55 protein-coding genes and 3 tRNA genes (2 of these 58 cut by a window edge) are annotated in these 54,898 nt (G+C 72.2%); 41 read left to right on the top strand and 17 right to left on the bottom strand.

The window, feature by feature from the left end; all coding sequences use genetic code 11:
• The 5 genes in view from ACZCAH_RS01375 to ACZCAH_RS01395 are tightly spaced (at most 26 nt apart) and all read left to right on the top strand, a layout consistent with a single transcriptional unit that may run on beyond the window.
• Positions 1–528, top strand: partial view of a nitrate reductase subunit alpha gene (locus tag ACZCAH_RS01375; RefSeq protein WP_464339368.1) — the 3' portion only. It extends 3,210 nt beyond the left edge of the window; only the last 528 of its 3,738 coding nucleotides appear in the window; the start codon falls outside the window, past its left edge; the stop codon is at positions 526–528.
• A 26-nt stretch (positions 529–554) separates the two neighbouring features.
• On the top strand, positions 555–2,189 hold the full coding sequence (narH, locus tag ACZCAH_RS01380; RefSeq protein WP_464339369.1) for a nitrate reductase subunit beta: 1,635 nt from the start codon (positions 555–557) through the stop codon (positions 2,187–2,189).
• Positions 2,189–3,037, top strand: a complete 849-nt coding sequence (gene narJ, locus ACZCAH_RS01385; RefSeq protein WP_464339370.1) for a nitrate reductase molybdenum cofactor assembly chaperone — start codon at positions 2,189–2,191, stop codon at positions 3,035–3,037. Before narH ends, narJ begins: the two co-directional genes overlap by 1 nt.
• Positions 3,034–3,765, top strand: coding sequence for a respiratory nitrate reductase subunit gamma (gene narI / locus ACZCAH_RS01390; protein ID WP_464339371.1), 732 nt, complete (start codon positions 3,034–3,036; stop codon positions 3,763–3,765). Before narJ ends, narI begins: the two co-directional genes overlap by 4 nt.
• Positions 3,765–4,046 (top strand): DUF6457 domain-containing protein, encoded by a 282-nt coding sequence (locus ACZCAH_RS01395; RefSeq protein WP_464339372.1) that lies wholly within the window; start codon positions 3,765–3,767, stop codon positions 4,044–4,046. Before narI ends, ACZCAH_RS01395 begins: the two co-directional genes overlap by 1 nt.
• 25 nt (positions 4,047–4,071) lie before the next feature.
• Here the strand turns inward: ACZCAH_RS01395 and ACZCAH_RS01400 are convergent, their stop codons facing one another.
• Both ACZCAH_RS01400 and ACZCAH_RS01405 read right to left on the bottom strand, forming a co-directional pair.
• Positions 4,072–6,627, bottom strand: a complete 2,556-nt coding sequence (locus ACZCAH_RS01400; protein WP_464339373.1) for a DEAD/DEAH box helicase — start codon at positions 6,625–6,627, stop codon at positions 4,072–4,074.
• 16 nt (positions 6,628–6,643) lie between these two features.
• Entirely contained in the window at positions 6,644–7,204 is a 561-nt protein-coding gene (locus ACZCAH_RS01405; RefSeq protein ID WP_464339374.1) for a hypothetical protein, read from the bottom strand.
• 49 nt (positions 7,205–7,253) lie between these two features.
• On the opposite strand from ACZCAH_RS01405, the gene ACZCAH_RS01410 reads away from it, so the two are divergent.
• Positions 7,254–7,967, top strand: coding sequence for a trypsin-like serine peptidase (locus tag ACZCAH_RS01410; RefSeq protein ID WP_464339375.1), 714 nt, complete (start codon positions 7,254–7,256; stop codon positions 7,965–7,967).
• A gap of 73 nt (positions 7,968–8,040) precedes the next feature.
• Here the strand turns inward: ACZCAH_RS01410 and ACZCAH_RS01415 are convergent, their stop codons facing one another.
• Positions 8,041–8,988 carry a 3-methyladenine DNA glycosylase gene (locus ACZCAH_RS01415; protein ID WP_464339376.1) on the bottom strand — a complete coding sequence of 316 codons (948 nt, stop codon included), beginning with the start codon at positions 8,986–8,988 and terminating at the stop codon, positions 8,041–8,043.
• 190 nt (positions 8,989–9,178) lie between these two features.
• On the opposite strand from ACZCAH_RS01415, the gene ACZCAH_RS01420 reads away from it, so the two are divergent.
• A complete protein-coding gene (locus ACZCAH_RS01420) occupies positions 9,179–9,754 on the top strand; it encodes a DUF2199 domain-containing protein (protein WP_464339377.1) in 576 nt (191 codons plus the stop codon).
• A gap of 36 nt (positions 9,755–9,790) precedes the next feature.
• On the opposite strand, the gene ACZCAH_RS01425 is transcribed toward ACZCAH_RS01420, so the two are convergent.
• Entirely contained in the window at positions 9,791–10,885 is a 1,095-nt protein-coding gene (locus ACZCAH_RS01425) for an LLM class flavin-dependent oxidoreductase (RefSeq protein WP_464339378.1), read from the bottom strand.
• 122 nt (positions 10,886–11,007) lie between these two features.
• Here ACZCAH_RS01425 and ACZCAH_RS01430 point away from each other — a divergent pair, with 122 nt between their 5' ends.
• The 5 genes from ACZCAH_RS01430 (at position 11,008) to ACZCAH_RS01450 (ending at position 14,714) form a co-directional block, all read left to right on the top strand.
• Entirely contained in the window at positions 11,008–11,793 is a 786-nt protein-coding gene (locus ACZCAH_RS01430) for a fumarylacetoacetate hydrolase family protein (RefSeq protein WP_464339379.1), read from the top strand.
• A 34-nt stretch (positions 11,794–11,827) separates the two neighbouring features.
• A complete protein-coding gene (gene gltX, locus ACZCAH_RS01435) occupies positions 11,828–13,357 on the top strand; it encodes a glutamate--tRNA ligase (RefSeq protein WP_464339380.1) in 1,530 nt (509 codons plus the stop codon).
• A gap of 179 nt (positions 13,358–13,536) precedes the next feature.
• Positions 13,537–13,608, top strand: a tRNA-Gln gene (locus ACZCAH_RS01440).
• A gap of 35 nt (positions 13,609–13,643) precedes the next feature.
• Positions 13,644–13,716, top strand: a tRNA-Glu gene (locus ACZCAH_RS01445).
• Positions 13,717–13,895: 179 nt separating this feature from the next.
• Positions 13,896–14,714 carry a universal stress protein gene (locus ACZCAH_RS01450; protein WP_464339381.1) on the top strand — a complete coding sequence of 273 codons (819 nt, stop codon included), beginning with the start codon at positions 13,896–13,898 and terminating at the stop codon, positions 14,712–14,714.
• A gap of 48 nt (positions 14,715–14,762) precedes the next feature.
• Here the strand turns inward: ACZCAH_RS01450 and ACZCAH_RS01455 are convergent, their stop codons facing one another.
• Complete coding sequence (locus ACZCAH_RS01455; protein WP_464339382.1) at positions 14,763–15,497, bottom strand: IclR family transcriptional regulator; 735 nt, start codon at positions 15,495–15,497, stop codon at positions 14,763–14,765.
• 139 nt (positions 15,498–15,636) lie between these two features.
• Between ACZCAH_RS01455 and leuC the strand changes: the two genes are divergently transcribed.
• From leuC to ACZCAH_RS01490, 7 genes are all read left to right on the top strand, one after another.
• On the top strand, positions 15,637–17,049 hold the full coding sequence (gene leuC, locus ACZCAH_RS01460) for a 3-isopropylmalate dehydratase large subunit (protein ID WP_464339383.1): 1,413 nt from the start codon (positions 15,637–15,639) through the stop codon (positions 17,047–17,049).
• A 10-nt stretch (positions 17,050–17,059) separates the two neighbouring features.
• On the top strand, positions 17,060–17,674 hold the full coding sequence (gene leuD / locus ACZCAH_RS01465) for a 3-isopropylmalate dehydratase small subunit (RefSeq protein WP_464339384.1): 615 nt from the start codon (positions 17,060–17,062) through the stop codon (positions 17,672–17,674).
• 97 nt (positions 17,675–17,771) lie between these two features.
• A complete protein-coding gene (gene murA, locus ACZCAH_RS01470) occupies positions 17,772–19,088 on the top strand; it encodes a UDP-N-acetylglucosamine 1-carboxyvinyltransferase (protein WP_464339385.1) in 1,317 nt (438 codons plus the stop codon).
• Positions 19,089–19,092: 4 nt separating this feature from the next.
• Positions 19,093–19,647 (top strand): hypothetical protein, encoded by a 555-nt coding sequence (locus tag ACZCAH_RS01475; RefSeq protein WP_329745366.1) that lies wholly within the window; start codon positions 19,093–19,095, stop codon positions 19,645–19,647.
• A 1-nt stretch (position 19,648) separates the two neighbouring features.
• A complete protein-coding gene (locus ACZCAH_RS01480) occupies positions 19,649–20,422 on the top strand; it encodes a lysophospholipid acyltransferase family protein (protein ID WP_464339386.1) in 774 nt (257 codons plus the stop codon).
• Positions 20,419–21,408 carry an NAD(P)H-dependent glycerol-3-phosphate dehydrogenase gene (locus ACZCAH_RS01485; protein ID WP_464339387.1) on the top strand — a complete coding sequence of 330 codons (990 nt, stop codon included), beginning with the start codon at positions 20,419–20,421 and terminating at the stop codon, positions 21,406–21,408. The genes ACZCAH_RS01480 and ACZCAH_RS01485 overlap by 4 nt, the downstream gene beginning before the upstream one ends.
• 14 nt (positions 21,409–21,422) lie before the next feature.
• Entirely contained in the window at positions 21,423–22,538 is a 1,116-nt protein-coding gene (locus ACZCAH_RS01490) for a D-alanine--D-alanine ligase family protein (protein ID WP_464339388.1), read from the top strand.
• 97 nt (positions 22,539–22,635) lie between these two features.
• Here ACZCAH_RS01490 and ACZCAH_RS01495 read toward each other — a convergent pair whose 3' ends face one another.
• Positions 22,636–23,127, bottom strand: a complete 492-nt coding sequence (locus tag ACZCAH_RS01495) for a DUF3515 family protein (RefSeq protein ID WP_464339389.1) — start codon at positions 23,125–23,127, stop codon at positions 22,636–22,638.
• 27 nt (positions 23,128–23,154) lie between these two features.
• Between ACZCAH_RS01495 and thiL the strand changes: the two genes are divergently transcribed.
• Complete coding sequence (thiL, locus tag ACZCAH_RS01500) at positions 23,155–24,117, top strand: thiamine-phosphate kinase (RefSeq protein WP_464339390.1); 963 nt, start codon at positions 23,155–23,157, stop codon at positions 24,115–24,117.
• Positions 24,118–24,153: 36 nt separating this feature from the next.
• A complete protein-coding gene (locus tag ACZCAH_RS01505) occupies positions 24,154–25,233 on the top strand; it encodes an NAD(P)-dependent alcohol dehydrogenase (RefSeq protein ID WP_464339391.1) in 1,080 nt (359 codons plus the stop codon).
• A gap of 236 nt (positions 25,234–25,469) precedes the next feature.
• On the opposite strand, the gene rpmB is transcribed toward ACZCAH_RS01505, so the two are convergent.
• On the bottom strand, positions 25,470–25,664 hold the full coding sequence (gene rpmB, locus ACZCAH_RS01510; RefSeq protein ID WP_329745373.1) for a 50S ribosomal protein L28: 195 nt from the start codon (positions 25,662–25,664) through the stop codon (positions 25,470–25,472).
• Between the two features lie 216 nt (positions 25,665–25,880).
• Between rpmB and ACZCAH_RS01515 the strand changes: the two genes are divergently transcribed.
• The 8 genes from ACZCAH_RS01515 to ACZCAH_RS01550 are packed head-to-tail and all read left to right on the top strand — an operon-like array spanning position 25,881 to position 32,994.
• Positions 25,881–28,052 carry an ATP-dependent DNA helicase RecG gene (locus tag ACZCAH_RS01515; RefSeq protein WP_464339392.1) on the top strand — a complete coding sequence of 724 codons (2,172 nt, stop codon included), beginning with the start codon at positions 25,881–25,883 and terminating at the stop codon, positions 28,050–28,052.
• A 1-nt stretch (position 28,053) separates the two neighbouring features.
• Positions 28,054–29,253, top strand: a complete 1,200-nt coding sequence (gene rsmD / locus ACZCAH_RS01520) for a 16S rRNA (guanine(966)-N(2))-methyltransferase RsmD (protein WP_464339393.1) — start codon at positions 28,054–28,056, stop codon at positions 29,251–29,253.
• On the top strand, positions 29,250–29,630 hold the full coding sequence (locus ACZCAH_RS01525) for a DUF3224 domain-containing protein (protein ID WP_329745377.1): 381 nt from the start codon (positions 29,250–29,252) through the stop codon (positions 29,628–29,630). The genes rsmD and ACZCAH_RS01525 overlap by 4 nt, the downstream gene beginning before the upstream one ends.
• A gap of 18 nt (positions 29,631–29,648) precedes the next feature.
• Positions 29,649–30,131, top strand: a complete 483-nt coding sequence (gene coaD / locus ACZCAH_RS01530; RefSeq protein ID WP_464339394.1) for a pantetheine-phosphate adenylyltransferase — start codon at positions 29,649–29,651, stop codon at positions 30,129–30,131.
• Between the two features lie 25 nt (positions 30,132–30,156).
• Positions 30,157–30,696 carry a YceD family protein gene (locus tag ACZCAH_RS01535; protein WP_464339395.1) on the top strand — a complete coding sequence of 180 codons (540 nt, stop codon included), beginning with the start codon at positions 30,157–30,159 and terminating at the stop codon, positions 30,694–30,696.
• Positions 30,696–31,448 carry a ribonuclease III gene (gene rnc, locus ACZCAH_RS01540; protein WP_464339396.1) on the top strand — a complete coding sequence of 251 codons (753 nt, stop codon included), beginning with the start codon at positions 30,696–30,698 and terminating at the stop codon, positions 31,446–31,448. The genes ACZCAH_RS01535 and rnc overlap by 1 nt, the downstream gene beginning before the upstream one ends.
• Positions 31,449–31,450: 2 nt before the next feature.
• Positions 31,451–32,374, top strand: a complete 924-nt coding sequence (gene mutM, locus ACZCAH_RS01545; RefSeq protein WP_464339397.1) for a bifunctional DNA-formamidopyrimidine glycosylase/DNA-(apurinic or apyrimidinic site) lyase — start codon at positions 31,451–31,453, stop codon at positions 32,372–32,374.
• A gap of 32 nt (positions 32,375–32,406) precedes the next feature.
• Positions 32,407–32,994 carry a response regulator transcription factor gene (locus ACZCAH_RS01550; RefSeq protein ID WP_464339798.1) on the top strand — a complete coding sequence of 196 codons (588 nt, stop codon included), beginning with the start codon at positions 32,407–32,409 and terminating at the stop codon, positions 32,992–32,994.
• A 29-nt stretch (positions 32,995–33,023) separates the two neighbouring features.
• Here the strand turns inward: ACZCAH_RS01550 and ACZCAH_RS01555 are convergent, their stop codons facing one another.
• From ACZCAH_RS01555 to ACZCAH_RS01575, 5 genes are read right to left on the bottom strand one after another with little or no spacing between them, the layout of a single operon-like run.
• On the bottom strand, positions 33,024–34,145 hold the full coding sequence (locus ACZCAH_RS01555) for a sensor histidine kinase (protein ID WP_464339398.1): 1,122 nt from the start codon (positions 34,143–34,145) through the stop codon (positions 33,024–33,026).
• Complete coding sequence (gene cydC / locus ACZCAH_RS01560) at positions 34,142–35,740, bottom strand: thiol reductant ABC exporter subunit CydC (protein ID WP_464339399.1); 1,599 nt, start codon at positions 35,738–35,740, stop codon at positions 34,142–34,144. Before cydC ends, ACZCAH_RS01555 begins: the two co-directional genes overlap by 4 nt.
• Complete coding sequence (gene cydD, locus ACZCAH_RS01565) at positions 35,737–37,425, bottom strand: thiol reductant ABC exporter subunit CydD (RefSeq protein WP_464339400.1); 1,689 nt, start codon at positions 37,423–37,425, stop codon at positions 35,737–35,739. Before cydD ends, cydC begins: the two co-directional genes overlap by 4 nt.
• Positions 37,426–37,429: 4 nt before the next feature.
• Positions 37,430–38,503, bottom strand: coding sequence for a cytochrome d ubiquinol oxidase subunit II (gene cydB / locus ACZCAH_RS01570; protein ID WP_464339401.1), 1,074 nt, complete (start codon positions 38,501–38,503; stop codon positions 37,430–37,432).
• 14 nt (positions 38,504–38,517) lie between these two features.
• Positions 38,518–40,074: a cytochrome ubiquinol oxidase subunit I gene (locus ACZCAH_RS01575; protein WP_464339402.1), complete on the bottom strand. Its 1,557-nt coding sequence runs from the start codon at positions 40,072–40,074 to the stop codon at positions 38,518–38,520.
• 387 nt (positions 40,075–40,461) lie between these two features.
• Here ACZCAH_RS01575 and ACZCAH_RS01580 point away from each other — a divergent pair, with 387 nt between their 5' ends.
• The 5 genes from ACZCAH_RS01580 (at position 40,462) to proB (ending at position 46,935) form a co-directional block, all read left to right on the top strand.
• Positions 40,462–43,290, top strand: a complete 2,829-nt coding sequence (locus ACZCAH_RS01580) for an Rne/Rng family ribonuclease (RefSeq protein WP_464339403.1) — start codon at positions 40,462–40,464, stop codon at positions 43,288–43,290.
• 234 nt (positions 43,291–43,524) lie between these two features.
• Positions 43,525–43,833, top strand: coding sequence for a 50S ribosomal protein L21 (rplU, locus tag ACZCAH_RS01585; protein WP_329745389.1), 309 nt, complete (start codon positions 43,525–43,527; stop codon positions 43,831–43,833).
• 44 nt (positions 43,834–43,877) lie between these two features.
• Positions 43,878–44,132 (top strand): 50S ribosomal protein L27, encoded by a 255-nt coding sequence (rpmA, locus tag ACZCAH_RS01590; RefSeq protein ID WP_329745390.1) that lies wholly within the window; start codon positions 43,878–43,880, stop codon positions 44,130–44,132.
• 107 nt (positions 44,133–44,239) lie between these two features.
• Positions 44,240–45,748, top strand: a complete 1,509-nt coding sequence (obgE, locus tag ACZCAH_RS01595; protein WP_329748110.1) for a GTPase ObgE — start codon at positions 44,240–44,242, stop codon at positions 45,746–45,748.
• Between the two features lie 2 nt (positions 45,749–45,750).
• Complete coding sequence (gene proB / locus ACZCAH_RS01600) at positions 45,751–46,935, top strand: glutamate 5-kinase (RefSeq protein WP_464339404.1); 1,185 nt, start codon at positions 45,751–45,753, stop codon at positions 46,933–46,935.
• Positions 46,936–46,938: 3 nt separating this feature from the next.
• Here the strand turns inward: proB and ACZCAH_RS01605 are convergent, their stop codons facing one another.
• Entirely contained in the window at positions 46,939–47,568 is a 630-nt protein-coding gene (locus tag ACZCAH_RS01605; protein ID WP_464339405.1) for a DedA family protein, read from the bottom strand.
• A 50-nt stretch (positions 47,569–47,618) separates the two neighbouring features.
• Here ACZCAH_RS01605 and ACZCAH_RS01610 point away from each other — a divergent pair, with 50 nt between their 5' ends.
• The 7 genes from ACZCAH_RS01610 (at position 47,619) to ACZCAH_RS01640 (ending at position 51,482) form a co-directional block, all read left to right on the top strand.
• Entirely contained in the window at positions 47,619–48,887 is a 1,269-nt protein-coding gene (locus tag ACZCAH_RS01610; RefSeq protein WP_464339406.1) for a glutamate-5-semialdehyde dehydrogenase, read from the top strand.
• 55 nt (positions 48,888–48,942) lie between these two features.
• The gene (locus ACZCAH_RS01615) at positions 48,943–49,128 is read left to right on the top strand and encodes a hypothetical protein (RefSeq protein WP_329745395.1); all 186 of its coding nucleotides are present in this window, start codon (positions 48,943–48,945) and stop codon (positions 49,126–49,128) included.
• A 4-nt stretch (positions 49,129–49,132) separates the two neighbouring features.
• Positions 49,133–49,756 carry a nicotinate-nucleotide adenylyltransferase gene (nadD, locus tag ACZCAH_RS01620; protein ID WP_464339407.1) on the top strand — a complete coding sequence of 208 codons (624 nt, stop codon included), beginning with the start codon at positions 49,133–49,135 and terminating at the stop codon, positions 49,754–49,756.
• Complete coding sequence (locus ACZCAH_RS01625; protein ID WP_464339408.1) at positions 49,734–50,333, top strand: hypothetical protein; 600 nt, start codon at positions 49,734–49,736, stop codon at positions 50,331–50,333. Before nadD ends, ACZCAH_RS01625 begins: the two co-directional genes overlap by 23 nt.
• Positions 50,330–50,707, top strand: a complete 378-nt coding sequence (rsfS, locus tag ACZCAH_RS01630; protein WP_329745398.1) for a ribosome silencing factor — start codon at positions 50,330–50,332, stop codon at positions 50,705–50,707. The genes ACZCAH_RS01625 and rsfS overlap by 4 nt, the downstream gene beginning before the upstream one ends.
• On the top strand, positions 50,704–51,339 hold the full coding sequence (locus ACZCAH_RS01635) for a histidine phosphatase family protein (protein ID WP_464339409.1): 636 nt from the start codon (positions 50,704–50,706) through the stop codon (positions 51,337–51,339). The genes rsfS and ACZCAH_RS01635 overlap by 4 nt, the downstream gene beginning before the upstream one ends.
• 70 nt (positions 51,340–51,409) lie before the next feature.
• Positions 51,410–51,482, top strand: a tRNA-Ala gene (locus tag ACZCAH_RS01640).
• A gap of 325 nt (positions 51,483–51,807) precedes the next feature.
• Here ACZCAH_RS01640 and ACZCAH_RS01645 read toward each other — a convergent pair.
• The 4 genes in view from ACZCAH_RS01645 to modA are tightly spaced (each overlapping or abutting the next) and all read right to left on the bottom strand, a layout consistent with a single transcriptional unit that may run on beyond the window.
• Positions 51,808–52,422, bottom strand: a complete 615-nt coding sequence (locus ACZCAH_RS01645) for an endonuclease III (protein ID WP_464339410.1) — start codon at positions 52,420–52,422, stop codon at positions 51,808–51,810.
• The gene (locus tag ACZCAH_RS01650; RefSeq protein WP_464339411.1) at positions 52,419–53,429 is read right to left on the bottom strand and encodes an ABC transporter ATP-binding protein; all 1,011 of its coding nucleotides are present in this window, start codon (positions 53,427–53,429) and stop codon (positions 52,419–52,421) included. Before ACZCAH_RS01650 ends, ACZCAH_RS01645 begins: the two co-directional genes overlap by 4 nt.
• Complete coding sequence (locus tag ACZCAH_RS01655; protein ID WP_464339412.1) at positions 53,426–54,196, bottom strand: ABC transporter permease; 771 nt, start codon at positions 54,194–54,196, stop codon at positions 53,426–53,428. The genes ACZCAH_RS01650 and ACZCAH_RS01655 overlap by 4 nt, the downstream gene beginning before the upstream one ends.
• Positions 54,193–54,898, bottom strand: the 3' portion of a protein-coding gene (gene modA / locus ACZCAH_RS01660; RefSeq protein WP_464339413.1) for a molybdate ABC transporter substrate-binding protein. It continues 86 nt past the right edge of the window; 706 of the gene's 792 nt are visible here — the last part of the coding sequence; its start codon lies beyond the right edge, outside the window; it ends in the stop codon at positions 54,193–54,195. Before modA ends, ACZCAH_RS01655 begins: the two co-directional genes overlap by 4 nt.

Here is a 54,898-nt window from a genome sequence, read left to right on the forward strand (position 1 = left end):
TTCCGGCCTCCGCTCGACATGACCGCCTTGTTCGGCGAGCGCGCGCTGGGCACCACGGACGAGGCCGGGACATCGATCTCGGTGCGCTACCTGACCCCGCACAACAAGTGGGCGATCCATTCGATGTACATGGAGAACTTCTTCATGATGAACCTCTCCCGCGGCGGCCAGACGATCTGGATGAGCGTCGAGGACGCGGAGGCCGTCGGCATCACCGACAACGACTGGATCGAGGCCACCAACCGCAACGGTGTGGTCGCCGCCCGGGCGGTGGTCTCGCACCGCATGCCGAAGGGCACCGCCTTCATGCACCACGCCCAGGACCGCACCGTGAACGTGCCGCTGACCGAGCGGGACGGCATGCGCGGCGGCATCCACAACTCCCTGACCCGGATCATGCTCAAGCCCTCACACCTCATCGGCGGATACGGCCAGCTGTCGTACGCCTTCAACTACTACGGCCCCACGGGGAACCAGCGCGACGAGGTCACGATGATCCGTCGGCGCACCGCCCCCGTCGAGTACTGAGCTCCGAGAGCACGAGGAGAGACGACATGAGAGTCATGGCCCAGATGTCGATGGTGATGAACCTCGACAAATGCATCGGCTGCCACACCTGCTCGGTCACCTGCAAGCAGGCCTGGACCAACCGCTCCGGCACGGAGTACATCTGGTTCAACAACGTCGAGACCCGTCCCGGGCAGGGCTATCCGCGCGGGTACGAGGATCAATCGACGTGGCAGGGCGGCTGGGAGCTGACCCGCTCCGGTCGGCTCACGCCGAAGGCGGGAGGTCGCCTGAAGAAGCTCCTCCAGCTCTTCTCGAACCCGCGCCTCCCCGGAATCGAGGACTACTACGAGCCGTGGACCTACGAGTACGACAAGCTCCTCAACGCTCCCGCCCAGCAGGAGAACATCCCCACCGCGCCCCCGAAGTCGCTGATCACCGGGGAACGCACCCAGATCCAATGGTCGGGCAACTGGGACGACGACCTCGGCGGCACTTATCTCCACAAGGACAAGGACCCGATGCTCAAGGGCATCGAGGACAAGGTGCAGTTCGAGTTCGACCAGACGTTCATGTTCTACCTGCCCCGCATCTGCGAGCACTGCCTGAACCCGACGTGCGTCGCCTCCTGCCCCTCCGGCGCGATCTACAAGCGCGAGGAGGACGGCATCGTGCTGGTGGACCAGGACGGCTGCCGCGGCTGGCGCATGTGCATCACCGGCTGCCCCTACAAGAAGATCTACTTCAACCACCGCACCGGCAAAGCCGAGAAGTGCACCTTCTGCTACCCCCGCATCGAGCAGGGGGAGCCGACGGTGTGCGCCGAGACCTGCGTGGGACGGCTGCGCTACATCGGTCTGGTCCTGTACGACGCCGACCGCGTCACCGAGGCCGCGTCGACGAGGGACGAGAAGGACCTCTACCGCGCCCAGCGCGACCTGATCCTGGATCCGAGCGACCCCGAGGTGATCACGGGCGCGAAGGCCTCCGGGATCCCACACGACTGGATCCTCGCCGCGCAGAAGTCGCCGACCTATCGGCTCATCAAGGACTACGAGGTCGCGCTCCCGCTGCATCCCGAGTACCGCACGATGCCGATGGTCTGGTACATCCCGCCGCTGTCGCCGGTGGTGGACGTGGTGCGGGACACCGGCTACGACGCGGAGGACGCCGAGAACCTCTTCGCCGCGATCGACGCGCTGCGCATCCCGGTGGAGTACCTCGCGAACCTCTTCACCGCCGGGGACGTCCCCACCGTCGAGCGGGTGCTGTACCGGATGGCGGCGATGCGCTCCTACATGCGCGACATCAATCTCGGACGCGAGCCCCGGGAGGGGATCGCGAACGCCGTCGGGATGGACGGCGTTACGATGCAGGAGATGTACCGCCTGCTCGCGATCGCGAAGTACGAGGACCGCTACGTCATCCCTGTCGGCCACCACGAGTCCGCGCACGACCTGGAGGGCGTGGGCACCGACTGCCCGCTGAACGCCCCCGGCGGACCGGGCATGAGCATGTCCCTGCCGGAGGAGTCGCTGGGCATGTCCGGCCCCGGATACGCCACCAAGCGCCAGCAGAACGGGCCCGAGCGCCCCGAGGGCGTGCGCATCAACCTGCTGAACTGGGACGGCCGCGGCCGCCCCGACGGGCTCTTCCCGAGTCCCGCCGCAGGGGGTGCCTGATGGGTGCGCTCGCTCGCCTGCTCGGCCGGCGCACGGCCGAGGACGGCTCCCCAGGCGGCGGCGGGACCGGCACCGCCACCGTGACCCCGCCCCGGACCCGCGGTCGCTCGCCGCAAGACCTGCTGCATGCCGCGGGTCTGTCCACCGAGGAGCTGCGCATCACCTGGCTCGCGGTCTCGTGGCTGATGAGTTATCCCGACCAGGACGTCCGCTCCCGGTTCGGCGACCTCCGCACGCTGGTCCAGGATCTCCCGGACCGCGTCCGGGAGCCGCTCGAGCTCACTCTGCGCGCCCTGACGGTGAGGGATTCCGTCGCCGTCCAGGAGCAGTACGTGGAAACCTTCGACACCCGGCGTCGAGGTTGCCTGCACCTGACCTACTTCAGCCACGGGGACACCCGCCGCCGCGGCATGGCGCTGCTGCGCATCAAGCAGGACTACCGCGCCGCGGGTGTCGAGGTCGGGGACCAGGAGCTGCCCGACCACCTGCCGCTCGTCCTCGAGTTCGCCGCCGGCCACGACTCGGAGCGGGGCGCGAAGATCCTGCGGGCCAACCGCCCCGGCGTCGAGCTGCTGCGCCTCCACCTGGCGGAGATCGATTCGCCGTGGCACGGCGCGCTGGTGGCGCTGTGCGCCACGCTCCCGCCCCTGGATGCCGAGGACCGCGCCGCCGTGCTCCGCCTGGCGGGGGAGGGGCCCGAGGAGGAGACCGTCGGTCTGGACGGCTACGGCCTCGACGACGATGCGGGGGCGCTCGCCGGTCAGACCTTCGCCGCGAGTGGCTGCGAGTCCCGGGCCGCCGCTCCCGGCCCCGTCCCTGTGGACCTGTTGAGAGGACGACCCTCATGAACGACGCCTCGACGCTCGACGTGCTGCTGTGGGTGGTGCTGCCCTACATGGTGCTCGCGGTCTTCGTGCTCGGGCACGTGTGGCGCTTCCGCGCCGATCGGTTCGGCTGGACCACCCGCTCGAGCCAGATCTACGAGTCCCGGCTGCTCTCGATCGGCTCGCCGATGTTCCACTTCGGGATCATCGGGATCTTCTTCGGGCACGTGGTGGGACTCGGGATCCCCAAGACCTGGACCCGCTTCCTCGGCATCTCCGACCACGTCTACCACCTCATGGCGGTCACGATCGGACTCGCCGCCGCGGTCGCCTGCGTGGGCGGGCTGCTGATCCTGCTGTACCGCCGGCGCACCAACACCCGCGTCTTCGGCGCGACCACCGTCGGCGACAAGATCATGTACCTGCTGCTCTCGCTCGTGATCGTCTTCGGGGTGCTGGCCACGATCGTGCACACGACCTTCGGGGACTACGACTATCGCGAGGGCGTCTCGATCTGGTTCCGGCAGTTCTGGACCCTCCAGCCCTCGACCGAGCTGATGAGCCGGGCACCGATCTTCTTCCAGCTCCACGTGCTCAGTGCGCTGCTGCTCTTCGCCACCTGGCCCTTCACCCGTCTCGTGCACGTCTTCGCGGCACCGATCGGCTATCTGACCCGGCCCTACATCGTCTACCGGAGCAAGGATCCGCGACGGGAGTCCGAGCGCCGCGGGTGGGAGAAGGTGGACTTCTGATGGCGACGAGGCCCCCCGTGACGCTGCAGCGCGACTGGGAGACCGAGCTCCTGCCCTGGCTGCGGGAGACCTCCGCGCTCCTGGAAGTCGGCGGCGTGGACCTGGACGTGGACCGGGTGCACCGGATGACGGGCGTGGTCGCCGAGGGCGTGCAGCGTTCGATGGCACCGATCTCGGCGTTCCTCGTCGGGGCGGCGGTCGCCCGGGGTGCCGGCCTCGAGGAGGCCTGTGCCGCGGTCGAGGAGCTCACCCGCGCTCGCGGTGCGGCGGACGCGTCCTGAGTCCGCCCTTCGTCTCGCCTCCACCTCAGCGGTCCGCGATGTCGCCGACGTGGGTGATCGCGAGGACCGGTTCCCCGGCCTCGTCGGTCGCCTCGAGGTCGAGCTCCGCCTCGATCGCCCAGTCGTGGTTGCCGTCCGGGTCGTCGAGCACCTGCCGGATCTCCCAGCGCCGCGACTCCTCGGCGATCTGCAACAGCTTGGGGGAGCGGGCGGGCGCATCGATGCCGACGTGGTCGTAGGTGTCGTAGTAGGCGTCCATCGCCTCGGCCCACGCGGCCCGGTCCCAGCCGGAGGCGCCGTCGAGCTCCGCGAGGCGCTGCTCCCGCTCGAAGGCGAAGTGCTCCACGCGCTGCCACATGGCGGCCCGGACCATCGTGCGCAGCACCTTGGTCTGCGCGGAGAGGCCGCGCGGGGTGCTGGGGCGCACCTCCTCCTCGGCGGCGGGTCCGTCCTCGGGATGGCTCAGCGCCTCCCACTCGTCCAGCAGCGAGGAGTCGATGCCGCGCACCAGCACGCCGAGCCATTCGATGAGGTCCTCGAGCTCCTCGGTGCGCAGGTCCTGGGGGATGGTGCGGCGCAGCGCCTGGTAGGCGTCGGAGAGATAGCGCAGCATGATGCCCTCGGAGCGCTGCAGCCCGTACCGCTGCACGAACTCGGAGAAGGTCTGTCCGGTCTCGTGGATCTCGCGCACGATCGACTTGGGGGAGAGGTCGTCCTCGCGCACCCACGGCCGGGTGCGGGCATAGATCGCGAGGGCCGCCTCGAGATCCTCCGCGAGAGGCTTCGGCCAGGTCACTTCGTCCAGCTGCGCCATCCGCTCGGTGTACTCGACCCCGTCGGCCTTGAGCTCCGCGAGCAGCTCTCCCTTGGCGGCGTTCTGCTGGGCGAGCAGGATCTGGCGGGGATCCTCCAGGATCGCCTCGATGATCGAGACGGTGTCGAGGGTGAGGCTCTCGGACTCCTCGTCGAGCGAGTCGATCATCGCGATCGCGAACGGGGCGAGGGGCTGGTTCATGGTGAAGTCCAGCTGGAGGTCCTCGGTGAGGGCGAGGCGCCGTCCCAGGTGGTCCGGATCGGGGAGCCGCTCGACGATCTCGGCGTCGAGGAGGCCGCGCAGGATCGTCAGTGCCTCCCGCTGCAGGCGCTGCTTCTGGGCGCGGGTCTGGTGGCTCGCGCGGATCAGGTGCCGCCCGGCGGCGATCGCGTCCCCGGGGCGGGCGATCAGGGCGAGTGCCATGCCAGGGGTGATCTTCAGGTGCGGCCGCAGCGGCTCCGGCGCGTTCTCGACGAGCTTGGTGAGGTTCTGCTCGGACCAGGAGACGGCGCCCTCGGGCACCTTCGGCTTCGGCTCCTTCTTCCGCTTCTTGGCGGAGTTCGGGGCGGTGCCGGACTCCTCGCGTGCGCGCTGTCTGGCGAGCTGCCGCTCGAACTCGACGGTCCACGGCGGCGCCTGCACCACGACGTGGCCGATGGTGTCGTAGCCGGCGCGGCCCGCGCGGCCGGCGATCTGATGGAACTCGCGGGCGTTCAGCAGCCGCATCCGGTTGCCGTCGAACTTCGCGAGCCCGGTGAGGAGCACGGTGCGGATCGGCACGTTGATGCCGACGCCGAGGGTGTCCGTGCCGCAGATCAGCTTCAGCAGCCCGGATTGGGCGAGTTTCTCGACGAGCCGGCGGTACTTGGGCAGCATGCCCGCGTGGTGCACGCCGATGCCCTCGCGCACGAGCTTGGAGAGCACCTGGCCGAAGCCCTTGGCGAAGCGGAAATCGCCGATGATCTCGCGCACCTGCTCCTTCTCCGCCGGCGTGAGCACCTTCTGGCCCAGCAGCGCCTGGGCCTGCTCGAGCGCCTCTTTCTGGGTGAAGTGCACGATGTAGACGGGCGCGTCACGGTCCTGGAGGATCTCGGCGATCGTGTCCGGGAGCGGGGTGAGCGCCCAGCGGAAGTCCAGGGGCACGGGCCGCGGTGCGTCGGCGATGACGCTCACCTCGCGGGAGGTGCGCGCCCGGAGGTCGTCGACCAGCGCGGTGACGTCCCCGAGGGTGGCGCTCATCAGCACGAACTGGCAGGCGGGCAGTTCGATCAGCGGCACCTGCCAGGCCCAGCCGCGCTGGGGGTCGCCGTAGTAGTGGAACTCGTCCATCACGGCGAGGCCGACATCGGAGGTGGGGCCGTCGCGCAGGGCGTGGTTCGCGAAGATCTCCGCGGTGCACACGATGATCGGGGCGTCGTGGTTGACGCTCGAGTCACCGGTCATCATGCCCACGTTCTCGGCGCCGAACTGCGCGACGAGATCGAAGAACTTCTCGCTCACGAGAGCCTTGATCGGGGCGGTGTAGTACGAGCGCTCACCCCGCGCCATCGCGGCGAAGATCGCGGAGTAGGCGATCGTGGTCTTGCCCGAGCCGGTGGGCGTCGCGGCGATGACGTGGTCGCCCGCCGCGATGGCGAGCAGCGCCTCCTCCTGATGGGGATAGAGGGTGCGGCCCACCGCCTCCTGGGCGGCGACGAAGCCGTCGACGATCGCGTCCTGTCCGTTCGCGGGGGAGCTCGGGGGGAGGAACGGGGTCAGGGTCGCCATGGGGCCAGTCTGCCAGTCAGCGCTGCCCCTGGCCGGACAGCCAGCGGCGATGCGCGTCGATCGCCTGCCGGGTGGGCAGCTGAGGGACGCGTCGGTCCCGGTAGGCGGGATCCCGTCCTTCGCCCCGCAGGACGATGTTCTGGAAGGCGGTGACGATCGCGATGATCCGTTCCCCGTCCACGGTGACGATCTGCGTGGCGCGGCGCCAGTACCAGTGGTCCGCGGTCTCGACCAGCGCGACGCGCTCCCAGGGGATCCAGTGGTCGCGCAGGACCCCGCGCACCTCGATGCCGGCGGTGCGCACCACGAGCGCCGTCCGCGCCTGACGCCAGCTCAGGAGGAGCAGGGCTCCCCACGACAGCAGGAGCACCACGCCGAGAGCGACGAGCATCGCCAGGAGCGCGGGGGGCGTGTCGGCCGTGAGCAGGTAGACGACGACGGCGACGACGCCCAGCAGGATCAGGCTCGCCAGGCCGGCGCCGAGGAGCTGCATCACGCGCAGCACGAGGAGGAACTGCGCGGTGTAGAGGACCTTTCCGCGATCCGCAGGGTCGGGACGGGCGGCGCTGACGGGCATTCCTCCATTCTGCCGCTACGCTCGAGCACCCGCCGACGGAAGGAACGCCATGCCGGCCAGACGCCCCGAGGATCCGCGGTTCCCGCTGGGGAGGCCGCGTAGGCAGTGCGCGAGCACTGGGACGACGCGGCCCGCCGCGCAGGACACCGTCGGCAAGGTCTTCTTCACCCAGGGCTGCCAGGACTACGTGTGCTCCGGCAACGCCGTCGCCTCCCCGGGCGGCTCGACCGTGGCGACCACCGGCCACTGCGTCAACGACGCCGGCACCTGGGCCACCAACTGGGTGTTCGTGCCCGGCTACGACCACGGCGCCGCCCCCCACGGCACCTGGGCCGCGACCGACCTCGTCTCGACCGACGAATGGGTCTCGGACGAGGACATCAGCTACGACGTCGCCTTCGCGACCGTCGAGCCGGAGAGCGGCACCGCGACCCTCGAGTCGACCGTCGGCACCACCTCGATCGCCTTCCACCGCGAGCGCGGCGCCCACTACACGTCCTTCGGCTACCCGGCCGCTTCCCCCTTCGACGGCGAGTCCCTCGAGAGCTGCGTGGGCACCGCGAGCGACGACACCCTCGGCGGCACCCTCTCCCAGGGCATCTCCTGCGACATGACCGGCGGCTCCTCCGGCGGTCCTTGGTTCCTCGACGACGGGGCCCAGAACTCCGTGAACAGCTTCCACTACACCACCCGGAAGAACGTGATGTACGGCCCGTACTTCGGGTCCCAGGCGCAGGCCGCCTATGAGGAGGCGGCCGCTTGAGCGACCACCCCCGACCTCGACGGGCCGGCAGCCGTGTGCTGCCGGTCCGTCGGCGTCCCGGTGACCGACGCGATCAGCCCGCGGGGGAGGGCAGGCCCTCCAGCGCCGCGAGGATCCTCCCGCGCAGGGCGTCGGCCGCCACTGCGAGATCCCGCTGTCGCCGGACGTACTCGGCCTTGCCGGCCGGGGTCTCGATCGGCACCACCCCGTAGCCGAGGGGGCGGACGTCATAGGGGCTCGCCTCCATGTCGAGCACCCGGGTCGCGCGCGCGTGCTCGAAACAGTCCAGCACCAGGTCGGAAGGGACCAGCGGGGTCAGCTTCGCGGCCCACTTGTAGAGGTCCATCCCAACGTGCAGGCACGCGGGGTTGTCGAGCTCGACCTGCCGCGCGCGGGTCGGTCGGAGAGCGTTCCGGGGCGCCGCCGTGGAGGTGAAGAAGCGGAAAGCGTCGAGGTGGGAGCAGATCAGGTTCTCCCGCTCGACCACGGCATCGGTCTCCGCCTGGCCGAGCCGCAAAGGGAGGTCCTCATGGCGCTGCCCGCCGGGGCGGAGGCCGTGCACCATCGCCCACTCGTGCAGGCCGAAGCATCCGAACTCGGGGCGCCGGTTCGTCAGCGAGGACACGCGCAGGAGGCGGGTCATGAAGCCCAGGGCATCCGCCCGCTCGGTCAGGAAGCGGCCGACGTCGGCCCGGCGGCGCTGCGGCTCGCCGGGCAGGTCGACGTACCAGGAGCGCCGGCCCTGCTCGTCGACATCCGCGATCGTGGGGGTGCCGTCGGCGCCGCGATCCGCGGCGACCTCGTACGCGGTGCCCCAGCCGGGATGCCAGCGCCGCAGCCGCGCGGCGGAGACGGGGTAGTAGGTGAACAGGAAGTCCTCGACGGGATGCTTCTCCCCGCGGGCCTTCCGAGCGCGATGCGCCGCCGTCAGGGCGTCCGTGCGCTCCTCGTGGGCCTGGCGGGCAGCGCGGGCCGCCGCGGCGTCGAGCACGACGGCCGGGCGGGGGAGGACGGGAGACATGACGGTTCCTCCTCTTTCCGGTCGCTGGGCGGGGACATCCTACGGACCCGGTCCCCGGGGACCGTTCCTCCCCAGGACCCTGCTGTCCACACCGCCGCCCCGCGCCCGGTGACGGGAGCGCACGGCGACCTACGGTTCCCGGACGGACCGGGGCCCGCCGCCTCGGCCGACCGATCACGAGGGGACAGCCATGGACTTCTACTGCTACGAGTGCCGGAGCACGCATCATGGGGCCGACGGGACCGAGCACGCCCCGTGGCCCGTGCACGACTACCTGGGGCCGGATGTGCTCGCCGAGCTCGGGCCGCTGGAGATGATGTCCCTGTTCCTCGAGGGCGGCCTCTGCCTTGTCGCCGGACCCGAGGGCATCGAATGCTACGTGCAGGTGCTGCTGACGCTTCCCGTCATCGGGGAACCGGGACGTGCGCTGCACTACGCGCCGTGGGCGCGCGTCGCCCCCGAGGATCTGCTCGAGCACATGGCGGCCCTCCGGGAGGCGGAGCGTCGCCGCGGCCGCCGGAGCGCGCGGCGACGCCATCCGGTGCTCTCCGAGTTCGACGGCGTGCTCGCGACGGCCCTTCCCGACTACCCGGACAGCCTCGGGCAGCCGGTGCGTCTGATCGCTCGGGAGCAGGGGGAGGCGACGACCATCGTGCCCGACCCGCTCTCGGAGCATTCGCTCGACCGCGACCTGCGCGACGGGATCAGCCTCCGGGAGGCGGAGCTGCGGGTGCGCTCCCTGGCGCTGACGGACCTCGCGGCCTGAGGGAGGGGCGCGGGCTCGCCCCTCTCGCCGCGGCCGTCACGAGGCGAGCAGCTCCCGCACGCGCGGGATGACCTCGGTGCCGTAGAGCTCGATCGAGCGCATGAGCTGCTCGTGCGGCATCGGTCCGCTCGCGTACTTGAGGTCGAAGCGATCGATGCCGAGGGTGCGGATCGTCCCCGCGATCTTCCGGGCGACGGTCTCGACGCCGCCGGCCACGAGCGCCCCGTGATGCATCTCCTGGTCGAACTCCGCCATCCCCGCCGGCGGCCAGCCGCGCTCGCGGCCGATCTCGGTGCGATTGCGGATCCAGTGCGGGGCGAGCTGCTCCCGGGCGGTGGCATCGTCCTCGGCGACGTGGCCGGGGGAGTGGACCCCCACGGGCAGACGATCGTGTCCGAACTGGGCGACCGCATCGTGGAACAGGTCGACGAAGGGAGTGAAGCGCTCGGCCGGACCACCGATGATCGCGAGCATCAGCGGCAGACCGTGACGGGCGGTGCGGATCACCGAGTTGGGGCTGCCGCCGACGGCCACCCAGGTGGGCAGCGTCCGCTCCATGCGCGGGTGCACCAGCTGGTCCTTCAGTCCGGGCCGGTGGGTGCCGGACCAGGTGACGGGCTCCTGGGGGAGGAGCGCCGCGAACAGCTCGAGCTTCTCCTCGAAGAGCATCTCGTAGTCCTGCATCGAGTAGCCGAACAGGGGGAAGGACTCGGTGAACGAGCCGCGGCCGACGGTGATCTCGGCGCGTCCCTCGGAGAGGGCGTCCAGCGTCGAGAAGCGTTCGAACACGCGGATCGGGTCGTCGGAGGAGAGCACGGTCACGGCGGTGCCGAGCGAGATGCGCTCGGTGCGGGTCGCGAGACCGGCGAGGACGGTGTCCGGGGCGCTCACGGCGAAGTCAGGGCGGTGGTGCTCGCCGATCGAGAAGTGGTCGATGCCGACGCGGTCGGCGAGCTCGCCCTGGGCGACGATGTCGCGGATCACCTGGGCGGGGGCGACCGGGTTCCCGTCGAGATCGACGGTCACGTCGCCGAAGGTGTCCAGGCCGAAGGTGATGCGCGCGGGATCGAGCGGGGCGCGGTCGGCGGGAGCGGTGCTGTCGCTGCTGCTCGTGCGGTCGGTGGTGCTCATGTCGCTCCGTCCCGGGTCAGGGCCCGACGAGAGGTAGTTGATAGTTGAAGCATATGGCATCGGGCCCCGGAGGGACAGGCCCAGCGTCGGCCCGCCGGGGACCGGGACCTAGACTGGCGAGCATGCGCATCGCCCGATTCACCACCGGTGAGGACCCCATGTACGGGATCGTCCAGGATAAGGACGGCCGGGACATGGTCTACGGCATCACCGGCGACCCCCTGTACACCGAGATCCGCCCCACCGGCACCATCACGCCCCTCGAGGACGTGCGCCTGCTCGCCCCCGTGATCCCGCGCTCGAAGGTGGTGTGCGTGGGCCGCAACTACGCCGCCCATGCCGCCGAGCTCGGCAACGAGGTGCCCGACCAGGCTCTGTTCTTCCTCAAGCCCAACACCGCCGTCGTAGGCCCCGGAGACCCGGTGGTCGTGCCCTCCTACAGCCAGGAGGTGAGCCTCGAGGCGGAGCTCGCCGTGGTCATCAAGCGCATGGCGAAGGATCTCGCGCCGGAGCAGGTCGCCGATCACGTGCTCGGCTACACCTGCGCCAACGACCTCACCGCCCGCGATGCGCAGCGTGGAGAGAAGCAGTGGTTCCGCGCGAAGGCGTTCGACACCTCCTGCCCGATCGGTCCCTGGATCGAGACCGATCTCGACATCACCGACCCCGGAGGCCTCTCCATCTCCTCGGCCGTCGACGGCGAGACCGCCCAGCAGGGCAGCACGGCGGACATGATCCGCTCCGTCACCGAGCTCGTCGCCGAGATCTCCTCCGTCGTCACCCTGCTGCCGGGCGACCTCGTGCTCACGGGCACCCCCGCCGGGGTGCGCACGGTCGAACCGGGCGCCGTCATCGACGTGACCATCGAGGGCATCGGCACCCTCAGCAACCCCCTCGTGCGCCGCTGAACGGCGCCCACCGCACACCCCAGGAGCGTCCCGCGTGACCACCGCCCCCGTCGTCCCTTCCACCGCGCCCTCCGACGAGGTCCGCGTCCGGTTCTGCCCGAGCCCGACCGGCACCCCCCACGTCGGCCTCGTGCGCACGGCCCTGTTCAACTGGGCGCACGCCCGCCACCACGGCGGCAAGCTGATCTTCCGCATCGAGGACACCGACGCCGCCCGCGACAGCGAGGAGTCCTACCACCAGCTGCTCGAGGCCATGCGCTGGCTCGGCATCGACTGGGACGAGGGGGTCGAGGTGGGCGGACCCGACGGCCCCTACCGCCAGTCCCAGCGCGGCGAGATCTACCAGGACGTCATCGCGAAGCTCAAGGACGCCGGGCACATCTACGAGTCGTTCTCGACCGCCGAGGAGATCGCCGATCGGCACCGCGCCGCCGGCCGCGACCCGCAGCTCGGCTACGACGGCTACGACCGCGAGCTCACCGAGGAGCAGAAGGCCGCCTTCCGCGCCGAGGGCCGCGAGCCCACCTGGCGCCTGCGCATGCCCGACGAGGACCTCAGCTTCGTGGACCTGGTGCGCGGCGAGATCACCTTCAAGGCCGGCTCCACCCCCGACTACGTCGTGGTGCGCGCCAACGGGCAGCCGCTCTACACCCTCGTCAACCCCGTCGACGACGCCCTCATGCGCATCACCCATGTCCTGCGCGGGGAGGACCTGCTCTCCTCGACGCCGCGCCAGATCGCGCTCTACCGGGCCCTCATGGACGTCGGCGTCGCCGATCGCATCCCGCAGTTCGGTCACCTGCCCTACGTGATGGGGGAGGGCAACAAGAAGCTGTCCAAGCGGGACCCGGAGTCCAACCTGTTCCTCTACCGGGACCAGGGCTTCACCCCCGAGGGCATGGTCAACTACCTGGCCCTGCTCGGCTGGGGCTACAGCGCGGACCAGGACATCTTCTCCCGCGAGCAGTTCGTCGAGCGGTTCGACGCCTCCGACGTCAACCCCAACCCCGCGCGCGTGGACCGCAAGAAGGCGACAGCCATCAACGCCGACCACATCCGCCTCCTTCCCGAGGCCGAGTTCGTCGAGCGCCTCGTGCCCTACCTCCAGGCCGGCGGAGTCCTCGGCGAGGTCGTCACGCCCGAGCAGCAGGCCCTGCTGGTCGCGGCCGCGCCGCTCGTGCAGACCCGGATGAACCTGCTCGGCGAGGCGCCGGACCTGCTTCGCTTCCTCTTCGCCGCCGATGAGGACCTCGAGGTCCAGGACGAGGCCCTCGCGAAGATCGGCGACGACCCCGTCGCGGTGCTCGAGCGGGCCATCGCCGAGATCGAGGCCGTGCCGGCGGACTCCTTCACCGCCGAGCTGCTCGAGCCGGCCCTGCGCCAGGCCATCGTCGAGGACATGGGCATCAAGCCGCGCCTCGCCTTCGGACCGCTGCGCAGCGCGATCTCCGGCCGTCGCATCTCGCCGCCCCTGTTCGAGTCGATGGAGCTGCTCGGCAAGCCCTCGAGCCTCACGCGTCTGCGGGCGCTGCGCGACCGGCTGAGCGCGGTGTCTCCGGAGTGAACCGACGGTGACGCGAGGGGGTGCCGAGCCTCACAGCCCGAAAGGCCCCTCTCGCTTTGCCCCTCCGGCCGCGAGCCGCTAATGTTGTACCTCGGTACGGCACCGCGGGAGATCGCGGACCGGAGGGCTCCAGAGGGGCCCGAGGGTTCGGGAAGCACCTCGGAATCGTGCTCTCACCATGGGGTATGGTGTAATTGGCAACACAACGGTTTCTGGTACCGTCATTCTAGGTTCGAGTCCTGGTACCCCAGCGCTGAACGTCTCCTCCGGGAGATGGACAGTCCGCGCCCCGTTCGTCTAGCGGCCTAGGACGTCGCCCTCTCACGGCGGTAACACCGGTTCAAATCCGGTACGGGGTACGGACAAGGAGTCGATGCCACTGGCATCGGCTCCTTTCTCGTTGCTCTGTTTGCCGGCGCTGCTCGTCGTGATCGCGCCGTTCGCCGTGATCGTTCAGTGCTCATGGTTCCCGCAGTTCCCCTGCGCGTCCTTCCCGAACCGCGTTCCCTGCGCAGGTCATCCGGAGTATCGTCGGGACATGACGAACACCTCACCGCCGAGAGTGACCGTGGGCCTCGCCGATGCCGAGGAGTCCGACCACGCCGTCCGCTGGGCGGCCCGGCACGCACAGCGCATCGGAGGCACCCTCCACCTCCTCCACGCCTTCATGTGGACCGAGCTCGACGTCGACACCGACCCGATCCCCGGGATGGTCGGCTCCGGCATCCGCCAGGCCGCCCAGACCCTCGTGAAGGAAGCCGTCGCGATCGCCCGCGCCGAGGCGCCCGATCTCGAGATCACCTCCGAGGTGGTCGATGGCAACGCCGTGCCCGTCCTCGTGGCCGGCAGCACGGGCTCCGAGGTCATGGTCGTGGGCGGCCGGGGCATGGGACGGCTCATGACCCTCGTCGTCGGCTCGAAGAGCCTTGCGCTCGCTGCCCGCGCGCACTGCCCCGTCGTGGTCGTCCGCGGACGTCTGGGGGAGGAGGGGCCGATCGGCGTGGTCCACGACGGCACCACCGCCGTCGCCCTCGAACGCGCCGCGGATCTCGCCGCCGCCTACGACCGGGACCTCCACCTGATCCTGCGGGCGGACACCGCCGCCGATGCCGCCGAGTCGATCAGGGTCGAGGTCGCCGAGCGCCTCGCGCTGAGCCATCCCGGCGTGTTCGTGCGCGGGGTCACCGTCGCCGCGACCGAGAGCGCGAAGGAGCTGATCCGGGCCAGTGAGGATGCGGCGCTCATCGTCGTCGCGGGAGAGCGCGCCAAGGGACCCGATGGGCCGATCTCCGCGCCGCGCCGCCTCGTGACGGTGCTGCGTTATGCGCACGCACCGGTGTGGATCGAGCGAGCCTGACCCGATACCGGGACGCTCGCACGATGCGCCGTCACCTCGCGGCGGCGATCAGCCGCCCGCGCGGCGCAGCAGCTCGGTGAGGTTGTTGGCGGAGCTCATCACCGAGGCGGCGTGCAGGCGCCCCGGTTGCCGCGTGAGGCGCTCGATCGGCCCCGAGATGCTCAGCGCGGCGACGACCCGGCCGTTCGGGCCGCGCACCGGGGCGGAGACGGAGCCGACGCCCGGCTCGCGCTCCCCGATGGACTGCGCCCAGCCGCGCCGGCGCACGGCGGACAGCTGCGTGGCGGTGAAGCGCGCGCCGAGCAGCCCGCGGTGGAGCCGGTCCGGCTCCTCCCAGGCGAGCAGGATCTGCGCGGCGGAGCCCGCCTTCATGGTGAGGGTCGACCCCATGGGGACGGAGTCCCGCAGGCCGATGGGGCGCTCGGCCGCAGCTACGCAGATGCGGTGGTCGCCCTGGCGCCGATAGAGCTGGGCGGACTCCCCGGTATGGTCCCGGAGCGCCGCCAGTACGGGGCCGGCGGCCGCGAGCAGACGGTCCTCGCCGGCGGCCGCGGCGAGCTCGCCGAGGCGCGGGCCGAGGATGAAACGGCCCTGCATGTCGCGGGCGACCAGATGGTGGAACTCGAGGGCGACGGCGAGGCGATGGGCCGTGGGGCGCGCGAGACCGGTCGACTGCACGAGCTGGGCCAGGGTCGCGGGGCCCGCCTCGAGGGCGCCGAGCACGACGGCGGCCTTGTCGAGCACGCCCACGCCACTGCCGTTCTCCTCCGGGGTGTTGTCCATGCTCCGATATTGCCGTCTTATTCCCTGAGACGCAAGTGCAGGGGCCTCCCCGTCGGATGACGATGGTCGGGCGCTCGCACCCCGAGCGCGTTCCAGCAGGCGGACACGTCCCCGACCCCGGGGGCAGGGAAGGATCGACATGGCGGGGACTCTCGCGGAGAAGGTCTGGGCGGATCACGTGGTCCGTCGCGGAGACAACGGAGAGCCGGACCTGCTCTACATCGACCTCCAGCTCCTGCACGAGGTGACCAGCCCCCAGGCCTTCGACGGCCTGCGGCAGGAGGGGCGCAGCCCCCGTCGTCTCGACCAGCAGCTCGCGACCGAGGACCACAACACCCCCACGATCGACATCGACAAGCCGATCGCGGACCTCACCTCGCGCACGCAGATCGACACCCTGCGCCGCAACGCCGAGGAGTTCGGCGTGCGCATCCACTCCCTCGGCGACAAGGACCAGGGCATCGTCCACGTCGTGGGACCGCAGCTGGGTCTGACCATGCCCGGCATCACCGTCGTGTGCGGCGACTCCCACACCTCGACCCACGGCGCCTTCGGGGCTCTCGCCTTCGGCATCGGCACCTCCGAGGTCGAGCACGTGCTCGCCACGCAGACCCTGCCGCTGAAGCCCTTCCGCACCATGGCCGTCACCGTCAACGGTGCGCTGCGCCCCGGCGTGACCGCGAAGGACATCATCCTCGCCGTCATCGCGAAGATCGGCACCGGCGGCGGCGCGGGCTACGTGCTCGAGTACCGCGGCGACGCCATCCGCGCTCTCTCCATGGAGGGCCGCATGACCATCTGCAACATGTCCATCGAGGCCGGCGCCCGCGCGGGCATGATCGCCCCCGACGAGACCACCTTCGAGTACGTGAAGGGCCGACCGCACGCCCCCCGTGGCGCGGACTGGGACGAGGCCGTCGCCTACTGGCGGACCCTGCGCAGCGACGACGACGCCGTCTTCGACACCGAGGTGATCATCGACGCCGACGAGCTCGAGCCCTTCGTCACCTGGGGCACGAACCCAGGCCAGGGCCTGCCGCTCTCCGCGACCGTTCCCGCCCCCGAGGACTTCACCGACGACACCTCGCGCACCGCGGCCGAGAACGCGCTGACCTACATGGATCTGGTCCCCGGCACCCCGCTGAAGGACATCCGGGTCGACACCGTGTTCATGGGCTCGTGCACCAACGGCCGCATCGAGGATCTCCGCGCCTTCGCCGAGACGATCAAGGGGCGGACCAAGCACCCCGAGGTGCGCGTGCTGGTCGTCCCCGGCTCCGCCCGCGTGCGGATCCAGGCCGAGCAGGAGGGGCTGGACCGGGTGTTCCTCGACTTCGGCGCCGAGTGGCGTCAGGCCGGCTGCTCCATGTGCCTGGGCATGAACCCCGACCAGCTCAAGCCCGGTGAGCGGGCCGCCTCGACCTCCAACCGCAACTTCGAGGGCCGGCAGGGCAAGGGCGGTCGCACGCACCTGGTGTCCCCGGTGGTCGCCGCCGCGACCGCCGTGCGCGGCACCCTGTCCTCGCCGTCCGACCTGCTGACCAACGCCTGAGGAGCCCGCCATGGAAGCCTTCATCACCCATACCGGCATCGGCGTCCCGCTGCGCCGCAGCAATGTCGACACCGACCAGATCATCCCCGCCGTCTATCTCAAGCGGGTCACGAAGACCGGCTTCGACGACGGCCTCTTCAACGCCTGGCGGAGCAACGATCCCGACTTCGTGCTGAACCGCGAGCCCTACTCGCGGGGCTCCGTGCTCGTGGCGGGCCCTGACTTCGGGACCGGCTCCTCCCGCGAGCACGCCGTCTGGGCGCTGCGCGACTACGGCTTCAAGGCCGTCCTCTCGAGCCGCTTCGCGGACATCTTCCGCGGCAACTCGGGCAAGCAGGGCCTGGTCGCGGGAGTCCTCGCCCAGGACGACATCGAGCAGCTGTGGAAGATCCTCGAGGAGGCCCCGGGCACCGAGGTGACCGTGGACCTCGAGGCGCGCCAGGCGCGCGCCGGAGATGCGGTCTTCCGCTTCGAGATCGACGACTACACCCGGTGGCGCCTGATGGAGGGGCTGGACGACATCGGACTCACCCTCCGCCACGAGGAGGACATCACCGCGTTCGAGGCGAAGCGCCCCTCGTGGATGCCGAAGACGCTCCCGGCCCGGACCGCCGACACGGAGTGATCCTCTCCCGGGGGTCGGGGGCGGGGCAGGGCGCTCCGGTATGGTGTGCCGGTCAGACCCGGATGCCTGGGCACCCGACCTCCGAGGACAGGACACCATGAGCTCGACTTTCCATGTGCGCGGCGGACGGCCGCTCGACGGCGAGATCACCGTCCGCGGCGCGAAGAACCTCGTCTCCAAGGCGATGGTGGCGGCGCTGCTCGGCGAGGCCCCGAGCATGCTGCGCTCGGTCCCGGACATCCGTGACGTCCAGATCGTCTCCCAGCTGCTCTCGATCCACGGGGTGAAGGTCGAGCGCGACGTCGAGGGCGGGGTCCTGCGCATGGACCCGTCCAACGTGGAGCGCGCCCACGCCGCGGAGATCGACGCCCACGCGGGCAGCTCCCGCATCCCGATCCTCTTTTGCGGCCCGCTCCTGCACCGTCTCGGCGAGGCGATCATCCCCGACCTCGGCGGCTGCCGCATCGGCGACCGGCCCATCAACTACCACCTCGACGTGCTGCGCAGCTTCGGCGCCGAGGTCGACAAGCGCGAGCTGGGCATCTACATCACCGCCCCGAACGGCCTGCACGGCACGACCATCAACCTCGAGTACCCGAGCGTCGGGGCGACCGAGCAGGTGCTGCTGACCGCGGTCCGCGCCGAGGGCATCACCGTCCTCACCAACGCCGCGGTCGAGCCCGAGATCGAGGACCTCATCTCGGTGCTGCAGAAGATGGGCGCGCTCATCACCCTGCAGACCGACCGCACCATCACCATCGAGGGAGTCTCCCACCTCGGCGGCTACGAGCACGTCGCCCTCCCGGATCGCATCGAGGCGGCCTCGTGGGCCTGCGCGGCCCTGGTCACCAAGGGGTCGGTGTTCGTGCGCGGGGCGCAGCAGAAGCCGATGTCTACCTTCCTGAACACCTTCCGGAAGATCGGTGGCGGCCTCGACATCACCGAGGCCGGCATCCACTTCTTCCACCCCGGCACCCCGCTGCGGGCGATCGCGGTCGAGACCGACGTCCACCCCGGCCTGATGACCGACTGGCAGCAGCCGCTCGTGGTCGCGCTGACCCAGGCCGACGGCATCTCGATCATCCACGAGACGGTCTACGAGAACCGGCTCGGCTTCACCTCGGCGCTCAACGACATGGGCGCCCACATCCAGGTGTACCGCGAGTGCCTCGGCGGGTCCTCCTGCCGCTTCGGCCGCCGCAACTTCAACCACTCCGCCGTGATCTCCGGCCCCAAGCCGCTGCGCGGAGCGGAGATCACCGTGCCCGACCTCCGCGGCGGGTTCTCGTACCTGATCGCCGCCCTCGGGGCCGAGGGCGTCTCCACCATCCACGGCATCGACCTGATCGACCGCGGCTACGAGTCCTTCCGCGACAAGCTGACGGCGCTCGGCGCCGAGTTCTGGGAGAAGTGACCTGATGACCCTCGACGGCTCCCGTGGCGCGGCGGGCTCGCTGGCCCTGCGCGACATCCCGATCCCCGACTACTGCGATGTGGTGATCGTCCCCACCCGCGGGGTCGAGGAGTCGGATCCGCGGGTGTGGGCCGAGGCGATCTTCTCCCACGAGAACACCCCGCTGTCGAAGCGGGGGATGCTCGCGCTGCGCGACGAGGCGATCCGCCTTTTCGACATGGTGCCGCCGCCGGAGAAGGACTTCGTGGCCGACGAGGTGGTGGGCTCGGAGGCGCTGATCAAGGACGACGACGCGAACCTGCAGGTCCGCATCGGGATCGCCCTGCTGCCCGGCGGGGACCTGCTCCAGGTCACGACCGCCGTGAAGTATCGCTCGGTGCGGGGCCGCATCGCCTTCGCCCCGCGTCGGTTGATGCATGCCGCGGCGGTCAACACCCTCGCCCGTCGGGCGCCGACGACGCTGCGCCGCCGGACGGTCACGTCGACCTCGACGGTCCGCCACCTCACCGGTCAGGCGACCCGCAAGGCCCTCGGCCGCTCCACCGCCACGGAGGACTGACATGCCGCGGCGCGATGTCAGCCGCCGGGCCGGATGGGTCATCGCCGTCGCCCAGATCCCGCTGCGCCCGCTCCTCGCGCTGCTGACCCGGCCCCGCTGGATCGGGGTGGAGAACCTCCCTCCCACCGGGGCGGTCATCGCGTGCGGCAACCATCTCAGCGCCCTCGACGCGCTCTCCTACGGCCATCTGCTGCAGGCCGGCGGCATCGCCCCGCGGTTCCTGGCCAAGGAGGCGATGTTCCAGGTGCCCGTGCTCGGCGCGCTGCTGCGCGGCGCCCAGCAGATCCCCGTCTCGCGCGGCACGGGCCGCGGGGCCGACGCCCTCGCCGCCGCCAAGCGCGCCCTGGGCCGCGGGGAGATGCTGATGGTCTTCCCCGAGGGCACCTACACCCGCGACCCCGAGCTCTGGCCCATGCAGGGCCGCACCGGGGCGGCGCGTCTGGCGCTCGAGACCGGGTCGCAGCTGCTGCCGATCGCCAGCTGGGGCGGTCGGCGCCTGTGGCCCGTCGGTTCCCCGATCCCGCACCCCGGCCCGGGCCGGCGTCTCACCGTGCGCGTGGGGGAGGCGTACGCCGTCTCCCGCCGCGCGGAGGAGACCGAGCAGCAGGCGGCGCTGCGGATCACCGAGGACCTCATGCGGCGCATCACCGCCCTGCTCGGCGAGATCCGCGGCGAGGAGCCGCCGGCGGCCCTGCATGATCCGCGCGGTGATACGCACCGCCCCGAGATAGGCCGCACCGATCCGAGCTTCCGACCTCCGAGGCAGCGGTCATGAGGCGCCTCGCGGTGCTCGGCGCGGGCAGCTGGGGGACGACCTTCGCCCAGGTGCTCGCCGACGGCGGCTCCGACGTGACGCTCTGGGCGCGCCGCGAGGAGGTCGCCGCGGAGATCCGGACCGGGCATCGCAACAGCGCCTATCTCGGCGAGCACCGGCTCCCGGAAGCGGTCGAGGCCACCTCCCGGATCGCGGAAGCGCTCGAGGGGGCCGACGGGATCGTCCTCGCCGTCCCCGCCCAGTCGTTGCGCGCGACCCTCGCGGCTTGGCCGGCGCTCCCGGACGTTCCGGTGCTGTCGCTGATCAAGGGCATCGAGCGCGGCACCGACGCGCGGATCAGCGAGGTGATCGCCGAGGCCGGTCGCACGGACCCGGCCCGGATCGGGGTGCTCTCCGGCCCGAACCTCTCCGGGGAGATCGCTCGCCGCCAGCCCTGCGGCAGCGTCGTCGCGGCTCCCGACCAGGCCCTCGCGGAGACGCTCGCCCCGTGGTGCCAGACGCCCTACCTGCGGGCCTACACCTCCACCGACGTGATCGGGGTCGAGATCGCCGGGGCCGTCAAGAACGTGATCGCGATCGCCGTCGGCGCCGCGACCGGGCTGGGGCACGGCCACAACACCACCGCCTCCCTGATCACCCGGGGCCTCGCCGAGATCACCCGGCTGGGCGTCGCCCTCGGCGGACGCCCCGAGACCTTCGCGGGCCTCGCGGGGATGGGCGACCTGGTCGCGACCTGCTCCTCCCCGCTCTCCCGGAACCACCGCCTCGGCCTCGCCCTCGGGCGCGGGCTCGACGTGGCCTCCGCCGCGCGGGAGGTCGGCCAGACCGCCGAGGGGGTCGCCACGGCCCGGGCGGTGGGCGACCTCGCGGCGCGGCTCGGCGTCGACATGCCGATCACCCGCGCGGTCGTGGATGTCGTCGATCACGGCGCACGCATCGAGGACGTCACCACGGCCCTGCTGTCGCGGTCGATCCGCCCCGAGTGACTACCCTGACCAGCATGAGAACCACCGTCGCCCTCCTGTTCGGCGGCCGCAGCGGCGAGCACGGCATCTCGTGCGTGACCGCCGGCGGCATCCTCTCCGCGATCGACCGAGAGCGCTTCGACGTGCTCGCGATCGGTATCACCCGGGCGGGTCGCTGGGTGCAGGCCTCCGCAGACCCCTCGGACTGGGCCCTCGTCGACGGCCGCGCTCCCGAGGTCCACGACACCGGGGTTGAGGTGCTGCTGCCCGCCGTCCGCCACCGGGCGGGTGAGCCGATCGTGCTGCGCGCGCTCGAGGACGGCGTGGTCCGCGACCTGGCGGAGGTCGACGTGGTCTGGCCGCTGCTGCACGGCGCCTACGGCGAGGACGGCACCGTCCAGGGCCAGCTCGAGATGCTCGACATCCCCTACGTCGGCTCGGGCGTGCTGGCCTCCGCGGCGAGCATGGACAAGGTGGCGACGAAGACCCTGCTGCGCACCGCGGGCCTCGAGTGCGCCCCCGGCATCGTCGTGCACGAGGACCACTGGGCCCGGGAGGAGGACAGCGTCCTCGCCCACCTGCGGGAGCACCACCCGCTGCCCTGGTTCGTCAAGCCCGCCCGCGCCGGCTCGAGCCTCGGCGTCTCCCGCGTCACCCGCCCCGAGGACCTCGGCGCCGCGATGAAGACGGCCTTCGCGGAGGATCCGAAGGTGCTCGTCGAACAGGGCATCGTCGGCCGCGAGGTCGAGTGCGGGGTGCTGCAGGGACGCGACGGCGGCGAGGCGCGCACCACCATCCCCGGCGAGGTCACCGTGGGCGACGACCTCGAGTTCTACGACTACGAGTCGAAGTACTTCGGGAAGGGCACCGTCTCCATCGACGTGCCGGCCGCCCTGCCCGATGCGGTTTTGGAGACGGTGCGCGAGGTCGCCTCCCGCGCCTTCACCGCCCTGGGGCTGGAGGGTCTCGGCCGGGTGGACGTGTTCGTCACGGAGGACGCCCGCGTGGTGATCAACGAGGTCAACACGATGCCCGGCTTCACGCCGTACTCGATGTTCCCCGTGCTCTGGAAGAACATGGGACTGTCCTACGCGGAGCTGATCGCGGACCTGGTCGAGCAGGCCGCGGCACGGCGGCTCGGCCCCCGCTGAGCCGGGGGCGCGGCCCCCGTCGAGCAGGGGAGCGGCGAGGCCCGTGGGGGCAGAGTGCCGCGGGTCCAGGTGCCGCGGGGCTCAGGAGCGGTCGGGCTCAGGCGGCGTCGCCCGGACCGATGCAGTAGGTGGAGGCGACCGTGTTCGCGCTGACCACCCGGGAGAGGTCGAGCGCCGCCGCCGAGGGCTGGTCCGGGGCGGCCGAGCTCGGCACCGACACGTCGATCGCGGGCTCCCGGCCGTAGGTGGTGTAGAGGAAGCCGCCGTCGATCTCCGTGACGATCCAGTCGATCCGGACCCCGTCCCCGTCCTCGAGGGTCGTGCACCGGTCCGTGGTGGGTCCGGGCGGGGTCACCCCGCAGCGCATCACCACGGTGTCCTCGCCGGATCCCCAGGCGGCGGTGCCCTGGCTGGAGGTCTCCGTGCGCGGCAGGCCCAGCACCTCCTGCGGCGCCCCGATCACCACGTCGGCGCAGGTGGGGTCCGCGGCGAACTCTCCCGCCGGCACCGTCACGGTGCCGCAGGCGGTCAGGGTCGCGGCGAGCACGCCGGCGACGGCCAGGGCGAGGGAGCGGCGGGGGACGAGCACTCATCGAGCCTACGGCACACTGGCCCCATGACCTCGACGCCGCCCTCCGGGGAGGCGGGCCTGCTCGCCCGCATGCTCCCGCACCTGAGCCCCTCACCGCTCGCCGAGGTCGGTCCGGGCGACGATGCGGCGGTGCTCCGCTTGCCCAGTCCGCGCCTGGTCGTCTCGACCGACACCCTCACCGAGGGCGAGGACTTCCTGCCCGGGGTGATCACCCCGATCCAGCTCGGTCGCCGCGCGGCGGTCCAGAACCTCGCCGACATCGCTGCGATGGGTGCCCGTCCCCACGCCCTCGTCGTCTCGGTCACGGCCCCTGCGGGGACCGACGGGGGCGTCTTCGAGGAGATCGCCGCCGCCCTCGCCGCCCGCGCGGAGACCGACGGCGCCCACGTCGTCGGCGGAGACCTGGGTCGAGGCGACCTGCTCTCCGTGACCGTCACGGCGCTCGGCACCCTCGCCGAGGGGGAGGTGCCCGTGCTGCGCTCCGGTGCCCGACCCGGGGATCTGCTCGCCGTCGGCACCGAGCGATTGGGCCGCTCCGCTGCCGGACTCGCTGCCGTTCTCGCCGGCCGCGACGAGCCCGCCGAGCTGGTGGCCTTCCACCACGCCCCGGAGGTGGACCTCCGCCTCGGCTGGACCGTCGGGCGCGCGGCGAGCGCGATGCTCGACCTCTCCGACGGTCTGGTGCGCGACGGCGGGCGGATCGCCGCCGCCTCCCAGGTCGTGATCGACCTCGACCCCGATGCCCTCGCCCCCGACATCGCGGCGCTCCGGCCCCCGGCTCAGGACGAGGCCGAGGCGCGCGCCTGGGTGCTGCACGGGGGCGAGGAGCATGCGATGCTCGCGACCTTCCCGCCGGGCGCGGTCCCCGCGGGCTTCCGGGTGCTCGGCGCGGTGCGCTCCCCGGCGGCGGGGGAGGAGCCGGCGATCCTGCTCGGCGGTGACCGCATCCCCGGAGGTGGTTTCGACCACTTCGCCGACGAGTCGTAGGCTGGACGGCGGTCCGTTCCCCCGAAGGAGACATCCATGCCGATCACCGTGAAGGCCCTGCAGAAGACCGGCCCGGAGCAGCCGTTCCGCGTCACCACCATCGAGCGCCGCGATCCGCGCCCGACCGACGTCGTCATCGACATCAAGGCCGCAGGCATCTGCCACAGCGACATCCACACCATCCGCAACGAATGGGGCGAGGCGCACTTCCCCCTCACCGTCGGCCACGAGATCGCGGGCGTCGTGTCCGCGGTCGGCGCCGAGGTCACCGACTGGTCGGTCGGCGACCGCGTGGGTGTCGGCTGCATGGTCGACTCCTGCGGCGAGTGCGCGCAGTGCCTCGCGGGCGAGGAGCAGGCGTGCCTCGAGGGGAACGTCGGCACCTACAACGCGAAGGACGTCGACGGCACGATCACCCAGGGCGGCTACGCCGAGAAGGTCGTGGTCGACCAGCGCTTCGTGCTGCGCATCCCCGACGCCCTGGACTTCGACGTCGCCGCGCCGCTGCTCTGCGCCGGCATCACCAGCTACTCGCCGCTGGCCCGCTGGGGCGCCGCGGAGAAGCGAGCCGACGGCTCGCCGAAGAAGGTCGCGGTGCTCGGCATGGGCGGCCTCGGACACATGGGCGTGCGCATCGCCGCCGCCATGGGCGCCGAGGTGACCGTGCTGTCCCGCTCCCGCAAGAAGGAGCAGCTCGCCCTCGACCTGGGCGCCCAGCGCATGCTCTCGACCTCCGAGGACGACTTCTTCTCGGCGCACCGCGGTGAGTTCGACCTGATCCTCAACACGATCAGCGCCGACATCGACGTGAACGGCTACCTGAGCCTGCTCGTGCCCCGCGGCGTGATGGCGGTCGTGGGCCTGCCGCCCACCCCGCAGCAGCTCTCCTTCGGGGCGCTGATCGGCGGCGGCCGCGTGCTCGCCGGCTCGAACATCGGCGGCATCGCCGAGACCCAGGAGATGCTCGACTTCTGCGCCGAGCACGGCTTCGGCGCCGAGATCGAGGTCGTCGGCGTGGACGAGGTCGATGCCGTCTATGACCGCGTGGTCGCCGGCGAGGTGTTCTTCCGCGCCGTCATCGACACCTCCACCTTCGCGGGTGCCGCCGCGGAGTGATCCCCAGACACAGCCCCCTGCGGCTGTTCTGCTGCGAACAGCGGAAGAACAGCGGAATGAGCCGCAGGGGGCCGTGCCCGCGGATCTCGCGCCGGAGGTGGCAGCCGGGCCGCGCCGGACCGGACACCTCCCGGACCACGGTTCCGGAAGGCGGTCCCGGAACGCACACCCACGACGCACAGGAGCCCCCACCCGATCGGGTGGGGGCTCCTGCGAAAAGGTCCTGGCGGTCTCGCTCAGGCGCCGAGGGTGCTGACCTTGCCCGCCTTGAGGCAGGAGGTGCAGACGTTCACCTTCTTGCTGGTGCCGTTGATCACGGTCCGGACGGACTGGATGTTCGGGTTCCAGCGACGCGAGGTGCGGCGGTGCGAGTGGGACACGCTCTTGCCGAAGCTCGGGCCCTTGGCGCAGATGTCACACGTGGAAGCCACTGTCGTCTCCTGAAAGTCGAATGCTGATCGAGGTGCCCGACCATCTCTGGGGTGCAGAGTCGGCGACCTCGGAGGTCAGGGCAACCACGGCATCGTAGCCCATCCCCGCCTCCCGACTGAAGGGGAGAGGGGGTCCGACGGCCTGTGGACTCCGACACAGCCTGACGGCCAGGTGGCACGATGGGCACATCATCGCACGTCGGACGGAGGAAGCGGATGGTCAGAACGCCCCGGACCACCTCGGGATCGATGCCGCTCTCCGAGCTGCTGATCTCCAAGGAGTCCCGTGCGATGGCGTCCTTCGCGGTGCGCGACCTCGACGAGATGCTGCGTTTCCCGCCGCGCCGCTACGTCACCCCCGCGCCGCTCCGCTCCCTGCGCGAGGTGCAGGACGGCGAGGAGGTCTCGGCGATCGTCACCGTCGGCTCGATCCGGGACCGCAGCATGCGCTCGCGCCGCGGCCACCTGCTCGAGGTCGAGGTCTCCGACGGCAGCGACACCCTCGAGCTGGTCTTCTTCCTCAGCCATGCGGGCCAGGCCGAGTGGCACCGCGCCCGGATGGGGGAGGGCGGCACGATCCTCGTGCGCGGTACCGCGCACCGCGATCCGCGGCGGGACCGCTTCCAGATCGCCCACCCGGAGTACGAGCCCGTCGACGACACCCCGGCCGCGCGGGCCCAGGCGCTGCGGCCCCGGCCCGTCTACCCGCTGAAGAAGAACATCGCGCAGGCCACCATGCGCTCGGCGACCGCCACCGGGCTCGAGAACGCGCAGCTGCTGCGCCGCCCGGTGCCTCCGGAGGTGCTCGACGCCCGGGGGCTGCCCGCACTCGAGGACGCGGTGCGCCTGCTCCACGATCCCGCCGATCTCGACGAGGCGCGGCGCGGCCGCGGCGTCCTCGCCTTCGAGGAGGCCTTCGTGCTGCAGGCGATCTTCGCCGAGCGCCGCGCCCGTGACGAGCGCACCCCGGCCCCGGCGCTGCGGGCGGACGGTCCGCTGCAGGGCGAGTTCGACGCCCGGCTCCCCTTCGCCCTGACCGCCGGCCAGATCACGGTCGGCGAGGAGATCGCCGCGCGCATCGCCCGCGAGCACCCCACCTCCGTGCTGCTCCAGGGGGACGTCGGCTCCGGAAAGACCGTCGTCGCGCTGCGGGCCATGCTCCGCGCCGTCGACTCGGGTCACCAGGCGGTGCTGCTCGCTCCCACGGAGGTGCTCGCGGAGCAGCATCACCGCACGATCACGGCGCTCCTCGGCGATCTCGCCGGGGCCGGGCGTCTCGACGGCCACGCCGACGCGACCCGGGTGCGCCTGCTCACCGGCTCCCAGCGCACCGCCGACCGCCGCGAGACGCTGCTCGACGTCATCAGCGGTGCCGCCGGCATCGTGATCGGTACCCACGCGCTGCTCACCGAGACCGTCGAGTTCGCGGCCCTGGGCCTGGTGGTCATCGACGAGCAGCACCGCTTCGGCGTCGATCACCGCCGGCGCCTGCGCGCCAAGGGGCCCGAGGGGCGCAGTCCCCACGTCGTGGTGATGACGGCGACGCCGATCCCGCGCACGGCGGCGCTCGCGACCGTCGGCGATCTCGACGTCCTCTCCCTGCGGGAGAGCCCCGGGCACCGCCGCGGCGTGACCAGCTTCGCGGTGCACGAGTCCCTCCCCGCGTGGGAGCGGCGCATGTGGGAGCGGGCCGGGGAGGAGATCCGCGAAGGCCGCCAGGTGTTCGTGGTCTGCCCCCGGATCGACGAGGACGAAGAGGCCCCCGAGGGGGAGGAGCCTGCCCGCGGCGTGCTCGCGACCGCCGAGCGGCTCGCCCGTCGGCCCGAGCTCGGCGGCGCCCGGATCGGCGTCCTCCACGGCCGGATGAGCGCCGAGGAGAAGCAGGAGACCATGGCGCGCGTCCTCGACGGTCGCCTCGATGTGCTGGTGGCGACCACCGTCATCGAGGTCGGGGTCGACGTGCCGAACGCATCGGTGATGATCGTCCTGGACGCGGAGCTCTTCGGCGTCTCCCAGCTGCACCAGCTGCGCGGCCGCGTCGGCCGCGGCGAACACCCCGGCCTCGCCTTCCTCGACACCCGCGCCGTGCCCGGCTCCGAGGCGTCCCGGCGCCTGGAGACCATCGCCGGGGCGACCGACGGCTTCGAGCTCGCCGAGAAGGACCTCGCCCACCGCGGCGCCGGCGACCTCGTGGGGGAGGAGCAGTCCGGGCTGCAGCGGACCCTGCGCCATCTCGACCTGCGGCGCGACGCCGAGCTCGTCGAGCAGGCCCGCGAGGACGCCTTCGCCCTGCTCGAGCAGGACCCCGAGCTGACCGACCACCCGGCGCTCGCGGCCGCCATCGCGGACCGCCTGCGCCATGCCGACCCCGACGTGGAAAGGAGCTGAGATGCCGCGGCTGATCAGCGGAGACCTCGGCGGACGCACCATCCCCGGACCGCCCGGGAAGGGGACCCGCCCCACCTCCGAACGGGTGCGGGAGGCGCTCTTCTCCCGCCTCGACGGCTGGGACGCGCTGCGCGGCGCGCGCGTCCTGGACCTCTACGCCGGCACCGGCGCGCTCGCGCTCGAGGCCCTCTCCCGTGGCGCGGCGCACGCGCTGCTGGTCGAGCTGCATCCGCCGACCGCGAAGCAACTGCGGCGCACGCTCGAGGAGCTCGGCCTGCGCGGCCGCGCGGAGGTCCGGGCCGGACGCGCCGAGACGGTCGCCGCACAGCTGGCCCCCGGCGCGGACTGGGACCTGCTCTTCCTGGACCCTCCCTACGACGTGCCCACCTCCGCCCTCGAGGAACTGCTGGAGGTCCTCCGTCCGGCCCTCTCCGACGAGGCGCTCGTGGTGATCGAGCGCTCGAGCCGCACCTCGCCGATCACCTGGCCCGCCGGCTGGACCGACGACGGCACGAAGACCTACGGCGAGACGGTGCTGCAGTTCGGCGGGCCCGATGTGCGCGTCGACCGCACGGCGCACGCGGAGGACAAGCCTGAGCGTGTGACCCGCACCCTGCACGAGCTGACCTGGCCGAGGCGCACCGACCGCCTCGCGCTGCGCCCCGCCGAGGCTGCCGACGCCGCGCGCATCTGGCCCTGGTACGGACGGCCGGAGGTGCAGGAGTGGACCACCACCCTGCCCGAGGACCTCTCCGCTCTCGAGGCCTGGTGGACCGAACCGGACCGGCTCGGATCGACCCTGGTCGCCCTGCGCGGCGAGGAGATCGTCGGCACCGGCATGATCAAGGTCGGCGACGCCTGGAGCCAGGCCGACATGGTCGAGCGGGCCCGTGGCACCGTGGCCGAGCTCGGCTGGACCCTCGACCCCGGACACCAGGGCGAGGGCCTCGGCACCGAGCTCGCCGCCGCCCTGCTGCAGATCGCCGTGGAGGACCTCGGACTGCGCCGCGTGACCGCCGAGTGCTTCGCCGACAACGTCGCCTCGCGCCGCGTCATGGAGAAGATCGGCATGCGCCAGGAGGCGCACAGCCGCCAGGACTCCCTGCACCGCAGCGGGCAGTGGCTCGACGGCGCCTCCTACGCCGTCCTCGCCGAGGAGTACTGGGAGCAGCGCACCGGAGGGGGCAGGATGGCCCCATGACGACGCTCACGGCCACGTTCACCATCGCGATGACCCCCGGCGACCGACTCCACCCCGCCGAGGCCCGCCTCGACCTCGAGAAGACCTGGACCGGGGATCTCGACGGCACCAGCCGCGGCCTCATGCTCACCGCCGGTGATCCCGCGACCGGCAGCGCCGGCTACGTCGCCCTCGAGCGCTTCGAGGGCACGATCGGCGGCCGCCGCGGCGCCGTGACCCTCCTCCAGCTCGGCACCATGGCCGAGGGCGAGCCCGAGCTGCGCTACGCGTTCGCACCCGGCTCCGGCACGGGAGAGCTCGCGGGCCTCACAGGCACCCTCGAGATCGGCGAGATCGACGACGCCGGCGTGCACACGGTGAGCATCACCCTCGGCTGACCGCACTACAGTGTCGGCATGCGCACCGTCGTCCTGCCCGGGTCCTTCGACCCCCTGACCCTGGGACACGTGGACCTGATCCGCCGCGCGGCCGCCCTGGACCTGCACGTGATCGTCGCCGTCTCCCACAACCCCGCGAAGCAGGGTCTGCTGGACCTCGATGCGCGCCGCCGGGTCATCTCCGAGACGCTCGCGGCCGAGCACCTGGACACCTCCGCGGAGGTCCGCACCCTCCCCGCGGGCCTGCTGGTGGACTTCTGCCGCGAGGTCGGGGCGGGCGCCGTCATCCGTGGCCTGCGCTCCCAGCTCGACCTCGCCTACGAGGAGCCGATGGCGCGGATGAACCACCACCTCGCCGGGGTCGACACCGTGCTGCTGCTGACCGACCCGACCCTCGCCCACATCTCCTCGAGCCTCGTGCGCGAGGTCCATGCCCTCGGCGGCGACGTCTCCGACATGCTCCCCGACCCCGCCCTGGCCGCGCTCCGCGCCGCCTCCTGATCCGACTCCCGAGAGGACCCCTCCCATGAGCGTCGCGTCCGACCTCCGCTTCGATGCCGTCGACCTGATCGGCCGCACCGGATCCCACCGCCACGTCGAGCGCACCGTCGCCGCCGGTGCCCCCGAGAGCGATGCCGTCGCCATGACCGTCCCCGAGGGCGGCGAGCTGGTCGTCGAGGCCGAGCTCGAGTCCGTGGTCGAGGGCATCTACGCCCACGGCACCGTGACCGCACGCCTCCAGGGCGAGTGCTCCCGCTGCCTCGACCCCGTCGAGCAGGACGTCGTCGCCCGCCTCGACGAGCTGTTCCTGTACCCGGAGAAGGTCAAGGCCGCCGACCGCGAGGACTCGGTGCTGCTCGACGGCGACGAGGTCGACCTCGGTCCGCTGGTGCGCGACGGCCTCGCGATGGAGACCGAGGAGCGCCCCCTGTGCCGCGAGGACTGTCCCGGCCTCTGCCCCCAGTGCGGGTTCCGCATGGAGGACGACCCGGAGCACGGCCACGACGTGACCGATCCGCGCTTCGCGGCGCTCGAGGGCTTCTTCGACGCCGGCGAGGAGCGCTGATGGCGCGCAGGCGCCGCGCCACCGAAGCCGCCGACCCGGCGGGGCTGCTGGATCGTCTGCCGCTCGACGGTGCGCAGTCCGCGGATCTGCGCGCCTCGGGACTGCTCGACCTCGCCCTGACGCACCGCTCGTGGTCCTACGAGAACGACGAGGTGCCCCACAACGAGCGCCTCGAGTTCCTCGGCGACGCCGTGCTGCAGCTCGCGATCACCGAGAAGCTCTACGCCGACCACCCGACCCTCCCGGAGGGCGACCTCGCCCGGCGCCGCGCCGGCACCGTCTCCACGCGCGCGCTCGCCGTGATCGCCTCCCGCCTGGACCTCGGCGCGTACGTGAAGCTGGGCCGCGGGGAGGACCTCACCGGCGGCCGGGCGAAGGCCTCGATCCTCGCCGACACCACCGAGGCCGTGATCGGCGCGGTCCATCTCGCGCTCGGTCAGTCCGTCTCGCGGCGCTTCGTGCTCGAGCTGATGGAGCCGCTGCTGAGCTCCGACGAGTTCCTCGAGACCAGCTACGACTTCAAGTCCCGCCTGCAGGAGATCGCGGCCGCCGCCGGGCAGTCCCCGTCCTACGTGCTTACCGAGGGCGGGCCCGAGCACCAGAAGGTGTTCACCGCGACGGTGACCGTCGCCGGGGTGGTCACCGCGAGCGGCGAGGGCGCCTCGAAGAAGGACGCCGAGCTCGCCGCCGCCCAGCAGGCGGTCCGCGCCGTCCTCGCCGAGCGCGGCGAGTCCCTCATCCCGCGGGGCTGAGCGTGCCCGAACTGCCCGAGGTCGAGGTGGTGAGGCGCGGTCTCGCGCCCCGCACCGTCGGTCGGACCATCACCGCGCTCGAGGTCCTCGATGCCCGGTCCCTGCGCCGCCAGGACGGGGGTGAGGACCGGTTGCGCGCCCTGCTCGTCGGGCGCTCGATGACCGCGGCCGCGCGCCGCGGCAAGTTCCTGTGGTGGCGGCTCGCCGAGGCCGACGGCGCCGAGTCCGGCGAGGCTCTCCTCGCCCACCTCGGCATGAGCGGCCAGCTGCGACTGGTCACCCCCGGCGGCCCGGATCCGCAGCGCCATCGCCGGGTGAGCCTCACCCTCGACGACGGGGCGCGGGTGGACTTCATCGACCAGCGGCTCTTCGGCGGGCTCTGGAGCAGCGATCTGGTCGAGGCGGCCGACGGGCGCCTCGCGGCGCTCGGCAGCCCCGATGCCCTGCTCCCCGTCGACGCCGCGCACATCGCCCGCGACCTGCTCGATCCCGCTCTCGACCTCGCGGAGGTCGCGCGGACTCTGCGTGGCCGTCGCCGCGCGGTGAAGTCGCTGCTGCTGGACCAGGGGATCGTCTCCGGGATCGGGAACATCTACGCCGATGAGGCGCTGTGGGCCGCCCGGGTCCGCTACGACACCCCCGGCTCCGCCCTCTCCCAGCGCACGGCGCTCGCGCTGCTGCGCGCCGCCCGGGCCGTGATGGAGCGGGCCCTCGACGTGGGCGGGACGAGCTTCGACGCCCTCTACGTCAACGCGCAGGGGGAGCCGGGGTACTTCGCCCGCAGCCTCGCCGCCTACGGACGCGAGGGGGAGCCGTGCCGACGGTGCGGTAGATTCATCGAGCGGGCCATCTCCCAGGGCCGAAGCAGCCATTATTGCCCCCGCTGTCAGCGCAGCACGGGCGTGACCAGGAAGGACGCCGAGTGAGCGCGACCGACGAGCAGGCCCCGATCCGCGTGATGCTGGTCGATGACCACGAGGTGGTCCGCCGCGGCATCGTCATGGCGATCGAGGCGTCCGCGTCTCTCAAGGTGGTGGGGGAGGCGTCCTCGGTGGCCGAGGCCCGTCGTCGACTGCCCGCGATCCGTCCCGATGTGCTCGTCGTCGACCTGCAGCTGCCCGACGGCACCGGCATCGACGTCATGCGCACCGCTCGCGAGCTCGACCCCGAGCAGCAGATGCTGGTGCTGACGAGCTTCGACGACGACGCCGCGCTGCACGAGTCGCAGGCCGTCGGCGCCCGCGGCCTGATCCTGAAGTCCGCGCGCTCGCAGGAGATCGTCGAGGCGATCCGGGCCGTCCGCGCGGGCCGCACCCTGTGGCCCGCCGATCAGGACGAGGGCACCCCGGAACTGTCCCCCTCGGACCAGCGGATCGTCGACCTGATCGGCGACGGCCATTCCAATCGCGAGATCGCCGATCAGCTCGGCATCGCCGAGAAGACCGTGAAGAACCGCGTCACCGTCATCCTGCAGACCCTCGGGATGCAGCGCCGCACCCAGGTCGCGGCGATGGTCGCGGCCCGTCGGCGCGCCGGCTGGAAGTGACCCCGCGCCGCCGGTGAGCGGCACGCACCTCAGCCCGTCGGGAGCGTGACCCGCCACGAGATCATCGTGCCGGGCTCGAGGCTGATCGCATCGACCCAGCCGGAGTGACGGCGGGCCCGGCTGGACATGTTCGCGAGGCCCGAGCGGCGCCGCACCGTCGGATCGATGCCGCGGCCGTTGTCGGAGACGTTGACCTGCACGACCCGGTCCACCCCCTCGGAGAAGACGCTGATCGAGACGGCGACGGCCGTGGCGTGCGCGTGGCGGGCGGCGTTGGCGAGGCACTCGCGCACCACCGCGACGACGTCCTCGGCGATCTCGGGCGGCAGTTCGGCGTCCATCTCGGCCGGATGCGGGGGCAGTCGCAGCGCCGGCACGAAGCCGAGCCCGGAGGTCGCCAGTCCCACCTCGTGCCGCAGCTGCTCGGTGAGGGTCGCCTCCGCCCGCTCTCGGCGCAGCGACTGCACGATCTGACGGATCTGGGCGACCGCGTTCTCGACCCCCTGCACGGAGGAGCTGATCGAGGCGCGCAGGCGCGTGTTCGAGGGCGGCTCGCCCTTGTCGGAGAGCGCATCGGTGAGCCCCTCGAGCTCCATGCCGACGGCGAACAGCTCCTGGATCGCGAGATCGTGGAGGTCGCGGGCGATCCGCGAGCGTTCGTCGTCGAGCTCCGCGGACGAGCGCAGGGACGGCACGCGCAGGGCGAGCGCGATGAGGCCGGCGAGGGCGTCGAGCCGCTCCCGGTCCGCGGCGGTGAACGGGGCGGCGTCCTCTCCGCGGATCGCCGCGAGCGCTCCCAGTCCCTGATCGGCGCCGTCGATCACCGCGCACAGCGCGGTCGTCCCGAGCAGCTCGCCGATCGCCTCGATGCGCTCCGCATCCGCCTCGAGCAGGGCCCGCCCGAGGGATCCGCCGGGGCCGATGTCCTGCCCGAGCAGCTTCTCCTGGTCGGCGCCGTCGACGATCTCGACCGACCATCGGCCCTCCTCGAGGGGGAGCACCAGCAGGGCGCTCGTCGCCGCGAGGTCGGTGCGGGCCGAGCCCACCAGGAGCGTGAGCAGGTCCTCGGTGTCCCCACCCGCGAGGACGGCACCCGCGAGATCCTGGATGCGCGGGCGGTCGGCGCGCGCCGGGGGCACGGTCGGGCTCATCTGCTCTCCTCGAGGTGAAGGACGGGGGTGGAGGCGGGGATCGCCTCGGTGCGATGGGTGACCACCACGATCGTCGACGCCGCGGGGACCAGGCTCTCATCACCGGGGGTGAGCAGCGACCGGAGCAGGGCGTCGCCCCGCTCGGGGTCGAGATGCTCGGTCGGCTCGTCGAGCAGCAGCACGGGGCCGCGGCGGAGCAGGGCGCGGGCGAGCAGCAGTCGGCGCCGCTCGCCGCCGGAGACGGTGGTTCCGTCCGGCCCGAGCATCGTCTCGAGGCTCGCCCAGTCCTCGAGGCCGACGGCGGTGAGGGCCGCGAGCGCCTCCTCGTCCGTCACGTCGCCGCGCACCACCTTGAGGTTCTCGCGCAGCGTGGTCGCGAAGACGTGCTGGTCCTCGGCGAAGAAGGTGACGGCCTCGCGCAGCGAGCCGGCGTCGGTGGTGACCGTGCCGTCGAGCGGGGAGAGGAGCCCCGCGAGGGTCGCCAGCAGTGTCGACTTGCCGACGCCCGAGCCGCCCGTGATCGCCAGGCGCGCCCCGGGCACCAGGTCCAGGTCGAGATCCTGCACCCGCGGCGCGTCGGCGCTCCAGCCCGCGGTGAGGCCGCGTGCCGTGAGCCGCGCGCGCTCGGGGCGATCGGCGGGGACGGCCGGCTCGCTCTCGCCCTCGGGGCCGAGCATCGCGGTGAGCCTCCGCTCCGCCGCCCGGGTGCGCGCGAGCTGCGAGGCCGCCGCGGGCAGGGCCGTGGAGGCCTCGAAGGAGGACAGCGGGAGCAGCAGCAGGATGCCGATCTGCCCCGCGGAGAGCGCTCCCGCCTCCCAGGCCGCGCCCGCGGCGAGCAGCGAGCCGAAGACCGCGAGGACCATCGCGGCGGGCACCGCGGCGGCGGCGATGGCAGCGGGCAGGGCGGCCCGGTCCACGGCCCGGTCATGGCCCTCCTGGCGGGCGGCGAGCTCGGCGAGCGCCTCCTCGAGCCGACCGTCGAGGCGCAGCGCGGTCGCGTCGTCGAGCACCTCGAGCGCCGCGGCGGTCACCCCGGAACGGCTCCTGAGCACCGCCTCCTCGGAGAGGCGCGCGGCCCGGTACGCGGCGAGGGGGGCGATGAGGCTCGCCGCGGCGAGGGAGAGGAGCATCGCCGCGGTCGCCGCGAGGGACAGCGGCGCGAAAGTCGCGAGCACCACCACCGCCATCACCGCGGCCACGAGGGCGGGCACGACCGCCTTGATGACGTGGTCGCCGAGCTCCTGGGCGTCGTCGCCGAGCCGGGCGAGGAGGTCGCCGCGGCGCAGCCGGGTCAGGACATCCCCGGGCCGGGTCGCGAGGGCGGTGAAGAGGTTCGTGCGCAGCGAGACCACGCCGCGCAGCGCCACGTCGTGGGTGAGAAGGCGGTCCAGCCAACGGAAGACGCCGCGGGAGACGCCGAGCGCGCGCACGCCGACGACGGCGACGGTCAGGTCGAGCACGGGCGGCATGGTCCAGGCGCGGGTCACCAGGTAGGCGGAGACGGCGGCGAGTGCGAAGGCGGCACCGAGGGTCGCACAGGCGGCGAGCACGGCCGCGGCCAGCCGACCGACGGGGATCTCGAGGGAGCGGATCATGCCAGGGCCTCCTCGACGTCGGCCCGCGCCACCGCGGTCTCGACGTCGGCTCGGGCGACCAGGGCCGATCGGTGCGCGATCACCAGGACGGTCCGCCCCTGCGCGCGGAGGGTGTCGATCAGGTCGAGGACGACCTCCTCGGACGCCCCGTCGAGGTGGGCGGTGGGCTCGTCGAGGACGACGAGCGGTGCGGGGGAGAGGAGCGCCCGCGCGAGCGCGAGCCGCTGCCGCTCCCCGAGGGAGAGCCCGTGCCCTGCGCGACCGAGCACGGCGTCCCGGCCGCGGGCGGCGATCACCCGGTCCAGGCCCGTGGCAGACGCGGCCGCGGCGAGCTCGGCCTCGGTGGCGTCGGGGCGCGCGGAGCGGAGCACCTCCCCGAGGGTGCCCGGCGGCAGCACGGGACGTTGCGGGAGATGGGCGATCTGGTCCCAGAGGCTGCGGCGCTCGAGCTCGCGCACGTCATGGACAGTGCCGTCGGCGGCGATCACCTCGGCCCGGCCGGCCTCGGGCGCGAGCAGGCCCAGGAGCACCTGCACGGCGGTGGTCTTGCCGCTCCCGGAGGGACCGGTGAGGGCGTGGACGAGGCCGGGGCGCAGCTCGAGATCCGCCCCCTCGGGGGCGAGGCCGTCCCGCGAGCGGACCGACACCCCGCGCAGCGCGAGGGTCGCGCCGCGCAGGTCCGGAGCGGGAAGGGTGCCGTCCTCCGGGATCGGCTCCTCGAGCACGTCGAACGCGGCGTGCACCGCGGCGAGGCCGTCGGTCGAGGAGTGGTACTGGGCGCCGACGTTGCGCAGCGGCAGGTACAGCTCCGGGGCGAGGACCAGCACGGCGAGGGCGGGGGCGAGGTCCATCTCGCCGTAGACCAGGCGCATGCCGATGCTCACGGCGATGAGCGCGACGCACAGGGTGGCGAGCAGCTCGAGCACCATCGAGGAGAGGAAGGCATAGCGCAGCGAGCCCATCGCGGAGGCCCGGTGGCGGTCGCCGAGGGTGCGCACGGTCCGCTCGGGCCCGCGCTCGCGGCCGAGGGCCCGCAGCGTCGGCAGCCCGTCGACGAGGTCCAGCAGCTGGGCCCACAGCGCGCGCATGTCGGCGATCAGCGCCTCGGAGCGGCCGACGGTCAGCTTCCCGACCAGGATCATGAACAGCGGCACGAGCGGCAGCGTCACCACCGCGATGACGGCGCTCAGGGGGTCCAGCAGGCCGATCGTGAGCAGGCACAGCGGGGTCACGGTGAGGGCGAGCAGCAGCTGCGGGACGTACCCCACGAGGTAGGGGCGCAGCTTCTCCAGGCCCGTGGTGGCCAGCGCCGCGAGGTCGGCGCCGCGACCTGCGCCGGCGCGCGGGCCGAGCTCGGCCGCATGCGCGACGACCCGGCGGCGCAGCTCGCCGATCGCGTCGGTCGCGGCCCGGTGCGCGGTCCGCTGCTCGACGAGCACGGCCGCCGCACGGACCGCGAGCGCTCCGAGGAGCCCGAGGAGCAGGGCGGGGGAGTCCGCGGGCAGGCGGTGGTCGACGAGCAGCGCCGCGCCGAGGCGGGCGATCAGCAGGGCCGTCGCGATCACCGCCGCGGCCTGCACCAGCCCCAGGACGACGGTGAGCGTGACGTGGCGCCGGGCGGCCCGTACCTCCCGCACGAGGCGGGGGTCCAGGGGCGCCCGGCGCGCCGGGGAGGAGCTGCTCACGGGGTCAGGACTGCTCGAACGCCCGACGGTAGGCGCCGCGGGCCCGCTGCATCAGCGGGGAGCCGGACGCGGGGCCGGAGTCCTCGCCGATCCGATGGCGGAACACCCGGTAGGTCCAGATCGTGTACGCCAGGACGATCGGGAGCAGGACCGCGAGCGCCACCAGCATCAGGGTGAGGGTGTGCGGGGTCGAGGAGGCGTTCACGACGGTGAGCGAGTTCGCCGGATCGTTCGTGGCCGGCAGGACGTACGGGAACAGTCCGCCGAACAGGGTGATCGCGGCCGCGATGATCGCGGTGGCGGTCGCGCCGAAGGTGAGCCCCTCGCGCCGCATCCGGGTCAGCGGCACGACCGCGACCAGGGCCAGGGCGGCGAGCAGCAGCGGGATCCAGGTCAGGCCCGAGCGGGAGTGGGCGAGCTGGAACCACAGCAGGAAGGCGGCGCCGGCCACGATCGTGGGCCAGACCAGCACCGCGGCGCGGCGGTGCATGTCCTCGCGCAGCGGCCCCTCGAGCTTCAGGGTCAGGTACACGGTGCCGTGCAGCCAGAAGAGGAGGACGAACACGACGCCGCCGAGCAGGGCGAAGGGGTTGAGCAGGCCCAGCAGGGAGGTGGTCACCCAGTGGTTGTGGTCGATCGCGACGCCGGCGACGATGTTGCCGAAGGCGACGCCCCACAGCAGCGCGGGAGCGAAGCCGCCGATCACGTGGACCACGTCCCAGGAGGTGCGCCAGCGCTCGGAGTCGACCTTGTCCCGCCACTTGAAGGCGCAGACCCGCACGATCAGCACCAGCAGGAGCAGCAGCAGGGCCAAATAGAACCCGGAGAAGAGCGTCGCGTACCACTCGGGGAAGGCCGCGAAGAGGAGCGCGCCGCCGGTGATGACCCACACCTGGTTGCCGTCCCAGACGGGGCCGATGGTCTTCAGGATCGTGCCGCGCGCACCGGAGCCGCGCCGCCAGGAGGCGGCCACGTTCATCTGCACGCCGAAGTCGAAGCCCTCGAGGACGAAGTAGCCGGCGAAGAAGAACGCGATGATCGCGAACCAGGCGGTCTGCAGGAGAGTCGGATCGAGCATCGTCGGGTCCCTTCTCAGTAGTCGAAGGCGAGGGTGGGGGTGTCCAGCTCGTCCGTGTCCGGATCCCGCTGCGGCAGCGGCACGCCCTTCAGGGCGGCCTGCTGCATCATCCGGAACCAGATCACCGCGAGCACGCCGTACACCAGGGTGAAGGCGACGAGCGAGGTCACGACCATCCACGCGGGATGACCGGAGACTCCCTGCAGGGTCATGAGGCGCACCGTCGGATCGTCCGGATTGGGGTGGACCACCCAGGGCTGACGACCGATCTCCGTGAACACCCAGCCCGCGGCGTTGGCGAGGAAGGGCATCGGGATCGCGAGCACCGCGAACCACCGGAACGCCTTCGACCCCGTGGTTCGCGCGCCCTCGCCCTTGCCGCGCGTGGCCCACAGGGCCCAGAGCGCGAGGATCCCGCTGAACGCGGCGAGCCCCATCATCAGGCGGAACGACCAGTAGGTGACGAAGAGGTTCGGGCGGTAGTCGACCTCGACCTCGTTCCCGTGCACGTCGATCGCGGTGGCGCCGAACTCCTCCTGGTAGAGCTCGTTGAGGTCCTCGACGCCCATGAGCGTGGCGTCGAACGTGTGGGTCGCGAGGAAGGAGGTCACGTAGGGCACCTCGATGAGGTGGGTCACGTCCTCGCACTGCTCGGAGAAGGCGTCGGGGCCGCCGACGGTGAGGATCGAGAAGCTCGCCCCGGTCTCGGTCACGCACAGCGCCTCGGCCGACGCCATCTTCATCGGCTGCTGCTTGAACATGATCTGGGCCTGGAAGTCGCCCGAGATCACGAGCACCACGGCGGAGATGAACATCATGACGACGCCGAAGCGGAGAGTGGGGCGGAAGAGGTCCCGCGCGGCGAGATGGTGATCGCGCCCCTCAGCGGTCTCGCGGCCCAGCTCGTCGGCCTTCCGATGATGCTTGACCATGTGCCAGGCGGCGATGCCGGTGACGAACGCGCCCGCCACGAGCCACGCCCCGGAGATGACGTGCGGGAAGGCGGCGAGGGCGGTGATGTTGGTGAGCACCGCCCACAGCGAGCCCTGGGAGGGGTCGAGCTCGGCCCGCCCGGTCTCGGGGTTGAGCATCGCGCCGACGGGGTGCTGCATGAAGGAGTTCGCGGCGATGATGAAGTACGCCGAGAGCATGGTGCCGATCGCGACCGCCCAGATCGTCAGCAGGTGGATCTTCTCGGGCAGCTTGCCCCAGCCGAAGATCCACAGTCCCAGGAAGACGGACTCGAGGAAGAAGGCGGCGAGGCCCTCGAGGGCGAGCGGCGCGCCGAAGACGTCGCCGACGTAGCGTGCGTACTCGGACCAGTTCATGCCGAACTGGAACTCCTGCACGATGCCGGTCGCGACGCCGATGCCGAAGTTGACGATCAGCATCGAGCCGAAGAACTTCGTCACGCGGGTCCAGGCGTCCTTCCGGACGGGGTCCTTCGCCCGGACCGCGAAGGTCTGCAGCAGGGCGACCATGAGCGAGAGCCCGATGGTCAGCGGCACGAAGATGAAGTGGTACACGGTGGTGATGCCGAACTGCCACCGTGCGAGATCGAGGGCTTCCATAGGGATCCTCCCGGGAGTACGACACGCTGTCACGAAACCTACGGCGCAGGTCGCGGGACCTCGGGGACCATGGTCCTCTCCCGTGCCCGCGAGGGCCAGCGGTGCGCGCCCGGACCGGAGACCCGACGCACCGGGGCGGGAGCCCCCCGCTGTGCCATACTGACCACGGCGCTCCTCCGCCCCGCACCGGGTGGAGGAACCTCCCGGCGTCGGACCCGTCGGTGCACCGGCCACGCGAACCTCGCGACCGCTGTGCTCCCGCGACCGGCATCGCTGCGCTCCCTCCCAGGGAGCTGCGCGACGGCGAGGGCCTCAGACTTCCGTCCGCAGGGACGATGATCATCCGGGACCAGGGTGCGCTGGACCCGCCAGAAGGAGACGGCCCCCATGGCTGACAGCACCACCACCCCTGATCCCGAGCAGATGGGACAGGACCCCCAGGCCCCGGCCCCCGCGCGGCGTCGCCGCCGCGCTGCAGGCGCCCCCGCTGGCGCTCCCGCCCCGGTCGTCGTCGAGGAGGCCGCGCCGAGCGCGCCCCGCACCGTCGTCGCCGCGCAGAGCGAGGAGCCCGCGGAGCCGACGATCATCGCCCCCAAGCGCACCCGTCGTCGGGCCGGCGCACCCGCCGGTGCCCCCGAGCCGGTCGCCGCACCGGAGCCGTCGGCCGCGTCGAGCCGTGTGGCCGAGGCGGTCGACCGGGCCGACGAGATCAACGCGTCTGACGAGGTCGACGAGTCGAGCGAGACCAGCGAGGCGCAGGAGACGACGGAGACCGAGCCGCGCCCCGACTCCGTGGTCGAGGACCTCCGGGCCCTGGCCTCCTCGCGCTCCGAGGAGAACGCCGACGAGGACGAGGACCGCGCCCGCCGCCGCGAGCAGGTGCAGCTCGACTTCGCGTCCCTGCTCTTCCAGGCACCCACCCCGCGCCCCGCCGTCGAGCGCTCCGCCGAGGACTCGCGCCGCGGCGCCGAGGACGAGGACGACGACGTGCAGGAACGGTCTGACCGGGCTGATCGGGCTTCCCGCCGCGACCGCAACGACCGGGACGACCGGGACGAGAGCGACTCCTCCGACGGCGAGGACCGCGACGGCTCGACCGAGGACTCCTCCGACGAGCAGCAGAGCTCGTCCGGCGGGTCCCGTCGTCGCCGTCGCCGCGGCGGCCGCGGACGTCGCGGCCGGGGCAGGGGCGAGGACGGCCGCGGCGAGGACGAGGACTCCACCGAGGGCAGCGAGGACTCCGGCTCCGCCGCGGACACCGAGCGCTCCGCGGAGCGCGGCGACTCCGCCGACGCCACGGACACCTCCGAGACCGGGGACTCCGAGGACGAGAGCGGCGAGGACGGCGGCTCGGGTTCGGGTTCCACCAGCTCCCGCCGTCGGCGTCGCCGCCGCCGCTCGGGCAGCTCCTCCGACGACTCCACCTCGCCCGATGACCCGCCGAACACGGTGGTCAAGGTCCGCGAGGCCCGGGACGAGGTCAAGGCCGTCAAGGGCTCGACCCGTCTGGAGGCCAAGCGCCAACGCCGCCGCGAGGGCCGCGACGCGGGCCGCCGCCGCAACGTGATCACCGAGGCGGAGTTCCTGGCCCGCCGCGAGTCGGTCAAGCGCTCGATGGTCGTGCGCGAGCGTCCGGGCCGCACCCAGATCGCGGTGCTCGAGGACGACGTGCTCGTCGAGCACTACGTCGCGCAGAAGGCCCAGACCTCGATGGTCGGCAACGTCTACCTCGGCAAGGTGCAGAACGTGCTGCCGTCGATGGAGGCCGCCTTCGTCGACATCGGCAAGGGCCGCAACGCCGTGCTCTACGCGGGCGAGGTGAACTGGGATGCCGTGGGCCTCGAGGGGCAGCCGCGCCGCATCGAGCTCGCCCTGAAGAGCGGCGACTCGGTGCTGGTCCAGGTCACCAAGGACCCGATCGGCCACAAGGGCGCGCGTCTGACCAGCCAGATCTCCCTGCCCGGGCGCTATGTCGTCTTCGTGCCCGGCGGCTCCATGACCGGCATCTCCCGCAAGCTGCCCGACACCGAGCGGGCGCGCCTGAAGAAGCTCATGCGCCAGCTGATCCCCGAGGACGCGGGCGTCATCGTGCGCACCGCCGCCGAGGGCGCGAGCGAGGAGGAGCTGACCCACGACGTCGAGCGCCTCCGCGCCCAGTGGGAGAAGATCACCAAGGCGCAGAAGTCGAAGTCCGCGCCGGTGGCCCTCTCCCAGGAGCCGGACATCGCCATCAAGGTCGTGCGCGATGTCTTCAACGAGGACTTCACCTCGCTCATCGTCGAGGGCGCCCAGGTCCACGACGACGTCCACGAATACGTCTCCGACGTCGCCCCGGATCTGCTCGAGCGGGTCACCCGCCACGTGGGGGAGAAGGACGTCTTCGCCAAGCACCGCATCGACGAGCAGCTGCTGAAGGCCATGGACCGCAAGGTCTACCTGCCCTCCGGCGGTTCGCTCGTGATCGACCGCACCGAGGCCATGACCGTGGTCGACGTCAACACCGGCAAGTTCACCGGCTCCGGCGGCTCCCTCGAGGAGACCGTCACCAAGAACAACCTCGAGGCGGCCGAGGAGATCGTGCGCCAGCTGCGGCTGCGCGACATCGGCGGCATCATCGTCATCGACTTCATCGACATGGTGCTCGAGTCCAACCGGGACCTCGTGCTGCGTCGCCTCGTCGAGTGCCTCGGCCGGGATCGCACCAAGCACCAGGTCGCCGAGGTCACCTCGCTCGGCCTGGTGCAGATGACCCGCAAGCGCGTGGGCCAGGGCCTCGTCGAGACCTTCTCCACCACCTGCGAGCACTGCCACGGCCGGGGTCTCGTCGTCGACCTCGACGGCGAGCACCAGCACTCCGGCGGAGGCAACGCCTCGGGCGGCAGCGGCGGCGGATCCGGCGAGGAGGGCTCCTCGAAGTCCTCCAAGCGGCGCAGCCGGCGCTCCCGCGGCGGGGCGAAGGAGGAGTCGACCTCGCACGAGGAGCTCGACGGCGAGGTCCACCGCCTCGCCGGCGACGCCGACTCCCGCGCCCTCGCCCGCGCGACCATCGCCTCGATCGCGGCGGCCTCCGCGGGGCATGCCGCCCCCGAGGTCACCGTGGACGGCGAGGTCGTGGCGGTCGCGCAGGACGCGGCTCCCGCGTCGGGCGATGTGCCCGAGGCGGAGTCCGACGGCGAGTCCCAGGCGTCGCCGGAGACCGGATCCGCGGGGGAGTGACCCGTTCCACACCGGGTGTGACCGCGTTCTCGCAGGTCGCAGGCTCCCAGTGGTTGACCGGCCGTTCACGGGATCGTAAGCTGATCCCTGGCGCAAACGCGTCGCAGTCGTGTCCCCGGTGTGCACCGCGCGACCGCATCTCCCGCTCTCGGGCGGTCGACGGTCGCAGGTCCGCGGTTCGCTCCGAGCGGGGCGCATGACTCATGAGCAGAACTCACAAGATGGAGCAGTGACGTGGTGTACGCAATCGTCCGCGCAGGCGGTCGTCAGGAGAAGGTGTCGGTCGGCGACACCATCGTGATCAACCGCGTGGCCGGCGAGACGGGCGACAGCATCGAGCTCGCTCCCGTGCTGCTGGTCGACGGCGACAAGGTGACCTCCGCCCAGGCCGATCTGGCCAAGGTGACGGTCTCCGCCGAGAAGGTCGAGGATCTCCGCGGCCCGAAGATCCGCATCCTCAAGTACAAGAACAAGACGGGCTACAAGAAGCGCCAGGGCCACCGCCAGGAGCTCACGCGCCTCAAGATCACCGGCATCGCCTGATCACCCCCAGAGACGTCTGAAGACTCGAGAGAAGGTCATCCCTCATGGCACATAAGAAGGGCGCAAGCTCCTCCAAGAACGGTCGCGACTCGAACGCCCAGCGCCTCGGCGTGAAGCGCTTCGGAGGCCAGGTCGTCGGCGCCGGCGAGATCCTCATCCGCCAGCGCGGCACCTCGATCCACCCCGGTGACGGCGTGGGTCGTGGCAAGGACGACACCCTGTTCGCGCTCACCGCGGGCACCGTCCAGTTCGGTCGCAAGCGCGACCGTCGCGTGGTCAGCGTCGTCGAGACCGCCTGACTCACCCGTCCCGGCCCGCCGGGACACCCAGCGTTCCCACGAGGGGCGGAGCCGACCGTGCTCCGCCCCTCGCGGCATCCCACCCCAGCAGCAGGGAGATCCCACCCATGGCCACCTTCGTCGATCGCGTCGTCCTCCAGGTCGTCGCCGGGTCCGGCGGCCACGGCGCCGCCTCCATCCGGCGTGAGAAGTTCAAGCCCCTCGCGGGCCCCGACGGCGCCAACGGCGGCCGCGGCGGCGACGTGATCCTCGAGGTCGACGCCTCGACCACGACCCTGCTGAGCTACCACCACAAGCCCCACCAGCGCGCGACGGGCGGCCACTTCGGCATGGGCGACCTGCGTCACGGGGCCCGCGGCGAGGACCTCATCCTCCCCGTGCCCGACGGCACCGTGGTGAGCGACGACCAGGGCCGCGTGCTCGCGGACATGGTCGGCATCGGCACCCGCTTCATCGCCGCCCGTGGCGGCAACGGCGGCCTCGGCAACGCGGCCCTCGCCTCGAAGCAGCGCAAGGCCCCGGGCTTCGCCCTGCTCGGCGAGCCCGGCCAGGAGCGCACCCTCACCCTCGAGCTGAAGTCCGTGGCGGACGTCGCCCTCGTCGGCTTCCCGAGCGCCGGCAAGTCCTCGCTCATCGCCGCGATGAGCGCGGCCCGGCCGAAGATCGCCGACTACCCCTTCACCACCCTGGTCCCGAACCTCGGTGTGGTCGAGGCGGGGGACCACCGCTACACGATCGCCGATGTGCCCGGGCTGATCCCCGGCGCGAGCGAGGGCAAGGGCCTGGGCCTGGACTTCCTCCGCCACATCGAGCGCTGCCACGTGATCGTGCACGTCCTGGACGCGGCGACGATGGAGACGGACCGCGACCCCGTCGGCGACCTCGAGACCATCGAGGCGGAGCTGCGCGCCTACGACGCCGAGCTGCCGCTGATGGACCGCCCCTCCGTGATCGTGCTGAACAAGACCGACCTCCCCGACGGCGAGGACATGAGCGAGATGGTCCGTGACCGCCTCGCCGAGCGCGGGGTGCCGGTGCTCGAGGTCTCGGCCGTCTCCCGCAAGGGCCTGCGTGAGCTGTCCTTCGTGCTCGGCGATCTGGTCGAGCAGGCACGGGCGGCGCTGCCCGCCGCTCCGGTGGCCCCGATCGTGCTGACCCCGGAGGCCGTGGACGCGGAGGAGTTCCGTGTGGTCACCGAGCAGTACGACGGCGCGACCGCCTACCGCGTGCGCGGAGACAAGCCTGAGCGCTGGGTGCGCCAGACCGACTTCACCAACGACGAGGCCGTCGGCTTCCTCGCCGATCGCCTCGCGAAGCTCGGCGTCGAGGAGAAGCTCTTCGCCGCCGGCGCGGTCGCCGGCTCGGCCGTGATCATCGGTCCTGGACAGGACGCCGTGGTCTTCGACTGGGAGCCCACAATGGTGGGCGGCGCCGAGCTGCTCGGCGCCCGCGGCTCGGACCGCCGGCTGGAGGACCACCACCGCCCCACGCGCGATCAGAAGCGCGAGGAGCAGAAGGAGCGCACCGCCTCCCGCCTGGCCCGTCTCTCGGCGATGGAGGAGGAGCGCCGCGCCGGCCACTGGGCCGATCCGACGATCGACGACGAGGAGAACTGACCATGGTCACCGTCCCCGCGGAGCCGCATCAGCCGGCGCGTCTGCTCGCGCGCACCGACATCCCCGGACCGCGCCGCGCGGTGGTCAAGATCGGCTCCTCGAGCCTCACCCGCGCCGACGGGCACCTGGACGAGACGGCGCTGCGCCTCATCGCCGACCAGGTCGCCGAGCTCCTGCGCCGGGACTGGGACGTGGTGCTGGTGTCCTCCGGCGCGATCGCCGCGGCGCTCGGCCCGCTGGGACTCGAGACGCGTCCCCGGGACGTGCCCACCCAGCAGGCCTGCGCGGCAGTCGGCCAGACCCTGCTCGCGACCGCCTGGGCGGCGGCCTTCGGTGCCCATGGCCGCCGTTCGGGACAGCTGCTGCTCACCGAGGCCGACGTGATCCGCCCCGACACCTATCGCAACGTGCGCTCGGCCCTCGAGGCGATGCTCGCCATGGGCGTCATCCCGGTGATCAACGAGAACGACACCACGGCCACCCACGAGATCCGCTTCGGCGACAACGACCGCCTGGCCGCGCTCGTCGCCCAGCTGCTCGGCGCGGACCTGCTGGTGCTGCTCACCGACGTCGACGGGCTGTACACCAAGAACCCCGCCGACCCCGATGCCGAGCGGATCAGCGTGGTCGACGACTTCGCCGCCCTCGTGGATGTCAAGGTCGGCTCGGTCGGCTCGAAGGTCGGCACGGGCGGGATGGTCACCAAGCTCGACGCCGCCCACCACGCCGCGACGACCGGCACCGCCACCGTGCTCACCCGCGCCTCCCGCTTCGGCGAAGCGGTCAGCGGGAAGGACGTCGGCACCTTCTTCCCGGCGCAGACCGGCCGGCGCCGCTCGCGCCTGGTGTGGCTGCGGTACGCGACCCGCGGTGCGGGCACCCTGCGCCTGGACGAGGGCGCGGCCGCCGCGATCAGCTCGCGCCGACGCTCGCTCCTCGCAGTGGGGATCACCGCCGTGGCCGGCGCCTTCTCCGCCGGGGTGCCGGTCGACCTCGCCGCGCCCGACGGCACCGTGATCGCTCGCGGCCTCGTCGCCTACGGGAGCGAGGACCTGCGGGTCATGGCCGGGCTGACCACCGCGGAGCTGCGGGAGCGGCTCGGGGAGAACTACGGCCGCTCCGTGGTGCATCGCGATGCGATGGTCATCCTCGGCTCCCCGTTGCGCCCCACCGACGCGAGCGCCTGAGGTTCAGGCTTCGGGGAGGACCACGCCGGGGGAGCGGTCCCCGCGGGCGGCTCGGCTCGTGCGGACCCGCTCGATGATCAGGCCCACCAGCAGCGCGAAGCCGACGCCGAGCAGCACGCCCAGCAGCGGCTGGTCGCGGAAGGCGAGCCCGCCGATCATGCCGATCCCGACGTTGTAGAGCGCCCAGGCCGAACCGGCTAGCAGCGCCCAGGCCACGAACCGCCAGCGCGGGTAATGGACCATGCCCGAGGCGAGCGAGGTCGCGGTGCGGCCGCCCGGGATGAAGCGGGCGCCGACGATCAGCATGCCGCCTCGGCTGAGCAGGCCCCGCTCGGCCCAGGCGAAGAGCTTCTCCCCGGCCTGGAACCGACGTAGGCGCTGGGCGAGGGGCCCGGCGCGTCGACCCAGGTGGTGCGCCGTGACATCGCCGATCAGGGCGCCCGCGACCGTCGCGGCCAGCAGCCACCAGGCCTCGGGGGAGGACTGCACCACGGCGTAGGCCCCCGCCGTGATCACCACGGTCTCGCCCGGCATGACCGGGAGCACGGAGTCGATCGCCACCACCGTGAGCACGACGAGGTAGAGCCATGGCGACGCCATGACCACGTCGAGCAGGTGCATCACGGAGTCCATCGACCAGACGCTACGGACCCCACCTGGGGGAACCCTCGTAGACTCCCCGCATGGACGCTGAGACCCTCGTGACCGACGCCGCCCGTGCTGCGAAGCGCGCCCAGCCGCAGCTCGCGCGCCTGCACCGGGACCGCAAGGACACGGTCCTGCTCGCCATGGCGGACGCCCTGGTCGCCCGCGCGGACGAGATCACCGCCGCCAACGCGCTGGACCTCGCGGCCGCCGACGACTCCGGGATGGCCGCGGGCCTGCGGGACCGCCTCGCCCTGGATCCGCAGCGGGTGGCGAGCATCGCCCAGCAGCTGCGCGACGCCGCCGCCCTCCCCGATCCGGTCGGGGAGGTGATCCGGGGCTCCGTGCTCGCCAACGGGCTCGAGCTGCGCGAGGTGCGGGTCCCGCTCGGCGTGGTCGGCATGGTCTACGAGGCCCGGCCCAATGTCACCGTCGACGCCGCGGGCCTCGCCCTGAAGTCCGGCAATGCCGTCGTGCTCCGCGGCGGCTCCGCCGCGCTCCACTCCAACACGGCGCTGATCGCCGTGCTGCGCTCGGTGCTCGCCGAGCACGGCCTGCCGGAGGACCTGGTCGTCGGGATCGACGAGCACGGCCGCGAGGGGGTGGACGTGCTGATGCGCGCCCGCGGCCTGGTGGACGTGCTGATCCCGCGCGGCGGGGCGGGCCTGATCCGTCGCGTCGTCGAGAACTCCCTCGTGCCCGTCATCGAGACCGGCACCGGCAACACCCACGTGCTGGTCGACGCGAGCGCCGACCTGGACCAGGCCGAGGCGATCGTGCTGAACGCGAAGACGCAGCGGATCGGCGTGTGCAACGCGCTCGAGACCCTGCTGGTCCACCGCGGGATCGCCGAGCAGGCTCTGCCCCGCCTCGGCACCGCCCTCGTCGGCGCCGGCGTGACCCTGCACGCGGATCCCGCCGCCCGCGAGATCCTCGCCACGGCGGGCGTGGAGTCCACCCCGGCCGAGCCCGCGGACTGGGACACCGAGTACCTCTCCCTCGACCTCGCCGTCGCGGTGGTGGAGGACCTCGACGCGGCTCTCGAGCACATCCGCGAGCACTCCACCGGGCACACCGAGTCGATCCTGACCAGCGATCTGCCCAGCCAGCAGCGCTTCCTCGCCGAGGTCGACTCCGCCGTGGTGATGGCGAACGCCTCGACCCGCTTCGCCGATGGCGGGGAGTTCGGGTTCGGCGCCGAGATCGGCATCTCCACCCAGAAGCTCCACGCCCGCGGGCCGATGGGGTTGACGGAGCTCACGACCGGGAAGTGGATCGTCGTGGGACAGGGGCACGTGCGCCCGTGAGGCCTGGCGGTTGTGGGATGATGGCCCGGTCCACCATGGAAAGGCCCCGTTCACAATGATCGACCAGCTCCTGATCCTCGCCGAAGCCGGCTCGCATTCCGCCGAGGGCGGTCTTCCCCCGGCCGTGATCGGCCTGGGCATGTTCGTCTCCCTGATGATCCTGCTCGGCGTGACCCTGCTGACCGGCGGTCTCAACCAGCGCAAGCGGTCCGGGGAGAACGACCACTCCGGCGATCACTGAGCGCGTGGAGCTGCAGCGCCGACGCATCGGCGTGATGGGTGGGACCTTCGATCCGATCCATCACGGGCACCTGGTCGCGGCCAGCGAGGTGCAGAGCGTCTTCGGCCTCGATGAGGTGGTCTTCGTCCCCACCGGTCGTCCTTGGCAGAAGGCGGATCGGGACATCTCCGATCCCGAGCACCGTTACCTGATGACCGTCGTCGCGACGGCCGCGAACCCCGTGTTCACGGTCTCCCGGGTCGACATCGACCGGCCCGGCTCCACGTACACCATCGACACCCTGCACGACCTGCGCCGCCAGCATACCGACGCGGACCTCTTCTTCATCACCGGCGCCGACGCGCTGCAGTCCATCCTCACCTGGAAGGACTCCGAGGAGATCTTCTCCCTCGCGCATTTCGTCGGCGTGACCCGGCCTGGCCACGAGCTGGACACCGAGGGGCTGCCGGCCGACGGGGTGACCCTCATCGAGGTGCCGGCGATGGCGATCAGCTCGACCGCGTGCCGCGAGCGGGTCGCCGCCGGTGCGCCCGTCTGGTACCTCGTGCCCGACGGGGTGGTGCAGTACATCAACAAGTACGCCCTCTACACAGGAGGTGACCGCGATGACCGAGTCGGAGACGACTGAGAGCGCACCGCGCCACGGCCGGCGCGCCCGCGCGCTGCCGCCCGAGGAGATCACCGGCCCCGTCGCTGTGACGGCCGCCCCGGGGATCCGGGGAGCGGTCGCCGCGCCGACGGCCGACGCCCCCCTGCCGACCCTGCGCAAGTTCGGCCGCCGCGCCCGCATCATCGAGCTGAGCGAGGCGACCGAGCCCGCGCCGAGCGCGCCCGTCGAGGGGTCCGCGGCGGATGACTCCGGGTCGGGGCAGACGGCGGGTGCTGAGTCGACGAGGACGACCGTCGTCATCGACCGCGACAAGGACGGCGTGGAGCTCGGCGAGCTCTCCGTCTCCGAGGCGCCCGATCCGCGCCCCGCGCCCCGCTTCGAGGGGCAGGTGCTGCACCGCCCCGAACGCTCGGGCGGTCGCCCGCTGCTGTGGCTGGTGTGGATCCTCATCGCCCTGGCCCTGGTGGCCCTCGTGGTCCTGCTGCTGACCGGCATCATCGGGCCCGCCCAGGCGCAGGCCCTCGCCGGGCTGCTGCCCGTGCATCCGATCGACCCGTCCCTCGTCCCGCCCCTCCTGGAGGAAGCATCCGCGTGAGCGCCCCCGAAGAGTCCCTCGATCTCGCCCGCGTGGCCGGCCAGGCCGCCGCCGACAAGCTCGCGGCGGAGGTGATCGGCCTCGACGTCTCCGAGCAGGTCGTGATCACCGACGTCTTCCTGGTGTGCAGCGGCGACTCCGAGCGGCAGGTCTCCGCGATCGTCGACGGCGTCGAGGAGGAGCTGCTGAAGCAGCGCCGCCGCAAGCCCCTGCGCCGCGAGGGGGAGCGCGACGCCCGCTGGGTGCTGCTCGACTACGGCGACATCGTCGTGCACGTCCAGCACGCGGAGGACCGCGCCTTCTACGCTCTCGAGCGGCTGTGGCGCGACGCCCCCGTGATCGATCTGCAGATCGACGCGGATCGCGGGGAATGAGCTCCGCCGCCCCGACGCGGCTGGTGCTGGTGCGGCACGGCCAGACGGACTACAACCGCGACGGCCGCCTGCAGGGGCAGGTCGACATCCCCCTGAACGAGACCGGTCGCACGCAGGCACGAGCGGTCGCACGCGCCGTCGCCCAGAACCCGCCCGATCTGATCCTCGCGTCCCCGCTCGGCCGCGCGCTCGAGACGGCGCGGACCATCGGCGAGGCGTGCGGACTCCCGGTGAGCACCGACCAGGCGCTCGTCGAGCGCGGCTTCGGACAGTGGGAGGGCCTGCACAGCGATGCGATCCGCGCCCGCTGGCCGCAGCAGCTCGCCGACCACCGCGAGCACCGCCGCGTCGACGGGCTCGGCATCGAGACCCGTGAGGCGGTCGCCGAGCGCTTCGCCGACTGCTGCCGCAGACTCGTGGGGGAGAACCCCGGGCGGACCGTCCTGATCGTCGCCCACGGCGCCGCGATCACCCTCGGCATCACCGAGCTGCTCGGCCTGCACACCTCCGAGTTCCGCGGCCTCGCCGGCCTCGAGAACTGTCACCGCTCGGTGCTCGAGCCGCTCTCCGCGGACCCCGAGGGGCAACGGATGAGGTTGCTGTCACACAACCTCAGTCCCGATTTCACCTAAGTCCAGGGACGATGTAATATCGACGAGTCGCCTCGAGGGGCGGCACCGACGTGGTGCGAGAGCACCGCACGGGGCTATGGCGCAGTTGGTAGCGCGCTTCCATGGCATGGAAGAGGTCAGGGGTTCGAATCCCCTTAGCTCCACCCACGACGAAGGCCCGAGCCACCTCCGCAACATGCGGAGCGAGGTTCGGGCCTTTTGCGTTGCGCCCGGGGCTGGGTCTGCCGTGCTCCGGCGCCTCGGCCGTGCTTCGGGAGGGATTGATGCGAGGTTCGGGCCTTTTGCGTTGTGTCGGGAGTGGGGTCTGCCGTGCCTAGTCGCCGACTGCTGCCTGCGAACCGCTTCCGCCCTCAGAGTCCGGTCTATATGCAGCACTCGGTGCCGGTGTAGCTGTCGGGGTCTGCCGCTCCCGCCATGTCGAGATCCCCGAGGCGGCGCACTACCCGAATCTCGAGGCGCCGGAGCGGTTCACGGGGGAGGTGCTCCGGGTCCTCGACGCACTCTGAGCTTCCCCTCCTCGACGATCAGCCCGTGCAGCTCCGCGAGCTCCGGCACCGTGAAGGCCGCCGCCGCGAGCGCGGGGCGGATCGCCCGGGCGAACGCCCGGTACGAGGCGGGCACTTCGGCGCCCCTCTCGCGGAGGACGCGCCGGGCGTACTCGTCGCACAGGAAGGCGGGCCGACGGAAGCAGTAGAGCGAGATCGCGTCGGCCGTCTCCTCGCCGATGCCCTCGACGCCCAGCAGCTCGCGGCGCAGCGCCGCGTCGTCCAGCACATCGACCTCGTCGGCGCGGGTGTGCCACCAAATGGCGAGCGCCTGGACGCGCCGCGGCTTGGTGCGCGGGAAGCCCGCGGGCCGCACGAGCGCGCGCACCGTCTCCTCGTCGGCCGCAGCGAGCGGGGCGGCATCCCGGAGACCCGCGACGGCGAGCGCGGAGAGCGCCGTGGCGGCCTGCTCCCAGCGGCTGCGCTGGACCAGCACCGCGCCGAGCGCGATCTCGAAGGGATCCTCCCCGGGCCACCACCTGCCCTGCGGGCCGTGGCGCAAGAGCAGCTCCCGCTGCAGGTCCCGGAGGTCGATCACGCCTCGTAGGCTGTCACGTCCGCCGCCTCGATCGCCAGCCGCACCGCGGTGCCCGGCACCAGATGACGGCGGGCGGCCTCTTGGGGAGGGAGGTCGGCGGCGAGGTCCTCGGTCTGCACCCGCACTAGGTCCCCGCGCGGAGCGAGGCTCTGTACGGTCCGTGGCAGTCCGCCGTCCTCGACGAGCCGCACCGCGGCGGGGCGGAAGGCGGCGAGGACCGGCGTGCCCGGGACGAACCCACAACGGGCGGAGAGGCCCTCGCCGCCCTCGAGCGCCACGCGACTCCCGTCCCAGGTGCCGCTGACCAGGTTCAGCCCGGCGAAACGGGCCGCGAAGGCCGTACGGGGGCGGGCGAGCAGCTCGACCGTCGGCCCCTGCTCCCGGACCGTGCCCTGATCCAGCACGATGACGCGGTCGGCGAGGGTGAGCACGTCGAGCACGTCGTGGCTGACGATCAGCGCGGTCCGCTCGGCGAGGAAGTCGCGCAGCTGCTCGCGGAGCGTCGGCGCGACATCGACGTCGAGCGCCGCCATCGGCTCGTCCAGCAGCAGCAGCTGGGGATCCGCGGCGAGGGCGCGGGCGATCGCGACCCGCTGCGCCTGCCCGCCGGACAGCTGCGTCGGCCGACGCCCCGCGAGCGCACCGATCCCCAGTTCGTCCAGCCAGCGATGGGATTCCTGCCGCGCCCGCGACCGCGCCATCCCCTGGGAGCGCAGGGCGAAGCGGATGTTGCCCGCCGCGGTGAGATGCGGGAAGAGCACCGGGTCCTGTCCGAGGGTCGTCACCCGGCGTCGGTGCGGCGGGACCCACGCGCGGGGCCCCGAGAGGATCCGTCCGTCGAGCGCTACCTCGCCGGAGGACGGGCGGAGGGTGCCCGCGACGAGGGCGAGAGCCGTCGACTTCCCCGCCCCGTTCGGACCGATCAGCGCGACGGTCTCCCCGGCGGCGACCTCGATCTCCAGGTCCACCCTGCGCTCGGCGACCGCGGCGCGCAGCGACAGGCTCATGCCGCACTCCGTCGGTGTGCGAGGGCGATGACCACGATCGCGACCAGGATCAGCAGGAAGGACAGCGCGACGGCCGCCGCGGGGTCGCTCTCGCGCTGGAGGTAGATCTCGAGCGGCAGGGTCCGGGTGGTGCCCTGCAGCGAGCCGGCCACCGTGATCGTCGCCCCGAATTCGCCGAGCGCCCGGGCGAAGGACAGCACGGTCCCGGAGCCGAGGGCGGGCAGCACGAGCGGCAGCGTGATGTGGGTGAGGACGCGCGTGGGCCGCGCGCCGAGAGACGCGGCGGCCTGCTCGTAACGGGTCCCCGCCGTGCGCAGCGCCCCCTCGAGGCTCAGCACCAGGAAGGGCAGCGCCACGAAGGTCTGGGCGAGCACCACGGCGGTGGTGGAGAAGGCGATCTGCACCCCCAGCACCTCGAGGTGCCGGCCCAGCAGACCCTGCCGGCCGACGGTGTAGAGCAGCGCGATGCCGCCCACCACGGGCGGGAGCACCAGTGGGATCAGCACGAGCGAGCGCAGCAGCGACAGCCCGCGGAATCTCGACCGGGCCAGCAGCAGAGCCATCGGCACCCCCAGCAGCACGCACAGCACCGCGGTGGTGAGCGAGGTCTGCAGGCTCAGCCGCAGCGCCGCGAGCGAGGACTCCGAGGTGATCAGCGCCCAGTACCCGGTCCACTCCACCCGGCTCGCGAGCGCGAGGAGCGGCACGAGCACGAACAGCCCGCCGAGGACAGCGGGAATCAGGACCCAGCGGGGGAGGGAGCTCATGCGCCGCCGAAGCCGTACTCGGCGAGGACCGACTGCCCCGCCTCACCGGTCACGAGGTCGATGAACTCCTGGCCCAGCTCGGCATGCGCCGCGTCCTTCACGGCGGTGATCGGGTAGACGTTCACCGCCTCCGAAGCCTCCGGGAAGGCGATGCCCTCCACCGCGTCCCCGGCCTTCTGGACGTCGGTCACGTAGACCAGGCCCGCATCCGCCTCGCCGCTCGTGACCTTGTTCAGGACGTCGGTGACGGACTGCTCCTCGCTCACGGGGGCGAACGCGAGACCGGCCGCCTGCTCGACCGTCTCGGTCGCGGCGCCGCACGGCACCTCCGGCGCGCACACCACGAGGTTCAGCCCCTCCTCGGTGAGGGAGGTCAGATCGGTGACGCCCCCGGGGTTCCCGGCCGGGACGGCGATCATCAGGGTGTTCGTCGTGAAGTCGACGGGATCGGCGGCCTCGAGCCCGGCGTCGGTGAGCTTGGCCATGTTCCGTTCGTCGGCGGAGGCGAAGACGTCCGCCGGGGCGCCCTGCTGGATCTGCTCGACGAGGGTCGACGAGCCGGCAAAGTTGAACTCGACCGTGACCCCCTCGTGCTCGGCCTCGAACCGCTCCCCGAGCTCCTCGAAGGGCGCCTGCAGCGAGGCGGCGGCGAAGACCTGCAGGGTGACCGGGTCCCCGGCCGTGCCGCCGCCGTCCGAGCCG

The organism is Brachybacterium sp. B718/18 (genome assembly GCF_055454375.1).

Coding starts and splice junctions, on each gene's coding strand:
- ACZCAH_RS01615 (WP_329745395.1), top strand. CDS start 48,943: ATGATCGACCAGCTCCTGATCCTCGCCGAAGCCGGCTCGCATTCCGCC.
- proB (WP_464339404.1), top strand. CDS start 45,751: ATGGTCACCGTCCCCGCGGAGCCGCATCAGCCGGCGCGTCTGCTCGCG.
- ACZCAH_RS01400 (WP_464339373.1), bottom strand. CDS start 6,627: ATGGCGACCCTGACCCCGTTCCTCCCCCCGAGCTCCCCCGCGAACGGA.
- narI (WP_464339371.1), top strand. CDS start 3,034: ATGAACGACGCCTCGACGCTCGACGTGCTGCTGTGGGTGGTGCTGCCC.
- ACZCAH_RS01635 (WP_464339409.1), top strand. CDS start 50,704: ATGAGCTCCGCCGCCCCGACGCGGCTGGTGCTGGTGCGGCACGGCCAG.
- ACZCAH_RS01535 (WP_464339395.1), top strand. CDS start 30,157: ATGAGCGTCGCGTCCGACCTCCGCTTCGATGCCGTCGACCTGATCGGC.
- narJ (WP_464339370.1), top strand. CDS start 2,189: ATGGGTGCGCTCGCTCGCCTGCTCGGCCGGCGCACGGCCGAGGACGGC.
- rnc (WP_464339396.1), top strand. CDS start 30,696: ATGGCGCGCAGGCGCCGCGCCACCGAAGCCGCCGACCCGGCGGGGCTG.
- ACZCAH_RS01515 (WP_464339392.1), top strand. CDS start 25,881: ATGGTCAGAACGCCCCGGACCACCTCGGGATCGATGCCGCTCTCCGAG.
- leuD (WP_464339384.1), top strand. CDS start 17,060: ATGGAAGCCTTCATCACCCATACCGGCATCGGCGTCCCGCTGCGCCGC.
- coaD (WP_464339394.1), top strand. CDS start 29,649: ATGCGCACCGTCGTCCTGCCCGGGTCCTTCGACCCCCTGACCCTGGGA.
- ACZCAH_RS01650 (WP_464339411.1), bottom strand. CDS start 53,429: ATGAGCCTGTCGCTGCGCGCCGCGGTCGCCGAGCGCAGGGTGGACCTG.
- ACZCAH_RS01450 (WP_464339381.1), top strand. CDS start 13,896: ATGACGAACACCTCACCGCCGAGAGTGACCGTGGGCCTCGCCGATGCC.
- ACZCAH_RS01575 (WP_464339402.1), bottom strand. CDS start 40,074: ATGGAAGCCCTCGATCTCGCACGGTGGCAGTTCGGCATCACCACCGTG.
- ACZCAH_RS01525 (WP_329745377.1), top strand. CDS start 29,250: ATGACGACGCTCACGGCCACGTTCACCATCGCGATGACCCCCGGCGAC.
- thiL (WP_464339390.1), top strand. CDS start 23,155: ATGACCTCGACGCCGCCCTCCGGGGAGGCGGGCCTGCTCGCCCGCATG.
- ACZCAH_RS01550 (WP_464339798.1), top strand. CDS start 32,407: ATGCTGGTCGATGACCACGAGGTGGTCCGCCGCGGCATCGTCATGGCG.
- cydC (WP_464339399.1), bottom strand. CDS start 35,740: ATGATCCGCTCCCTCGAGATCCCCGTCGGTCGGCTGGCCGCGGCCGTG.
- ACZCAH_RS01420 (WP_464339377.1), top strand. CDS start 9,179: ATGGACTTCTACTGCTACGAGTGCCGGAGCACGCATCATGGGGCCGAC.
- ACZCAH_RS01605 (WP_464339405.1), bottom strand. CDS start 47,568: ATGGACTCCGTGATGCACCTGCTCGACGTGGTCATGGCGTCGCCATGG.
- ACZCAH_RS01405 (WP_464339374.1), bottom strand. CDS start 7,204: ATGCCCGTCAGCGCCGCCCGTCCCGACCCTGCGGATCGCGGAAAGGTC.
- ACZCAH_RS01655 (WP_464339412.1), bottom strand. CDS start 54,196: ATGAGCTCCCTCCCCCGCTGGGTCCTGATTCCCGCTGTCCTCGGCGGG.
- ACZCAH_RS01625 (WP_464339408.1), top strand. CDS start 49,734: ATGACCGAGTCGGAGACGACTGAGAGCGCACCGCGCCACGGCCGGCGC.
- ACZCAH_RS01485 (WP_464339387.1), top strand. CDS start 20,419: ATGAGGCGCCTCGCGGTGCTCGGCGCGGGCAGCTGGGGGACGACCTTC.
- ACZCAH_RS01480 (WP_464339386.1), top strand. CDS start 19,649: ATGCCGCGGCGCGATGTCAGCCGCCGGGCCGGATGGGTCATCGCCGTC.
- ACZCAH_RS01415 (WP_464339376.1), bottom strand. CDS start 8,988: ATGTCTCCCGTCCTCCCCCGCCCGGCCGTCGTGCTCGACGCCGCGGCG.
- ACZCAH_RS01555 (WP_464339398.1), bottom strand. CDS start 34,145: ATGAGCCCGACCGTGCCCCCGGCGCGCGCCGACCGCCCGCGCATCCAG.
- ACZCAH_RS01410 (WP_464339375.1), top strand. CDS start 7,254: ATGCCGGCCAGACGCCCCGAGGATCCGCGGTTCCCGCTGGGGAGGCCG.
- rsmD (WP_464339393.1), top strand. CDS start 28,054: ATGCCGCGGCTGATCAGCGGAGACCTCGGCGGACGCACCATCCCCGGA.
- leuC (WP_464339383.1), top strand. CDS start 15,637: ATGGCGGGGACTCTCGCGGAGAAGGTCTGGGCGGATCACGTGGTCCGT.
- ACZCAH_RS01490 (WP_464339388.1), top strand. CDS start 21,423: ATGAGAACCACCGTCGCCCTCCTGTTCGGCGGCCGCAGCGGCGAGCAC.
- narH (WP_464339369.1), top strand. CDS start 555: ATGAGAGTCATGGCCCAGATGTCGATGGTGATGAACCTCGACAAATGC.
- ACZCAH_RS01455 (WP_464339382.1), bottom strand. CDS start 15,497: ATGGACAACACCCCGGAGGAGAACGGCAGTGGCGTGGGCGTGCTCGAC.
- ACZCAH_RS01395 (WP_464339372.1), top strand. CDS start 3,765: ATGGCGACGAGGCCCCCCGTGACGCTGCAGCGCGACTGGGAGACCGAG.
- obgE (WP_329748110.1), top strand. CDS start 44,240: ATGGCCACCTTCGTCGATCGCGTCGTCCTCCAGGTCGTCGCCGGGTCC.
- ACZCAH_RS01430 (WP_464339379.1), top strand. CDS start 11,008: ATGCGCATCGCCCGATTCACCACCGGTGAGGACCCCATGTACGGGATC.
- ACZCAH_RS01425 (WP_464339378.1), bottom strand. CDS start 10,885: ATGAGCACCACCGACCGCACGAGCAGCAGCGACAGCACCGCTCCCGCC.
- murA (WP_464339385.1), top strand. CDS start 17,772: ATGAGCTCGACTTTCCATGTGCGCGGCGGACGGCCGCTCGACGGCGAG.
- ACZCAH_RS01505 (WP_464339391.1), top strand. CDS start 24,154: ATGCCGATCACCGTGAAGGCCCTGCAGAAGACCGGCCCGGAGCAGCCG.
- rpmA (WP_329745390.1), top strand. CDS start 43,878: ATGGCACATAAGAAGGGCGCAAGCTCCTCCAAGAACGGTCGCGACTCG.
- ACZCAH_RS01580 (WP_464339403.1), top strand. CDS start 40,462: ATGGCTGACAGCACCACCACCCCTGATCCCGAGCAGATGGGACAGGAC.
- ACZCAH_RS01610 (WP_464339406.1), top strand. CDS start 47,619: ATGGACGCTGAGACCCTCGTGACCGACGCCGCCCGTGCTGCGAAGCGC.
- cydB (WP_464339401.1), bottom strand. CDS start 38,503: ATGCTCGATCCGACTCTCCTGCAGACCGCCTGGTTCGCGATCATCGCG.
- ACZCAH_RS01475 (WP_329745366.1), top strand. CDS start 19,093: ATGACCCTCGACGGCTCCCGTGGCGCGGCGGGCTCGCTGGCCCTGCGC.